We start from the raw sequence: 54,901 nt of genomic DNA, 5'->3' as shown, positions 1-54,901 counted from the left end.
CCGCCGATCAGCGCGACCGAGGCGAGCGTGCCGCCCCACCCGCCCTTCCCGTACGGCAGCGCGGGCGGCGTCTCGAACCGCTGGAACCCCTTCAGCAGCGGCCACATCACCAGGCACAGCAGCCCGAACCAGAGCGGCCACCCGGCCAGCCAGAACGCGCTACCCGGCCGCGGCGTGTCGATCCCCAGCAGGACCACCACGACGCCGGTCACGGCGAACAGGGCCGGCATGTGCCAGAGGTAGACGGTCATGATCCTGGGGCCGGCCCAGGCCAGCAGGCGGCCGGTACGCAGCCGCAGCAGCCACGGCCGCAGCAGGGTGACCAGGCCGATCTGGCCGATCCCGACGGCCAGCATGGCGAGGGTGGGCGGGGCCATGTTCGACACCGCCGCGCCCGGCAGGCCGATCATGCTGCCCGGGTAGGGGCCGTAGGCCACCAGCAGGGCCGCGACCCCGTACCCGCCGATCGCCAGCGCCCACGGGCGCCGCAGCCGGCCCTCGGCGTAGAAGAAGCCGAGCTGGTGCACCGCCAGCCAGACGAACACGATGTTCAGGTAGCCCAGCGCCTCGAACCCGGTCGAGAAGCGCGCCACGTCCGTCAGCACCGCCCCGGCGGCCAGCGCCGTGGGGACGCGCAGGCCGTACCTCTCGTGCAGGCGCAGCGCGTACGGGGTGGCCGTGACGGCGATCAGGTAGACGGCCAGGAACCACAGGAGCTGCCCGGTCAGCCGCGCGCCCGTCTCCAGCGGCTGCTGCGGCACCCCCAGCGAGAGCAGCACGTGGGGGAGCGGGATCCACACCGCCGCCAGCGGCAGCAGCGGCCAGGCCAACCGGCGCAGCCTCGTGGCCTGCCACCGCTGCGCGCTCTTGTCCGCCCGGGCGAAGCCGATCGCGTTCGCCGCGCCGCCCGCGAAGAACACCAGCGGCATGACCTGGCTGATCCACGTCACCACCCACACACCGGGCGTCGACAGCGCGTTCCCCGTGGTCAGCCGGCCGCCGTCATAGGTCAGCACCGGGATCGTCCAGTGCTGGAACACGATGAGCGCCATGCCGAAGACGCGCAGCAGATCGATGAACGGGTCCCGCGCCGCCGTACGGGCGCCTGCCGCGCGGGTGCCCGCGGCGCGGGGCGGCGCCGCGGCCGCGGCGGTGGGGCGGTCCAGCAGGACGGTCATGGGGGAGCCTCGATTCACACGGAGCGGGGAGCCTGGGGCGGAGAGCGGTGGCTTGCGTGACCAGCGGAGCCCCGTGCGAGCGCGACCATCACGCACAGGGTGGATGACTCAAGGCTCCCGTCGGGGGCGCCCGCGCACATTGCCGCTCGCCACCGTCTTGTGGTCGAGATCCCGTGACCCTCTGGGGTAGGGCTGGCCCTACCCCCGGACACCCGTACACCCGCTCGTGCCGCGCGATGCGAGGCCCTACCGTGAAGGACATGCGCTCCCGGATCAGGCGTGTCCTCCTGGACACCCGTTACACGCTCGTCGGCTTCCCCACGGCCGTCATCGGCTTCGTGATCATGCTCGCCGGCTTCGCGGCCGGCCTGGGCACGGCGGTCGTGTGGCTGGGCGTGCCGCTGCTGGCCGGCACGCTGATGGCCGCGCGGGGCTTCGCCGACGCGGAGCGCGGCTGGCTGTCCGACGTGCTGGATCGCCCGCCCGTACGGCCCCGCTACAAGCCCGCGCCGCCCGGGGCGGGCCGGTTCCGCCGCATCATCAACCCGCTGACCAGCGGGCAGTCCTGGCTCGACCTGCTGCACGGCATCCTCAACCTGCCGTTCGCCATCCTGTCGTTCGTGCTCACGGTGGTGTTCTGGGCGATCCCGCTGGTGGGCCTGACCTATCCGCTGTACGGCATCGTCACCTCGCGCATCGCGGGAAACGTGGAGCTGCCCGAGCTGCTCGGCCTGGGCGACGGCTACGGCGTCAACTCGATCTTCTACGTCAGCCTCGGCCTGGTCTTCATGTTGATCATGCCGTTCGTCGTGCGCGGCTCGGCGCTGCTGCGCGCCGGGCTCGGCCGGGCGCTGCTGACCGGCGTGGCCGAGCTGCAGGAGCGCATCGACGACCTGGCCCAGGGCCGCGCCGCCGCCGTCTCCGCCGAGGCCAACGCGCTGCGCAAGCTGGAGCGCGACATCCACGACGGGCCGCAGCAGCGGCTGGTCTCGCTGGCCATGGAGCTGTCCAGGGCGCAGCGGCAGATGGCCAAGGACCCCGACGCGGCGCAGGCCACGATCAAGTCGGCCATCTCCGCCACCCGCGAGACGCTCGACGAGCTGCGCGCGCTCTCGCGCGGCATCGCCCCGCCCATCCTGTCCGACCGCGGCCTCGCGCCCGCGCTGGCCGCCCTGGCCGGGCGCTGCACGGTCCCCGTCGACCTCGACGTGCAGACCGTCGAGCGCTACCAGGCCGCGGTGGAGAACGCCCTCTACTTCGTCTGCGCCGAGACCCTCACCAACGTCGCCAAGCACAGCCGCGCCACCAGCTGCGCGGTCCAGCTGACCCGCATCGGCGACGTCCTCATGCTCACGATCGGGGATGATGGGGTCGGCGGCGCGCACGTCGCCAAGGGACACGGTCTCGCCGGGCTGGCCGACCGGCTCCGCGCCGTCGACGGGGAGCTGAGCGTGCAGTCGCCGGACGGCGGGCCGACAGTGATCGTGGCGGAGGTGCCGTGCGGGTAGTCGTGGCCGATGACGCGGTTCTGATCAGGGAGGGCCTGGTCAGGTTGCTGGAGGAGTTCGGCTGCGAGGTGGTCGCGACCGTCGGTGACGGCGACGCCCTCGTGCGCGCGATCGCCGAGCACAAGCCGGACGTGTCGGTGGTCGACGTGCGCATGCCGCCGTCGTTCACCGACGAGGGCCTGAAGGCTGCCGTGGAGGCGCGGCGCAGGGTGCCAGGGGCGCCCGTGCTGATCCTTTCGCAGTACGTCGAGGTCTCCTACGCCGACGATCTGCTCGCCGACGCCAGGGGCGCGGTGGGCTACCTGCTGAAGGACCGGGTCGTCGACGTGGACGAGTTCCTGGAGGGCCTGCGGCGAGTGGCCGCGGGCGGCACGGTGTTCGATCCGCAGGTGGTGTCCCAGTTGATGGTACGCAGACGTAAGGACGATCCGCTGGCGCAGCTGACGCCGCGGGAGCGCGAGGTGCTCGGGCTGATGGCGGAGGGGAAGTCCAACCCGGCCATCGGACGGCAGCTCGTGATCAGCGACGGAGCCGTGGAGAAACACATCAGGAGCATCTTCAACAAGCTCGGCCTCTACGCGGAGGACAGCGACCAGCATCGCCGGGTGCTCGCCGTCCTGACCTACCTGCGCTCCTGATCGTCCCCGCGATTTTGCTTGGTTGAGGGGTGATGGCCGGTCCGCGCGGCGTCGCGCGCGGACCTGGCCGCTCGGGGGGATTTAGCCGAGCGCGTCGACCAGCTTCTTACGCTGCTGGGCGCCCAGGCCGCCGAGGCGGCGCTTCTCGTCGACGCCCGCCTCCTCCATCAGCGCGGTGGCCTTGGCCGGACCGACGCCCTTGACGGCGCGCAGCGCCTGCGACACCTTGATCTTCTTCGCGATGTCGTCGTCGCGCTCAAGCAGCTGAGCGAACGTCAGCTCGCCGGCCTTGACCTTGGCGAGCAGAGCGGTGCGGGCCGCACGCGCCTCGGCGGCCTTGGCCAGAGCCGCCTGACGCTGCTCGGGGGTGAGAGTGGGAAGTGCCATCTCTGTTCTCTCCTCGGGGAGTTTACGTTCGGGCTTCTGTTACCCGTGGTGCAGTGGCTAATCATGGCGGATACCAGCGGTTCGTGTTGCGAAAAGCGCCGCTCAACGTGTCCGCCAGACCTCCGCGGCGGCTTCCGCGCACTCCACGTCCTGCGTGATCGTGCCTCCGCTGACCCCTATGCCGCCGACCACGCGCGCGCCCCCACCGTAGTCCGCCCGGAGCGGGATGCCGCCTCCGACGCAGACGAAACCGTCCCTGGGCAGGCCGTACAGGTCACCTCCCGGAGCCGTCCGCAGGGCCAGCTCCGCGGTGGGTCTACGCAGGGCCACAGAGGTGTACGCCTTGCCCTGCGCGAGAACCGGCCCGGCGACCTCCGCACCCTCCATACGCTGGAAAGACACCAGATGTCCGCCCTCGTCGACGACCGCCACGGAGATCACCGCGCCTTCGCGGATCGCCCGTCTGACGGCGGCCTCGGTCATGCGGAGCGCGAGCTCGAGATTCACGCGGGCTTCCCCCGGATCGCTCGGGTCGTGATGGGTTTCCCTCCCATGCGTACATCCCCTTGGCCGGGCACGGCAAGATCGCTAACATGGCTCGGAAGGGGTGCTGGCCGGAGCGGCTTCACCCCTTCAGCGTGGAATTCATCACATTCTGCCGCTCGGGCGTGTCGCTACCCTGGTCAGGCCGGTTTTCCCGCCACATTTCGACACACTCCGGCGTGAGGAAGACGTCGAACACCGACTCCATCGCGCCCACCAGCGCGCCGCGCCAGCCCAGCGCCGAGCCCTCGATCCTGGGCGGGTGGTCGCGGCGGATGGCCATCAGGCCGGGCTCGCAGGCCGCCAGGAGCGCCTTCCCGGCGCGCTCGCGCAGCTCCACGCCGTGGCCGGAGAGGGTCACGACCTCGGGGTCGTGGGCGTTCACGAGCGCCGCGATGCCGCGTCCGAGCGCCCTGGCGGTGGCCGTGACCGCCTCCTCGCTGGTGGCCAGCACCCGCTCGGCCTGCTCCCGTCCCTTGCCGCCGCCGTGGGCGAGGCCGACGTGGCGGAGCAGGGCGTTCGCGCCGACGTCCATGCTCCAGCAGCCGATCGCGCCGCACGGGCAGAGCCGGTCGCCGCCGGTCAGCGGCATGTGGCCGAACTCGGCCCCCGCGCCGCTCGCCCCGCCCAGCGGCCGCCCGTCCACGACGAGGACGCCGCCGAGGTCGAAGTCCACGTGCAGGTGCAGGCCCACCTGGACGCCCTGCAGCCGCCCCCTGCGCGCCTCGGCCAGCGCCGCGAACGCGGTGTCGTTGCCCACGACGGGCGCCGGGACGTCCGGGCCGAGCAGGCGCGGGACGTCGACGGACCGCCAGCCCAGGTGGGCGATGTCCACCAGGCCGCCGTGCCGGACGGGTCCCGCGAAGGCCACCCCGAGCCCCACCACCCGGTGCCCGAGGCGGCGCCGGTGGGCGGCGACGGCCTCGCCCAGGGGTCTCAGCACGCCGTCGGGGGTGCCGTCGTGCGGGCGCAGGTCAAGCGTCTCGGTCCGGCCGCCGAGCTCGCAGGCCGCCAGCTCCCAGGCATCCTCCCGCACGTCCACGGCCAGGGCGAGCGGGCCGCGCGGATGCGGGCCCGGCACCTGCGTCGGGCGTCCCCGCGCGTGCTCCCGGGCGGGTTCCTCGTGCAGCAACTCGTCCTCCGCCAGCCCGGCCACCAGCACCGACGCCGTCCCGCGCGCCAGGCGCAGGTCGCGGGTCAGCTGCGACCTGGTGCGGGTCGCCCCGCAGTCATGTACGGCACGCAGCAGCCGGATCCGGTTGTGCGCGCGAAGCTCGCCACTCGTCGTAGCACCGATCACGGACCACAGTTTATGCTCTAGCCGTGAACAAAATGCTCATTGACGCCAGACGTGCTCGTGCCGGAGTGTTCGGATTCTTCTTCCTCGCCGGATTCGTGATGGGCTTGTGGGCCGCCGGGCTCCCGTCCCTGAACGACCGGCTCGACCTCGGCCCCGCCAGGCTGGGCAGCGTCCTGTTGCTGATCTCGGGTGGCGCGCTGGTGTCGATGCTGGCGGCGGGGCCGCTGGTGGACAGGTGGTCCAGCCGCCGGGTGTGCTGGATCGCCGGGCCCTTCTCCGGGCTGGTTCTGCTCGGGCCCGCCCTGGCGTCCTCGTACTGGGCTCTGGCGGCGCTCGCGGTGCTGTTCGGGATGGGGCTGGGGGTGACCGAGGTCGCCATGAACGCCCACTCCGTCGAGGTCGAACGCCGCTACGGCCGCCCGATCATCTCCGCATTCCACGGCACGTGGAGCCTGGGCGGGGCCGCCGGAGGCGGGCTCACCTCGATCGCGCTGCAGACCGGCGTGGACGCGCAGTGGCTGCTCATCGTGGCGGCGCTGGTCGTGCCCCTCCTGTACCTGCCGGCGGCCCGCCTCCTGCTCCCCGACCCGCCCGCCCACGCCACCGCTTCCGAGGCCGGCGCCTCGTCCGGCTCGTCGCTGGCCTGGGGCCTGATCGCCCTGCTCGGCCTGGCCGCCTTCGCCGGGCACCTGAGCGAGGGCGCCGCCATCGACTGGGCCGCCCTGCACGCCCGCTGGGTGCTGGAGACGGACCCGGCCATGGCGCCGCTCGCGTACACGATCTTCTCGGTGGCCATGACCACCGTCCGCCTGCTCGGCGACCCCATCCGCGCCCGGCTCGGCTCGGTCCGCACCATCCAGCTCGCGGGCCTGTTCGCCACGGCCGGCTACCTCCTGGTCCTGGTGTCACCCGTGGCCGGGGGCACCCTCCAACTGGTCTGCGCCTGGACCGGCTGGGCACTGGCGGGCGTCGGCCTGGCCACGGTGGTCCCGGTCCTCTTCAGCGCGGTCGGGGCCGCCGGCGGCCGCGTCGGCCGCGCCCTCGCCATGGTCACCGCCTTCGGCTACAGCGGCCTGCTGCTGGGCCCCGCCGTCCTGGGCTACGTCGCCGAGGCCTCGTCCCTCCCGACCGCCTTGATCATCCCTGCGGTCCTCGCCGCCGTCGTCGCCCTCAGCGGCGCCCCCGCCATCCGCACCCTCACCCGCCTCCCGGTCCCTGGCTCGGAGGAAAACCCCAAGCCCACCCCCACTCCCGCCCACGACTGACCGGCCCCCGGACGGCTGCCCGCTGGAGCCGTCCGTGCCCGGCGGGCACGGACGACGGGCACGGACGCCGGGCACGGGGGACGCCGGGCGTGAGGCGGCGGTTGCGGGCGCGGGAGGCGGTGGGCGCGAGGCCGTCGCATGGACGCGCAGGACGGCGGGTGCGGCGGTGCGAGGTCGTGGCGCGGGGCGTGGGGAAGGGTGGGAAGTTGCGGAAAGGGGCTTTGAGCTGGCGTTATGAGATCGTGACTTGACCCACCAAGTTACGCGCATGTTTCATGTCCCAAACACCGTAAACGTTTACAGTCCCTTGACCGTAAACGTTTACAGGATAGGGAAGGACAGCCTTGGCCGACGGACCCACGATCAACACGATCGCCGCTCGCGCCGGTGTCTCGATCGCCTCCGTCTCGCGGGTGCTGAACGGCCTGCCGACCAGGCAGGAGACCGTGCGCAAGGTGATGGCGGCCGCCGACGAGCTCGGTTACGTGCGCAACGCCGTGGCCAGGTCGCTCAAGTCGCGCCGCACCCACCAGGTCGCCTTCGCCATGGCCGACGTCGGCAACCCCGCGTACCTGGCCATGCTCCGGGAGATCCAGCCCGTGCTGAAGGCCGCCGGGTACCGGCTCGTGCTGCACTCCACCGACGCCGTCGTGGCCGACGAGATCGACGTGCTGCACAGCCTGGGCGAGCGGTACGTGGACGGGCTGATCATGAGCCCGCTGCGGGTCACCGAGGCGCACCTTGAGATGCTGGCCGCCGCCCGGGCCCCCGTCGTGATCATCGGCTCGGTGCCCGACGGCACCCGCGTGGACAACGTACGGGCGGATTCGCGGACCGGCGTCAGGCTGGCGGTCGACCACCTGTACGCGCTCGGCCGACGCAGGATCGCCATGGTCAACGGCCCGCTGGACACCGTCCCCGGCGCCGCCCGCGGGGCCGCGTACCGGGAGGCGCTCCAGGACCTCGGCCTGCCCTACGACGAGAACCTCGTGCAGATCGGCGACTTCTACCGCGCGGAAGGGGGCCGCGCGGTGGCGGAGCTGCTCGCCAGGGTTCCCGACGTGGACGCGCTGATGTGCGCGAACGACCTGATCGCGCTCGGCGCGCTCGACGTGCTGCGGGCGGCGGGGCGGCGGGTGCCGGACGACGTGGCGGTGGTCGGCATGGACGACACCGACCTGGCCGCCGCCTCCTGGCCGTCGCTGACCAGCGTCTCGCTGGGATCCGCGGAGCGTGGCAAGGCCGCCGCGGAGTTGCTGCTGGAGCGGCTGCAGGGAGGCGATCGGGAGCCGAGGCTGGTCACCGTGCCGCCCAGGCTCGCGATCCGCGCCTCCACCGCCGGAGAACCGGCCGGACCGGATGGACCGACCGGATACAAGCCCGGAAACGAGCACCGTACGGACGAAAGGGAGAAGGCGTGACGGCGACCGTGACGAGAGCGGCGCCGCCGCGCGGGACGCGGCGCGCCAAGCGCCGCAGGATCTCGCGCCAGACGCGCGAGATGTGGCTGCTCATGCTGCCCGCCCTGGTGCCCGTGGCGCTGTTCAGCGTGGGCCCGCTGCTGTACGGCATCGGCCTGGCGTTCACCGACGCCCGCAACACCCGCAACCACGAGACGAGCTTCGTCGGCCTGGAGAACTTCGGCCGGCTGCTGAGCGACGACGAGTTCTGGTCCTCGTTCAAGATCGGCGCGATCTGGGCCGTCTCCGTGACCGTGCTGCAGTTCCTGGCCGCGCTCGGCCTGGCGCTGCTGCTCAACGAGAACCTGCGGTTCAGGGGCGTGGCCCGGGTGCTGGCGGTGGTGCCGTGGGCGATGCCGCCGGTGGTCATCGGCCTGATGTGGAAGCTCGTCTACCACCCCGACGCGGGCATCCTGAACAGCCTGCTGGGCACGGACATCAACTGGCTGGCCGACTTCTCGCTCGCGCTGCCGGCGATCATCGTGGTCGGCATCTGGACCGGCATGCCCCAGACCACGGTGGTGCTGCTGGCGGGCCTGCAAGGCATCCCGAAGGAGCTCTACGAGGCGGGCGAGGTGGACGGCGCGACCCGCTGGCGGCGGTTCTGGAACATCACGCTGCCGCAGCTGCGGCCGGTGATCGTGGCGATCACCTCGCTCGACTTCGTGTGGAACTTCAACCAGTTCGGCCTGGTCTACGTGCTCACGCAGGGCGGGCCGGGCGGGCAGACGCGGCTGCCGATGCTGTTCGCGTACGAGGAGGCGTTCCGGTACCGGATGGCCGGTTATGCCTCGATGCTCGGTCTCGCGATGGCGATCGTCGTGCTGGCCGTGCTCGCGCTGTACCTGGGGCGCCAGATGAGGGAGACCAAGTGATGAGGCGCTTCTCGCAGTACGTGGCACTGGTCGCGTACATCGTCTTCCTGGCGTTCCCGCTGGTCTGGCTGCTGTCGACGGCGCTGAAGACGCCGCGGGAGATGGCCCTGGCCGACCCGACGTGGATCCCGCGCGACCCGACGCTGTCCAACTTCGCCGACGCGTTCGGCGAGCAGGACCTGGTGGGCGCGGGGCTGCGCAGCCTGGTCGTGGCGCTGTTCAGCAGCGTGATCACGGTGGTGATCTCGCTGCCCGCCTCCTACGCGATGGCGCGTTACCGCAGCCTGCTCAACCGGATCGCGATCGGGTGGGTGCTGGTCAGCCAGGTGTTCCCGTTCATCCTGATCATCATCCCGCTCTTCATGATCCTGCGCGATCTGGAGCTGGTGAACACGCTGCCCGGCCTGGTGGTCGTGCACGTGACGTTCACGCTGCCGTTCGCGCTGTGGATGCTGCAGGGGTACGTGCGCGCGGTGCCGCGCGAGCTGGAGGAGGCCGCGGCCGTCGACGGCGCGACCCGGCTGCGCTCGATCGCGAGCGTGGTCGCGCCGCTGCTGGCGCCGGGGGTGGTGGCCACGCTGCTGTTCTCGTTCATCTCGTCGTGGAACGAGTTCATGTTCGCGCTCGTGATCCTGCAGAACCCCGATGTCATGACGCTCCCGCTCACGCTGGTGAGGTTCACCGGTCCCGAGGGGGTGGCCAGGCTCGGCCCGCTGGCCGCGGCGTCGCTCATGGCGACGATCCCGAGCCTGATCTTCTTCGCAATCATTCAGCGGCGACTGAAGTCCGGCCTGATGGCCGGCGCCGTGAAGGGCTAGGAGGCTCACATGCGAATCACGTCCGCTCTGGCGGCTGCGGCGATCCTCACGCTCGCCGCCGCGTGCGGCGGGGGAGGCGGCGCGCAGTCGTCGTCCGCCCCCAACGAGCCAGTAAAGATCAATTTCCTCAGCCTGGCGTGGCAGAAGGAATCCGTCGCCGCGAACAAGCAGCTCGTGGACGAGTGGAACAAGGCCAACCCCAACATCCAGGTCACCTACGTCCAGGGCAGCTGGGACAACGTCAACGACCAGCTCGTCACCCAGTTCGCCGGCGGTACGGCGCCGGACGTGATCCACAACGACTCGCCCGCGCTGGCCGGCTTCGCCTCCGACGGCTACCTGCTCGACCTGAAGGACAAGCTGCCCGCCGAGCTCAAGAGCGACATCCCGCAGCCCGCCTGGGACACCGTCACCTTCGACGACGGCAAGGGGCAGCAGGGCGTGTACGGCGTGCCGTTCCTGCAGGAGTCGCAGGTCATCATCGCCAACAAGAAGCTGCTCGACGCCTCCGGCGCGCGCGTCCCGACCTCCGACAACCCCTGGACGTGGGACGAGTTCTCGGCCGCGGCGAAGAAGATGACCAAGGACGGCAACTTCGGCGTGGCCTGGCCGATGAAGTCGCCGGTCAACAAGACGCTCAACCTGGCGCTCAACTTCGGCGGCACGTTCTTCCAGACGGCCGACGGCAAGACCACGGTCAAGGTCGGGCCCGAGGAGCGCGAGGTGCTCCAGCGCATCCACGACCAGCTCTACAAGGACAAGTCCGCCGACCCGGCCGCGCTCGGCCAGGGCACCGCGGACCCGCTGCCGGCCTTCTACAAGGGCAAGTTCGCGCTGCTGCCCGCCGGCGTGTACCTGCGCCAGCAGGTCGCCGAGCAGGCTCCGAAGGACTTCGAGTGGGTCACGCTGCCCGCGCCGAAGGGCACCGGCGCCCAGCAGGGCGCGGTCTCGCAGACGCTGTCGATCGCGCAGGACAGCAAGCACGCGGACGAGGCCATGAAGTTCATCGCCTTCTTCCTGAACGGCGCGAACCAGGCCAAGCTCGCCAAGGGTGACTGGCTCCTGCCGACCTCCCAGGCGGCCGCCGCCGACCCGGCGATGACCACCAAGGAGAACGGCTGGGACGTGGCCACCGCCTCCGCCAAGAACCTCGTCGTGGCGCCGTTCCTCAAGGTGAACGGGTTCGACGAGTGGAAGACCAAGGTCGCCACCCCGGTGCTCCAGGAGTACTTCGCCAACAAGATCACCATCGACCAGACAGCCGCGAAGCTGGTCGAGGACGGCAACAAGGTGTTGGAGCGTTACCAGCGGTGACTTATCGCCATAAAGCCCGTGGGTGTCTCCTCGGCCTCGCGGCCGGGGACGCCCTCGGGGCTCCGGCCGAGAACCTGTCGCCGTCGGAGATCCGGCGGCGGTGGGGACGGCTCACGGAGATCGAGGGCGGGGGGACCGACGACACGGAGTACGCCATCTTCGCCGCGTCGCTCCTGGTGCGCCACGGGCATGAGCTGACCTCCGCCGACGTGGCCGCCGCGTACCGGCGGGAGATCATCCCCCTGGTCGCCGGGCCCATGCGCGGGGCCGGGTTCTCCGAGCTGGGCACCGTCGAAGCGCTTCGCCGAGGGCTGGAGCCGCCGCTGACGGGGCTGGTCCACTCGCACGGCTGGTCGGACGGGCTCGCGATGCGCGCGGCGCCGTACGGGGTGTTCTGCCCGGGCGACCCGGCGGAGGCGGCCCGGCTGATGGAGCAGGACGGGCTGGTCAGCGGGTCCGGCGAAGGCATCCTGGGCGGCCGCGCGGTCGCCGGGGCCGTGGCCGCCGCGATGGGCGGGGCCACGGCGCAGGACGTCGTACGGGCCGCGCTGTCGGTGATCCCCGCCGACTCGTGGACCGCCCGCAACGTCGCCCGCGCCTGCGCGACCCTGCCCACCACGGACGGGACCGCGCTCGTCGAGGCGCTGCACGAGGCCGTGGTCGTCAGGCACTATCCCTGGACCGACGTCGCCCCCGAGGCCGTGGCGCTGGCCCTGGCGGCGGTGCTGGCCGGGGACGGCGACGTCGAGGCGTCCGTGACGTTCGGGGTGAGCCTGGGCCGGGACGCCGACACGATCGGCGCCATCGCCGGGGCGGTCGCCGGAGCCATGCGGGGCGAGAGCGGCGTGCCCGAGCGCTGGGCGGCCAGGATCGGACCCGTGACAGGCAAATGCCTGCCCGTCGTGGCCGGAAAACACGTACTGGACGTCGCCGACGAACTGGCAGGAGGACTGTAGATCACGATGTCGGGGGACAGAATCAGGGGGGCCTTCGCCGGGCTCGCCGTCGGTGACGCCGCCGGGTGGCCGGCGGCCAGGCACCGGGCGGCCCTGCACGCCCCCTGGAGCAGACGCCTGCACAGAGAGCTGGACGCCTTCGCGGAGGAGCACAGGGTCACCACGCTGCCGGTTCCGTTCGCGCTCAACCAGCCCACGGCCCCGCTGGCCGTCGGGCCGTCCGACGACGCCGAATGGCTGGCCTGGACGGCGCTCACGATCGACCGCCCGCGGGCCGAGGCGTTCAGGGACCTGTCCGAAGGGGACGTCAGGGCGCGGATCTCGGTGGCCACCGCGCTCGACAACCTCGCCAAGGGGGTTGAGCCGCCCGCGTCCGGGCACGACAACCCCCACCACTTCGACGACGCCGCCGCCGTCAGGGCCGTGGCGTTCGGGGTCCTGGGACGGGACCCCACAAGGGACGCCGAGGTGACGAACGCCTACGACGGCGTCCTGGGCGCCCAGGCCATGGCGGCCGCCGTGGCCGAGGCCGTGCGGTCGGGGTCGGTGGCCGGGGCGGTGGAGGCGGCGCTGGCCGTGCTGCCCGAGGACACCGCCATCGGCCACAACGCCCGCGCCGCGCTGGCCGTGGCGCGCGCGGCGGGCGACCCGTTCGCGGCCGTGCCCGCGCTGGACGCCGCGCTGCTCGACCACGTCTACAGCTACGGCGTCGGCGCCGCGCAGACCGTGCCGGTGGCGCTGGCGCTGGCAGAGTCCGCGGGCGGCGAACTCGCGCGGGCCGTGCCCGCGGCCGCCTGCCTGGCCGCACTGGCGGACTCGGCGCCCGCGCTGGCCGGGGCGCTCGCGGGGGCGTGCGGTGGGATGGAGGCGATCCCGGAGGGGTGGATCGCGTCGGCCCGCACGCTGGCCGGTTGTTGCCTGCCTGACCTGGCGGGCCGGGATCTGATCGAACTAGCGAGTAATTTCTCGGAGGGAATCGCATGACGCCGCTTGAGGACAGGGCCACTGGCTGCGTGGCGGGGGCGGCGGTCGGTGACGCGCTGGGCGGCGCCACCGAGGGCTGGACTCCCGAGCAGATCGTCGAGAGGTACGGGGGCCGCGTCGAGGGCATCGTGCCGCCGTTCAACGAGGACTGGCGCAACGCCCGCCCCATCGCCCCCTACCACAAGGGCGACGGCCACATCACCGACGACACGTTGATGACGCACGCCCTGGTCCGGGTCTACGAGAAGGCCGGCGGGCACCTGAACGCGTACTCCATGGCCGAGCACCTGGTGCCCGAGCTGATGGGCGAACGGCGCTGGATCCCCGAGCTGGAGGCCGAGGCGCTGCCGCTGCAGCGGATCTTCCTGGCCGAGAAGTGGATCGTGGCCAGGCTCCACTACGGGCACGTGGACCCGCGCGAGGCCGGTGTCGGCAACATCGTGAACTGCGGCGCGGCCATGTACGTCGCCCCCGTCGGCATCGTGAACGCCGCCGACCCCGACGCCGCCTACGCCGAGGCCGTCGACCTGGCCGGGGCGCACCAGTCCAGCTACGGCCGGGAGGCCGCCGGGGTGATGGCCGCCGCCGTGGCCGAGGCCATGCGACCGGGCGCCACCGCGGACTCCGTGGTCGCGGCCTGCCTGCGCCTGGCCAAGGACGGCACGAGGGCCGCCATCGAGTCCGTCTGCGAGGCCGCCGCCGGGCTGGGGCACTGGGACGGGTCGTTCGAGGCGCTGCGCGGCGCTATGCGGCCCTACGACACGGTCGCCGACACCTATCGCGACCAGGGGCTCGGGGCGCGGCGGCCGAGCAGGGTGCACAGCATCGAGGAGCTGCCGCTGGCGCTCGGGTTCCTGGTGATCGCGAAGGGCGACTACCGCGAGACCGTGCTGGGCGGCGTCAACTACGGGCGCGACGCCGACTCGATCGCGTCCATGGGCGGGGCCATCGCGGGCGCCCTCGGGGGGCTGTCCGCGGTGCCGCCGGAGTGGGTCTCGCAGGTGGGGGCGGCCAGCCGCACGGACCTGGTGGCCCCCGGGCTCGCCATCGCGGCGGTGGCGCGCCGGGTGCACGCCGACGACCTGGTACGGCGCCGCGGCCACGAGGCCGCCTTCGCCGACCTCGACCGCCGGTGATCCGGCTCACCTGGGTCCAGCCGGAGGACCTGATCGGCCACGAGCTCCGCCAGGCCGCCGAGGACGGCCGGGCGTCCGGCCCCGACGCCGAGGGCGTGCGGGAGATCGCGGCCCGCTGGCACGCGGCCGGCGGCCACGACGCGCCCCCGCGCGCCGGGGCCTCCGAACCGGGGGCGGCCCGGCTGCGGGGCCTGGCCGAGGAGCTGCTGGACGAGCTGGCCGCCGTCCCGTCCCCGCTGCCCGAGCCCTCGGACCTGGCCGGCATCATCGCCGCCTGCCCGTCCTGGCCGGGCGCGGCCCCGGGAGCGGCCCCGGGAGCGGCCCCGGGAGCGGCCCCGGGAGCGGCCCCGGGAGCGGCCCCGGGAGCGGCATCGAGGGCGGCCGTGGATCCGGCGCGGGTGCTGGGCGCGTGGCAGGGGCGGGCGGCCGGGTGCGTGCTCGGCAAGCCCGTGGAGAAGATCCCGCGCGAAGGGATCAGGCAGATCGCCGAGGCCACCGGCAACTGGCCCATCCGCGGCTGGTTCACCGCCAAGGGGCTGCCGGACGAGGTCGCCCGCCGCTGGCCGTGGAACCGCCGCAGCGCCGTCAACTCCCTGGCCGAGAACATCGACGGCATCCCCGAGGACGACGACCTCAACTACCCGCTGCTGGCCCTGTCCGTCCTGGAGCGCCACGGCCGCGACTTCACCACCGACGACGTGGCCAGGCTGTGGCTGGACGAGCTCCCCGCCGGCCGTACGTTCACCGCCGAACGGGTCGCGTACCGCAACCTCCTGGACGGCGTCGAGCCGCCCGCCACGGCCACCCGCCGCAACCCGTTCAGGGAGTGGATCGGCGCCTTGATCAGGGCGGACGTGTACGGCTGGAGCAACCCGGGCGACCCCGCCACGGCGGCGGAGCACGCCTGGCGCGACGCCCGCCTGACCCACACCGCGAACGGGATCTACGGGGCGATGTTCGTGGCCGCCATGTGCGCGGCCTCCATGGTCGCCACCTCGCCCGAGGAGGTCGTGCGCGCGGGCCTGTCCGTGGTGCCGGAGCGCTCGCGTCTGCACGAGGCGGTCAGCCTGGCCGCCGCGGACGCCGCCCGCGAGGACGACTTCGAGCGGGTCGTCGACCTCCTCCACGAACGCCATGGCGGCCTGCACTGGGTGCACACCGTCAACAACGCCGCTCTCGTCGCGGCCACGCTGATCCACGGCCGGGGCGACTTCACCGCCACGATCGCCGGCGCGGTGGCCGGCGGCTGGGACACCGACTCCGCCGGGGCCACGGCCGGATCCGTCGCGGGCGCGCTGGAGGGGGGCGTGCCGGACCGCTGGCGGCTGCGTGACAGCCTGGCCAGCAGCCTGACCGGGTACGACGGGGTGGGGCTGGCCACGCTGGCGGCCCGCACACAGGAGATGATGGGGCCATGATCTCGGTTTTCGGCAGCGCCAACATGGACCTCGTCGCGTACGTCTCCCAAGCCCCAAAGCGGGGCGAAACGGTCACAGGTCACCGGTTCCGAACCGTGCCCGGCGGCAAGGGCGCCAACCAGGCCATCGCCGCCGCCCGCGCGGGCGCGCACGTGGCCTTCCTCGGGGCCGTGGGCGACGACGGGTTCGGGGCGGAGATGCGCGCCACGCTGGCGGAGGCCGGGATCGACGTGCGCGGCCTGCGCCAGGTGCCCGGCCCCAGCGGCATCGCGCATATCGTGGTGGACGACGACGGCGGCAACTCGATCATCGTCGTCCCCGGCGCGAACGGCACCGTCGCCGGCCCCTCGGGCGAGGACCTGGCCGCCATCGCCCGCTCGGACGCGCTGCTGCTCCAGCTGGAGCTGCCCATGGAGGCCGTCGTGGCGGCCGCCCAGGCCGCGCAGGTCTCCGGCGTGCCCGTCTACCTCACCCCCGCGCCCGCCCGGCCGCTGCCCGCCGAACTCCTCGACGCGGTCACGACGATCGTCCCGAACGAGCACGAGGCCGCCGCCATCACCGGCGCCGCCGGCGCGGACGCCGCCCTCGACGTGCTCCTGGAGCGCGTCGAGGAGGCGGTGATCACGCTGGGCTCCGAGGGAGCCCTGTACGGGTCGCGCTCGGGGGAGCGGCTGCGGGTGCCCGCGGTCAAGGTGGAGGCCGTGGACACGACCGCGGCCGGCGACACCTTCGTGGGCGCGCTGGCCGTGGCCAGGTCGGAGGGGATGGGCATGGCCGACGCGCTGGGCTTCGCGTCCACGGCGGCGGCGCTGTCCGTCCAGCGGGAGGGGGCCAGCACGTCCATGCCGACCCGCCACGAGATCGAGGCCGCGCTGCCCTAGCTCCCGGCCCGTTCGTAGCGCAGCAGCGCCACCCCGGCGTCGAACGTCCGCGTCTCCACCAGGCGCAGGCCGGTCCGCTGCGCCAGCGGCGGGAACACCGGCCGGCCGCCGCCGAGGACGACCGGGTGCACCATGAGGTGGTACTCGTCGATGAGCCCCAGCTCGGTCAGCGCGCCCGCCAGCCGGGAGCCGCCGTTCAGCAGGAGGTCCTCGCCGGGCCCGCTCTTCAGCTCGGCGACCTCCTTGGCGAGGTCGCCGGAGACGATCCGGGTGTTCCAGCCGGCCTCCTTCAGCGTGGTGGAGAAGACGACCTTCGGAGTGCTGCGCCAGATGGGGGCGAACTTGAGGTCGTGCGGGTGATCCGAGATCGACTCCGCCTGGGGCCAGTAGTTGGACATCATCTGCCAGACGACGCGCCCGTACAGGAAGGTGCCGACGCGGGCGTTGATCTCGTCCCCGTACGCCGACAGCTCCGGCCCCATCGTCGGCCAGTCGAACTCCCCGTTCGGGCCCTCGATGTGGCCGTCGACGGAGGTGTGGACCCAGTAGATGAGCTTGCTCATGGTGTGCTCCTTCACGTTGTGCTCGTGACTGGGTCGGAGCCGTCCGCGCGTCCTCTACATCCCTTCCGAAGATTTTTTCTCGTGTGTCCAGAGGAGCCTGACGGGGGCGGCGGGCCGCACTCCGGCCAGGAGGCCGGGCAGCAGCGCGGCCAGCTCGGGCGGGAACACGCGGTCGCCGGTGGCGGCCAGCTCGTCCGCGCCCCACCAGCGGTTGCCGAGCTTGAAGTCCTCCGTCTCGTAGTCCTCCAGCGCCGTGGGGGTGACGGTCGCGGCCGGCACGCGGGCGAAGAAGTACGTGTGCACGGTGTAGAAGTGCCGGCCGAGGTTGGACCACGCGCCCTCGTTCACCGCCACGGGATCGCCGAGGTCAGTGGGGCCGAGCACGTGGCCGGTCTCCTCCAGCGTCTCGCGGGCCGCCGCCTGTGCCGGGGTCTCGCCCGGGTCGAGGCCGCCGCCGGGCAGGTGCCAGGCGGGCTCCTTCGGCCACGGGTCCGGCGGGACGAAGCGGAACAGCAGGACGCGGTCGTCGGGGGCGGCCAGGATGACGCGGGCCGTGGGGCGGTGCGTACGGGTGATCACCGTGGCCAGGCTACGCGCCGTGCAACTGGGCGAGCGTCTGCTCCAGCTCCGCCTGAAGGATCGCGCCCGCCGCCGCTGCGTCCCCGTCCCGGACGGCGGCCACCAGCGCCGCGTGCGTGTCGTGCCCGGGGTTGCGGTCGGCCGACCGCAACCCGAGCACCTCCACCAGGCCGATCAACCCCTCGCGCAGCGCCGGCGCGAACTCGGCGAACAGGTCCGTGAGCACCGGGTTGCCGGCCGCCGCCACGACCGCCGCGTGCAGGGCGATGTCGGCGTCGACGAACGCGGCGTCGTCCTGCGCCGCCGCCCGCGCCCGCGCCTCCAGCGCCTCCTCCAGCGCCGCGACGTCCTCCTCGGTACGCCGCTGGGCGGCCATCCGGGCGGCCTGCGTCTCGACCATCATGCGGACCTCGTACACGTCCGTGATGGCCGCCCGCCGCAGCCGGGCGGGCCAGTCCTCGGCGATCTCCGTGGCGATCACGAACACGCCGGAGCCCTGCCGGGCCTGCACCAGCCCCGCGCCCGCCAGCGCGCGCAGCGCCTCCCGGACGGTCGAACGTCCCACTCCCAGGGCCTTGGCCAGCGCGTTCTCGCCGGGTAGGCGCGTGCCTACGGGCCACTCGCCCTGCGTGATCTGCTCGCGCAGATGCTGGGTGGCCTGCTCGACGAGCGGGCTGGGACGGAGGGAGCCGAGCGGCATCGAACGCACCTCTCAGGTTGTCTGAGGACCTGTGTTGTGGCTAGTGTAGCCGCCATGACGCCGTTCGTGCACGCCTGGAACCGGCAACGCCCCAGCAGCATGCCCCATCACCGCTACAAGCCCGCCCACGAGCGCGTCCAGGTGCCGCTCACCGAGCGCGCCTGGCCGGGCCGGCGCATCACGCGAGCCCCGCTCTGGGTGCCCGTGGACCTGCGCGACGGCAACCAGGCGCTGGCCGAGCCGATGGACCCGGCACGCAAGCGCCGGATGTTCGACCTGCTGACCGGCATGGGGTTCAAGGAGATCGAGGCCGGCTACCCCTCGTCCAGCCGGCTCGACTTCGACTTCGTCCGCCACCTGGCCGAGCCCGGCGTCGTGCCGGAGGACGTGAGCGTGGTCGTGTTCACGGCCGCCAGGCGGGACCTGATCGAGCGCACGTTCGCCGCCGTCGAGGGCCTGCCGCGCGTGGTCGTGCACCTCTACACCGCCACCGCCCCCACCTGGCGGAACGTCGTGCTCGGCCACGACCGGCGCGAGCTGCGCGCCCTGATCATGGACGCCGCCACGCACATCGCCCGGCTCGCGGACGGCCGCGACGTGCGCTTCCAGTTCTCGCCGGAGGTGTTCAACCTCACCGAGCCCGACTACGTGCTGGAGGTCTGCAACGACCTGACGGCCCTGTGGGACGCCGCTCCGGACCGCCCGGTGATCCACAACCTGCCCGCGACGGTCGAGGTGGCCACCCCCAACGTGTACGCCGACCAGATCGAGTACATGCACCGCCACCTCGACCGCAGGGACGCGGTGATCCTCTCGGTGCACCCGCACAACGACCGCGGCACCGGCGTGGCCTGCGCCGAGCTGGCCGTGCTGGCGGGCGCGCAGCGGGTGGAGGGCTGCCTGTTCGGCAACGGGGAGCGGACCGGCAACGTCGACCTGGTGACCCTCGCGCTCAACCTGCACTCCCAGGGCGTGGACCCCATGCTCGACCTGTCCGACATCGACGAGGTCCGCCGGGTCGTGGAGCACTGCAACCGGCTGCCCGTGCCCGACCGCCACCCGTACGCGGGCGACCTCGTCTACACCGCCTTCTCCGGCACCCACCAGGACGCCATCGGCAAGGGCCTGGCCCACCACGCCAAGCGGGCCGCCGAGCTGGGCGTGCCGCCGGAGCAGGCGCCGTGGGACGTGCCGTACCTGCCCATCGACCCCGCCGACGTGGGCCGCGACTACCAGGCGGTCATCCGGGTCAACAGCCAGTCGGGCAAGGGCGGCATCGCGTACCTCCTGCAGACCCGCCACGGCCTGGAGCTGCCCCGGCGGCTGCAGATCGACTTCTCCTCGGTCGTGCAGCGCGCCACCGACGGCAGCGGCGAGGAGATCACGGCCGAGCAGCTGTGGGAGCTCTTCCACGCCACCTACCTGGCCCCGGGGGAGACCAGCGCCCTGGCCGGATGGAGCACGAGGGAGACGGCGCCGGGGGTGCACGAGTTCGAGGGCACGCTGCGGTCGGGGCGCCGGCTGCGCGGCACCGGCAACGGGCCGCTGTCCGCGCTGACCGCCGCGCTCGGCGACGACGGGATCGACGTGGACATCCTCCACTTCGCCGAGCACGCCCTGGACCCGGGCCGGGGCAGCCGGGCCATCGCCTACGTGGAGGCCCGCGTCGGCGGCGTCACCAGCTGGGGCGCGGCCCGGGACACCTCCGTCCTGACCGCCTCCGTGCACGCCGTGCTGGCCGCCGTCAACCGCGTCCTGGCGTCCGTGCCGGGCTGATCACCGGGCGCTGCTCACATCTCGGTGGTGATCTTCGCGTCCAGCTGGGCCACGCACTCGTCGCGGAAGTAGAGGGTGCGCGAGCGCAGCCGCCCGGGGTCGGCCAGGACGGCCCGGGAGACCGAGGGCACGACGGCGTGCCGTACGGAGCCGAACAGCCGCGCCACGTCGGCGGGAGTGGCGCCCTGGGCGCCCAGCCCCGGCGCGAGGATGGGGCCGTTGAGGTCGGCCAGCGAGTGCTCCAGCTCGGGCAGCGTGGCCCCCATCACCACCCCGACGGGCCCCAGCGGCTCGTGCCCGGCGTTGGCCGCGGCGACCCCGTCGAGCACCTGGCCGGCCACGAGCCGCTGCAGCGGGGCCGCCTCCGGGTTGGAGGTGCGGGCCAGCACGAAGACGCCGGCGTCGTTGGCCATGGCCGAGGTGATCGCGCCCTCCAGCGACCCGAACCCGAGGTACGGGCTCAGCGTCACGGCGTCGGCGGCCAGCGGGCTGCCCCGGTCGAGGTAGGCCTCGGCGTAGGCGGCCATCGTGCTGCCGATGTCGCCCCGCTTGACGTCGAGCACCACCAGCGTCCCGGCCCCGCGCAGATCGGCGATGGTGCGTTCCAGCACCGCGATGCCGCGGCTGCCCCAGCGCTCGTAGAAGGCGGACTGCGGCTTGACCAGGGCCGCCACGTCGCCGACGGCGTCGACGACCGTGCGGCTGAAGCGTTCCAGACCGGCGGGCGAGTCGTCGAGCCCCCAGGCGTGCAGCAGCGCCGGGCTCGGATCGATGCCCACACAGAGCGGTCCGCACTCGTCGAGCCTGGCTCGAAGGCGCGTCCCGAACGACTCGTTCATCTCAATGGCCCCCTAACGACCGTACGCAGCCTAGCTTGCGGCGGACGTGGCCAGGAATGCTTACTACAGCGACGGTATGAACGGGTGTCTTCCGGAGGGCCTTGGGGGTAGATCAGGCTACATGTACGAGATCGCCCATCGGGTGCTGGTGCTGCGTACCGATCCGCCGCGTGATGTCACCGCCACGATCGGCGTGCCTTATGAGGAGCCGACGGGGGACTGGTCGTGCCCGTACCGGATCGACGGGCTCGACGGGTGGGAGCACGAGCGGAAGGTCACGGGGGTCGACTCGCTGGAGGCGATCGAGCTGGCCCTGGCCATGGTCCGGGCCGCGCTGGCGGGCTCGCACGAGGCCAGGGAGGGGCTGCTGAGCTGGGACGAGGCGCCGTCCGAGCAGCGTCCGCAGACGGTGTACGTGAGCTGGGACAAGATCCGCGATGTCGCCTATATCGCGATGAAGCACGAAATAGCGCCAGAAGAGACCGTAAGTCAGGTCGAAGCGGCAGATGTCGTCCTGGATTTCGGCAACACCGGGCAGCTCCTCGGCCTGGAGCTCACGGACGCGGCCACGCGGCTCCCGTCCGAGATGCGGATCTGACAGATCGGCATAATCGGCACCGTGAGCACCAGCATTCTCCCGCGCATCGTGGCCACCGACCTCGACGGAACCCTCCTCAACTCCTCCGGCGTCATCACCCCCCGCACCAGGCAGGCCCTGCGCTCCGCCCGCTCCGCCGGAGCCGAGATCGTCTTCGTCACCGCCAGGGCGCCGCGCGGCGTCCGCGAGATCGCCGGCCAGGCGGGCGTCACGGGCATCGCGATCTGCAGCAACGGCGCGATCGTGTACGACCTGACCACCGACGAGATCGTCGCCAGCCACCCGCTGGACCGGGCGGCGGCGAAGGGGGTCGCGCGGGCCCTGACCGCGGCCCTGCCCGGGGTCGGGCTGGCCGTCGAGACGGGCCGGAGCGTGCTCGCCGAGCCCGCCTACACCAGGCGCATCGCGCACGACCTGGCCTACCTGCGCGAGGTGAGCTCCGTCTTCGACGGCGACGAGCCCATCGTCAAGCTGCTCGCCCAGTCGCGCACCCGGACGGCGGACGAGATGGTCGCGGCCATGCCGGCGGAGGTCGAGGGGCTGGCCGAGGTCACGCACTCGGGCGTGGACGGGCTCCTGGAGATCAGCGCTCCCGGGGTGACGAAGGCGGGCACGCTCGACCTGCTGTGCCGGGAGCGGGGGATCGCGCCCGGCGAGGTGGTGGCCTTCGGCGACATGCCGAACGACCTGGCCGTGCTCGCCTACGCGGGCGCCGGCTACGCCATGGCCAACGCCCACCACCTGGTGCTGGCGGCGATCGAACGCCGCACGCTGTCCAACGACGAGGACGGGGTGGCCGCGGTGCTGGAGGCCCTCTACGGCTGACTTGTGCCCGCCTCTGTGCTCGCCTCTGTGCTTGCCTGTGTGCCCGCCCGCCCCCGCAGGCGGGCACGTACGGCGTCAGGTGTCGTCGTCCGACACCCGCGAGGCGCCCGTGCACGTGGTGGGCGACTTGCCGAGCAGCGGAAGCAGCGACCCGCAGGTGCTTACGGGCAGCGACACCGGCTCGATGATCTCGTCGTTGAAGATGGTCACGTTGCCGATCAGGGGCGGCGGGCCGGTCGGCGCGGCGGACCCTTCATCGGCGTGCGCGGCGCCCGCGAGCGAGCTCATGAACAGCGCGCTCGCCACGAGGACGGCCGGCCGCCTCACCGGGGCGCCCCGGCTAGGCGGCGACCCGTTCCTGGTGCAGGCGTTGCTGCCGCTCGCCCCCGTTCGTCTCGGTGTCGCGCCGCGCGCCCGCCATGATGCGGTCGATCAGCGCCAGCGCCAGCGCCGAGACCACGAAGGTCAGGTGGATCAGCGTTTTCCACAGCAGCTCCCGGTCGGTGATGGTCGGTCTGGAGGCGTTGATGAAGATCTGGAGGAGGTGGACGGATGAGATGCCGATGATCGCCATGGCCAGCTTGACCTTCAGCACGTTGGCGTTGACGTGGGAAAGCCATTGGGGCTGGTCGGGGTGCCCGTCGATGCGCAGCCGGGAGACGAACGTCTCGTAGCCGCCGATGATGACCATGATGAGCAGGTTGGAGACCATGACCACGTCCACGAGGCCGAGGACGATCAGCATGACGGTGGTCTCCGGTGGTGAGCCGCCGAACCCGAGCTCGATCAGATGGAGCAGCTCCATCATGAAGCGCCACGTGTAGACGATCTGGGCGAGGATCAGCCCCATGTAGAGCGGCGCCTGAACCCACCGGCTGAGGAACATGAAGTAGCCGACATATCCGGACATGGTCCGGGGCTCTGGTGGGGTGTCGGCCACGGGTACCCGCGCGAGCCGCACTAGGACGTGAAGACGTTGACGTGCTGGACCCAGGTCTCGACCCGGACGACGGGCGGGTCGGTGGTGAGCTTGTCGAGGGCGAGGGAGGGGAGTGCGCCCGCCAGCGCAAGTGCGGCGACGGCGGTCAGGACGCGGACCTTCAATGGATCTCCTAGCTGCTCTGCGCTATCGGATGGACTGGGCTTGCGCTGTGGGGGAACTGATCGGGCCGCCGTGGCGGGCGGCGCGGCCGGCTCTGCCGCGCCGCCTGCCCGGACAACCGGATCGGCCGGGGTCGTGCCCAGGCGGAGCCGGTCAGGGCTGCAGGCAGCTCACAGCCGGCAACTCGGCCGGCACGCCGGGGGCGGCCGGGTCGACCAGCGCTGTGGCGCCGGCGCCGGCCTCGGCCAGGCAGGGGACCAGGGTCAGGGGATCCACCACGGCGTAGGACGCAGGGGCGGCGAGCAGGGTCAGGCCTCCGGCGACGGCCGCGACGGCGATGATCCTACGGGGGGAGAAAAGCATAGAACCTCCTGGGAGACGGTAAGGAACAACCGTCGTCTAGCTACCCAGGGTAGTGATCCAGTAACACTGTGTATAATGAGAAAGCTCTCACGACTCCCAGCGGTCCTGCGCGTCCATGACCTCGTCGGCGTGGTCGTGCGCCCACACCCCGAACGCCTCGATCGGGCCGAGGAGCGTGCGGCCGAGGCCGGTCAGCTCGTACTCGACGCGGGGCGGCGCCTCCGCGTACGTACGGCGCGCGACCAGGCCGTTGAACTCCAGGCGGCGCAGCGTCTCGGTGAGCACCTTGGTGCTGATGCCGCCGATCTCCTCGCGCAGCCGCCCCGGCCGGCGCGGGCCGTGGCGCAGCGCCCACAGGACGACCGCGTTCCAGGTGTTGGCCAGCAGGTCGAAGGCCAGCCGGGCCTGGCAGTCGGCGATGAACCCCAACGTGGCCTCCGTTAGGCACCAAATGGTGTGTGACGGGCTTTCTACAGTCCTTCTACCAGTTCACACGACGGAGGACGTACATGCGTATCGGGATCCTGGGAGCGGGCGGCATGGCGGACGCCCTGGGCACGCAATGGGCAAGGGCGGGGCACGAGGTGATGATCAGCGGCAGGGACGCCGCCGCGAGCGCGGCCCGGGCCGCGGCGATGACCGCCGAGGCGGCGCGCACGGCCTGTCCGCCGGAGCGCGGGCCGGAGCGCGGGCCGGAGAGCGGGCCGGAGAGCGGGCCGGTGGCCGTCCGGGCCGGTGGCTGGGCGGAGGCGGCGGCGTTCGGGGAGGTCGTGATGGTGGCCGTCAGGCAGGCGGGGCTGACGGACGTGCTCGGGTCCGCCGGCGCGGCGCTACGCGGCAAGCCCGTCATCGACGTGGCCAACGCCGAGGGTCCGTACGACCCCGCCCGCCCCATCGCCCCGCTGATCCGCGACCTCACGGGAGGGCACGTGGTGAAGGCGTTCAACCTGTGCCACGTGGACGTGTGGCGGCTGACGCCGCCGGTGTTCGACGGGCGGCCGCTGGCCGTGCCGCTGTGCGGCGACGACCCGCAGGCCCTGGCCGCGGTGCGCACGCTGGTCGCCGACCTCGGCTGCACCCCGGTGGACGGCGGCGGGCTCGACCGGGCCACGCTGCTGGAGGCGACGGCCGCGTTCATGATCGGGCTCTGGTTCGGCGGCGCCGACGCCCAGGCCGTGCTCCCACCGGTGGCCTACTCGGGCCTCTAGCCGTACGACGGGCGGCGTATCGGGGATTCGGGCTCAGCGTCTGGCTTCTCGTCTGGGCCTGGCGCCGTTGACCCGCCCCGCCCGGTGCAGGGGTCAGCCGGGGTGGCGGGCCAGGTGGTCGGCGCGGCGGATCGGGTCGGGGAGGCGGTAGCGGGGGGCCAGGCGCAGGACCTGGTCGGTGACCGTGTCGAGGGAGACGCGGTGCCCCTGGGAGACGTACACCGGCTTGATCTCCCGCTGCGTGCGCAGCGCGCGGCCGACGACGGCGCCCTCGTGGACGATCGGCGCCCAGTCGCCCCGCTCCGGCCCCGGCGGCTCGTGCGTGCCGACGAAGGGCGTCTTGCCCACCCCGAGCGCGGGCAGGCCGGTCAGCACGCCCAGGTGGCAGGCCAGGCCGAAGCCGCGCGGGTGCGCCAGCCCGTATCCGTCGCAGACCAGCAGGTCGGGCGTCAGCGTGAGCCGTTCGAGCGCCTCCACCAGGGCGGGCAGCTCGCGGAAGGCGAACAGTCCGGGCACGTACGGGAACGCCACCCGGCCGTGCGCCGTCACCTCCTCCACCGTCTCCATCGTGCCGGCGTCGAGGACGACCGCGGCGGCCGTCAGCGAGTCGCCGTGATAGTGCACGTCCAGGCCCGCGACCAGCGAGAACGTGTCGGGCCCGGTGAGCTCGACGTGTCCACGGAGCCGGTCCTGGACGGCCTCGGCCTCGGCGGTGGTGGTGGGCCATGGGTGAAGCTGCTCAACCTGCACCCGCCTACGCTATTACGCGGCCGAGGCGCGATGTTCCGGCCAGGAGCGGTGGGCAAGGCCCCACCCCAATGGACAAAACGGACAACCCATAACATTGCTGGGTGATCGTCGGAGATACGCTTGGCCTCCTCGGAGCCGGGGTGGCGGCCGGAGTGGTGAGCACGGTCGTCAGCCTCGCCTCGATCGTCTCCTATCCGGCGCTCCTGGCCTTCGGCCTGCCCCCGCTGACCGCGAACGTCACCAACACCGTCGCCCTCGTCTTCACCGGCGTCGGCGCCGCCGCCGGCTCCCGGCCGGAGCTGGCCGGGCAGGGCGCGCGGGTGCTGAAGCTCGGCCCCGTGGCCGCGCTCGGGGGCGCGACGGGCGCGTTGCTGCTGCTGGTCACCCCGGCCAGGACGTTCGAGCTGATCGCGCCGTGGCTGATCGCGATGGCCTCGCTGCTGCTGGTCAGGCCGCCGTCGGTACGGACGCACGGCCAGCACGACGTGCTGGGGCGGGTGGCGCTGTTCGCCGTGACGGTCTACACGGGATATTTCGGCGCGGCCGGCGGGCTGATGGTGTTCGCCGTGCTGGCCTTCATGTTCGACCACCCGGCGGCCAAGCTGAACGCCATGAAGAACGTGATGTCCGGGCTGGCGAACGCGGTGGCCGCGCTCGGGTTCGCGCTGTTCGGGCCGGTGGACTGGGGCGCGGCGGCGCCGCTGGCCGTCGGATTCCTGCTCGGCGGGTGGGTCGGGCCCAGGATCGCGCGCCGGCTGCCGGGCGACAGCCTGCGCTACCTGGCGGCGGCCTGCGGGCTGGCGGTGGCGATCAAGCTGGGTTGGGACTCGTACGCGAGCTGACCCCCTCGCCCGCGCCGCTGACGAGCGCGGCGAAACGGGCGGTGACCCGGCGCCAGATCGGCGTGGAGACCGGCTCGTCCGCCACCGCCCGCGCGTACACCTCCTCGGGGTCGAACTCGCCCGGCGACCACTCACGGATGCGCTCGGGCAGCACCTCGGGATGGAACTGCACGCCCCAGGCCCGCTCGCCCACCCGGAACGCCTGGTACGGGCAGGCGCTCGTCTCCGCCAGCCAGACGGCCCCGCCGGGCAGCCGGGTGATCGCGTCCTTGTGGTGCTCGATCGCGGGCACCACCTCCGGCAGCCCGTGGAACAGCGGATCGCCGGCGGCCTCGGGCCGGATCGTGAGCGGCAGGCTGCCGTTCTCCGGCGCGCCCGTGTCGCCGGTCACCTCCCCGCCCGCGACCTGCGCGAGCAGCTGCCCGCCCAGGCAGATGCCGAACACCGGCACGCCCTCCTCCAGGGCCTGCCCCACCAGCCGCCGGGCGTCGGCCAGCCACGGCGCCCGGTCGTCGTCACCGGGCAGGTAGCCGCCGCCGAGCATGATCATGGCCGCGTGGTCGAGGCGGGCGGGCAGGGGAGCGCCCTCGTGGGCGAGCACGACGTCCAGCCTCAGCGCGGCCTCCTCCAGCCAGCCGCCCAGCCGGCCGGGGCCGCCGCTCCTGCTGTTCTGGACGATCAGGACGTCACCCATCGTATGCTTCCGCCATCCAACCGAGGATCTGCTCGTCCACGTCCTCGACGCGGGTGAACTTGAAGAAGTGCGCCGTCCTGCCGCCCGGGATCGGCAGCACCCTGGAGACCAGCGGGTGCTCGACCTGTCTGGCCAGCGTCAGCTCCAGGTGGAGGCTGCGGGCCTTGGGGCGCACCTCGGCGAACTTGTGCTCACTCTTGAGGAACACCCCGACCCGCACCGCGTCCTCGTGGACCGGCCCGAGCCGCTCGACGAGGCGGTCGTAGATCTCCCGGTAGACCGGCGGGTACGGGGCCGTCATGGGAGGTTCGCGGCCCTGGCCGTGTGGCGCAGCAGCAGCGCGGTCGTGACCGGGCCGACCCCGCCGGGGACGGGCGTGATCGCGCCCGCCACCTGCGACACCGCGTCGAAGTCGACGTCGCCGACCAGCCCGCCGTCGTCCGTGGGGTTGGTGCCGACGTCGATCACCACCGCGCCCGGGGCGACGTGCCCGGCCCCGATCAGCTCGGCGCGGCCCAGCGCCGTGACCAGCACCTCGGCGGTGGAGGTGACGGAGGCCAGGTCGCGGGTGCGCGAGTGGCAGACGGTCACCGTGGCGTGCCGGTCGAGCAGCAGGTGGGCCACCGGCTTGCCGACCACGGTCGAGCGCCCGACCACCACGGCCCGCCGCCCCTCCAGCTCCACCTCGTGGTGGTCGAGCAGCGCCAGCACGGCCGCCGCCGTGGCGGGCGGGAACGCGGGCAGCCCGGCGACGAGCCGGCCCAGCGAGAGCGGGTTGGCGCCGTCGACGTCTTTTCGCGGGTCGATGGCCCCGGCCAGCCGCTGCGCGGAGGCGCCGGCCGGGAGCGGGGTCTGCAGCATGACGCCGTGGACGTTGGCGTCGGCGCTGAGCTTGGTCAGCGTCTCGCCGATCCGCTCGGGAGCGGTCTCGGGCCCGAGGTCGACGATGTCGCAGGCGATGCCCACGCCGGCCGCCGCCTTGGCGATGGACCGGACGTACCACAGGCTCGCCTCGTCGTCCGTCGCGACCACCACGGCCAGGCGCGGTTGCGGGCCCGCCGCGGCCTCGGCCTCCGTCTGGTCCCTGATGGCGGCGGCCAGCTCTTTCCCGGTGAGCGTCTTCACGGATTGATCTCCTCGCGTACCTCGGCGGTCACCCAGTCTGCCCTGGCGACGGCCGCGTCCACGCCGGAGACACGGTGGTTCAGCTCCTCGCGTACCCGCTCGTCCTTGATGCCCGACAGGTTGACCTCGACGTTGACCCGGGCCGTGGTGAGCGCGGCGCGGGCGGCCTCCGCGGCGGCGGCGACGTCGGTGACGACGTTGCGGTTGCAGATCGGCAGCAGCACCTCGCACAGCTCGACCACCCGCGTGGCGGTCTCGACCACCCTGGCGGGCGGCTCGGCCGCGCCGGCCAGCGCCCTGGCGATGGCGGCGCTGCGCTCCTCGCCCTTGGGCAGCCGGTACGCGTTCGTGACCGCGGTGAACGCCGCCGCGTCCGCCTCGGCCAGCCGCAGCGCGCGGACCCGCAGAGTGTCGCTCTCGCCGATCACGCCGACGATGGTCTCGGCGTGCTCGGCGTACTTCTCCCCGGTCGTGTATCGGGCGACCATGCCGAGCAGCGCGGCGCCCTGCGCCGCGTGCAGGGCGGCCGTCGCGCCGCCGCCGGGCGCGGGCACTCTGTCGGCCAGCTCGGCCAGGAAATCGACGATCTTCGTGTCGCGCATGGCGGCATTCTGTCAGGCCAGGGGCCCGTCATTCCCGGTGCATCGGCCGCGTGGCGTCCTCCGGTCCGTTGTACGACGCGTACGGCGAGGGCGCCGGCCCGTACTCGGGCGCGGTGTAGCCGCCGTGCGTCACCGAGGACCGCCACCGGGACGGGAACAACGAGACGACCACCAGCGCCACGCCCAGGAACAGCAGCACCCCCGAGTACGCGACGGTCTGGAACCCCTGCTCCATGACGTTCGGCAGCCACTGGTCGGGCAGCACTCGCACGCCCCGCAGCTCCAGCACGGGGAGGATGCCCAGTGCGGCGAACGACAGGCCGCCGAGCAGCGAGGCGATCGGCGACAGCCGCGAGCCGGCCAGGAACGCGAGCGCGATGGCCGAGGCCGCGATGGCGGACAGCCCGAGCCAGGAGGGCTCGAACGCCGACTGGAATCTGAGCAGGTACTCGCCGACGCCGTACCAGAGGCTCGCGGCGATGATCGGAGGGAGGAGCAGCCCTGCGACCACTCCCAGAACATGACGGGCACCGTTTGACATGACTAAACCCCGTTTGTTCGCTTGTGCCCCAACCTACCGCCTGATCTCGCGGCGTGGGGGCGGCCTTCGACACCCGGCCCGCCGCGCGGGCGCTTGCTGAAAGCTCCCTGTGAAGCCTGCCCCCAGGGCTTTGCCCGGGCCGCGAGCACGGGCATCGTTGGCCGCATGAGATCCGCGATCCTGAAGACCGCACTCAGCACCCTCGTCGTGGTCCTGCTCGGCGGCGTGCCCGCGCAGGCCACCGGCAAGCCCGACACGTTCGCGCTGCCGAACGGATTCCAGCCGGAGGGCATCGCGATCGGGCCCGGCCCGTACGCCTACTTCGGCTCCCGGGCGACCGGTGACATCTACCGGGCCGATCTGCGTACCGGCAAGGGGGCCGTGATCAGCAAGGGCCCGGGCACGCCCTCGCTCGGGCTCAAGACCGACGGGCGCGGGCGGCTGTTCGTGGCCGGGGGAACGGGCGGCGACGCGCGCGTGATCGATCCGCGGACCGGCGAGGTCGTCAAGTCGTACAAGCTGACCGCCGACCCGGCGTTCGTCAACGACGTCATCCTCACCGGCCACGCCGCCTACTTCACCGACTCCCGCAACCCCGTCCTCTACAAGCTGGACCTCGGGCGCGGCGGCGCGCTGCCCGCCGAGGCCGTCAAGATCCCGCTCTCGGGCGCCATCCAGTACACGACCGGCAACAACGCCAACGGCATCGCCCCCAGCCCCGACCGCGAGTCGCTGCTGATCGTCCAGTCGAACACCGGCAAGCTGTTCGAGGTCGACCCGTCCTCCGGGGTCACCACGGAGGTGGACCTGGGCGGCGAGTCGCTCGTCAACGGCGACGGCCTGCTGCTGTCGGGACGGACCCTGTACGCGGTGCAGAACCGCCTGAACGCGATCGCCGTCGTCAACCTGACGCGCGACGGCGCATCCGGAAAAGTCGTGAAACGGCTGACCGATCCGCGGTTCGACGTCCCGACGACGGTCGCCGCCTTCGGCAAGCGCCTCTACCTGCCCAACGCCCGCTTCACGACGACCCCGGCCCCCGACACGCCGTACTCGGTGGTCGCCGTCAAGCGCTGACAACCCTCGACGGGCAGGGGCGGCCCCCCTGCCCGTCCGCGCGCTACTTCTTGATCGTGTAGCTGTCGCCGTAGACCTTCCAGGTCAGCGGCGGGTTCAGGTCGAGGTTGCCGTTCTTGAGGAACACGCGCTGCATCGTGTCCACGCGCGTGGTGTCCTCGTGCGCCTCCTCCGCCTTCATCGCCGCCTTCCTGGCGTCCAGGAACGCGTTCAGGTACGTCACCTCGTTCCCGCCCTGCGCGGGCGGCTTGGCCTTGGCCAGGGCCGACTTCCTGATGCCGCCGAAGCTCAGCTTGTCGCTGCCCGGCCCGTGCATGACCATGGCGTCGTAGTAGGCGAACTGGCCGAGCGCGCGCAGCCCGTCCTGCTTGGCCTGCTTGACGGCCGGGTTGAAGTACACGCGGTCGCGCTCGTCGTTCTGGGCCTGCTGGAATGCGGCATCCTTGGCGGCCGTCTTCCAGTCCTTGGTGAAGTTCGGGTCGAGGCCCTTGTGGGAGTCGGTGCCGTTCACCTTGCGCAGGGCCGGGAGGTATTTGGCCAGGACGTTGCCGGGCTTGCGCTTGGCGTAGAGCTCGACCAGCTCCAGCATGTCGCCCGTGCCGGAGCAGAAGCCGATGATCCCGGCCGTGTAGCCGCGGCCGTCGTCGATGTCCTCGATGTAGTCGTACTGGGCCTTCCAGTCGAGCGACGAGTTCTCCGCGCTGGACACCAGCTGCATGGCGATGTCCTTCTTGTGCGGATCGTCGAGGTTGACCGGGCCGGTGCCGGTGACGGCGAGGGAGAGGGTCAGGAGTGTCGCGGTCAGCACATGAGCCCCTGAGGGAGAGGGAGGTTAGGAAAGCTTCCTAACGAACCATACTCCGATATATCAACCCACGGGGCTCATGTTGTGAAAACTAGCTCAAGGGGCGCAGCGCGGCCAGTTGCTGCTCGAACGGGACGACCTCCTCCTCCCCCTCCTCCTCGGTCTCGACCCTGGGCGCGCGGTGCGGCAGCAGGTCGGCCAGCTCCTCGGCGGCGCGGGCGATGCGCCGGCCGAGGCCGTCGGTGAAGGCGTCGCCCCCGCCGCCCCAGTCCTCCGAGGCCGCGTACACGGCGGTGGGCACGACGACCGCGCGCAGGTAGGCGAACAGCGGGCGCAGCGCGTGCTCCAGCGCCAGCGAGTGCCGGGCGGTGCCGCCGGTGGCCGCGATGAGCACGGGCTTGCCGGCCAGCGCCGCGTTGTCGAGCACGTCGAAGAACGACTTGAACAGGCCGCTGTACGAGCCGCTGAAGATCGGCGTGACCGCGATGAGCCCGTCGGCCTCCGTCACCGCCTCGATCGCCGCGCGCAGCCGGCCGTTCGGGAAGCCGGTCACGAAGTTGTTCGCGATGTCCACGGCGAGGTCGCGCAGCTCGATCACGCGTACCTCGGCCTGCGTCTGACGCGTGACGGCCTCCGCGAGGCGGTCGGCGAGCAGGCGGCTGGAGGAGGGCTGGGTCAGCCCCGCCGTGACGACGGCGAGCTTCATCTGGTCGGTCTCCTTTCCGGTGGTCAGGCGGTGACGGCGGGCAGGCGGGAGGCGTGGGTGGGGCCGTCCGGCACCTCGGCGGGCCGGTCCTTGGCGAACTCCTTGCGCAGCACCGGGACGACCTCCTCGCCCAGGAGGTCGAGCTGCTCCAGCACGGTCTTCAGCGGCAGGCCCGCGTGGTCCATCAGGAACAGCTGGCGCTGGTAGTCGCCGAAGTGGTCCCTGAACTCGAGGGTCCTGTCGATGACCTGCTGCGGGCTGCCCACGGTGAGCGGCGTCTCGGCCATGAACTCCTCCAGTGACGGCCCGTGGCCGTACACGGGGGCGACGTCGAAGTACGGGCGGAACTCGCGCACCGCGTCCTGCGAGTTCTTGCGCATGAACACCTGGCCGCCCAGGCCCACGGCGGCCTGCTCCGCCGTGCCGTGCCCGTAGTGCGCGTAGCGCTGCCGGTAGAGGTGGATGAGGCGCATGAAGTGCTCCTTCGGCCAGAAGATGTTGTTGGCGAAGAAGCCGTCGCCGTAGTAGGCGGCCTGCTCGGCGATCTCGGGGCTGCGGATCGAGCCGTGCCACACGAACGGCGGCACCCCGTCCAGCGGGCGCGGCGTCGAGGTGAAGCCCTGCAGCGGGGTGCGGAAGCGCCCCTCCCAGTCGACGACGTCCTCGCGCCAGAGCTTGTGCAGCAGGGCGTAGTTCTCGATCGCGAGCGGGATGCCCTGCCTGATGTCCTGGCCGAACCACGGGTAGACGGGCCCGGTGTTGCCCCGGCCCAGCATGAGGTCCACCCGCCCGTCCGCCAGGTGCTGCAGCATGGCGAAGTCCTCGGCGATCTTCACGGGGTCGTTGGTCGTGATCAACGTCGTGGCGGTGGACAGGATCAGGCGCTCCGTCTTGGCCGCGATGTATCCGAGCATGGTGGTCGGCGAGGACGGCACGAAGGGCGGGTTGTGGTGCTCGCCGGTCGCGAACACGTCGAGCCCGACCTCCTCGGCCTTGAGGGCGATCGCCACCATCGCCTTGATCCGCTCGTGCTCCGTCGGCGTCCGGCCCGTGGTGGGATCGGTGGTGACGTCGCCCACACTGAAGATTCCGAACTGCACTTTAGTCACCATCCATGACTGTTGAATTTTTGACGGATACGGTAGCGCACAACCCCGCTGAGATATTCCACCATGGTGCGCCGATCGGCTAGGCGGCCAGCGCGTTGATGTCGGACGGGCCGAGGATCCGCCGGGGCGCGCCGTGCTCGGCGACCGCGATCATGGCCCGTCCGATGCGCTCCGTCGTGGTGACCGCCGACGCGAACAGCCGCCGCAGGATCGGATAGAGCGGGCGCGTCACCACGTACGCCAACCGGTAGACCCGGGTCCGCGACGTGACGCCGTGCATCGGCTGGATGTAGCCGGGCCGGAACATGTAGGCCTCGAACGGCAGCTCCAGCAGCGCGTTCTCGGTCGCGCCCTTCACCCTGGCCCACATCGAGCGCCCCTGGGCGTCGGTGCCGGCGCCCGAGACGTACACGAAGGTCGAGCCCGGGTTGAGCCGGGCCAGCGTGCGCCCCGCGGACAGCGTGACGTCATAGGTGATCCGCCGGTAGTCCTGCTCGCTCATGCCCGCCGACGAGACCCCGAGGCAGAAGAAGCAGGCGTCGTAGCCGCTCAGCTCGGCCTCGATCGGGGCGAGGTCGAGCAGGTCGCCGTGCGTGATCTCGCGCAGCTTGCCGTGCGCGACCCCGGTCGGGGCGCGCCCGACGGTGAGCACGGCGCTCACCCGGTCGTCGAGCAGGCACTCCCTGAGCACCCCGCGCCCGATCATCCCGGTCGCCCCGAACAGGATCACCCTCATACCCCGATTGTCTCTCCGATCCCGTCGGGCAGGGGATAGGGCCGCTCCGCGGGCAGCAGCCCGTTCACGTCCGCGCGGCCCACGACCGCCGCGCGCACCTCCCGTACCCGGTCGGTGATGTCGGTGATCGCCAGCGTCCACTCGTCGACGTAGCGCCGCACCGCCTCGCCCGACAGCCCGATCTGGATCGACCGGTAGGGCAGCGCCTCGTGCCGCAGCCCGCGCTCGGGATCCCACTGGATCCGCACCGGGCTGCGCCGCACCCGCTCCGTCCAGCCGGGCTGCCGGTCGTCGTGGCTCAGGCACGAGTGCGCCAGCGCCCACTCGAACCCCTCGCGCGACAGCGAGACGGCCAGCACCCGCTCCTGGCCGGGCTTGGTCGCCCACCCGCACCGGTACATCATCCACAGGAACGACGGCTTGATCCACGTCATCCGCTCGCGCTTGAACGGCGCCACGAACCGCTGCGCCGCCACGGCGGGCCCGGCGATGGCGGCGTCGTAGGCCTGGTAGACGGTGATCGACTCCTCGGTGTAGGCGGCACGGATCTGCCGGTAGGGCATGTTCATGCCGCCCAGACTGGCGAAGAGCCGCGCCGGATGGCAACGGATTATGGCCCCGCCAGGTCCCTGACCGCGAGCGCCAGGTGGGCGGCGGCGGGCGTCGGGACGGTCAGGCCGCGGGCCGAGATGCCGATCGCCCACTGCGTCGAGCCCGGCACGACCGCGCTCGCGCACGCCACGTCCTCCCTGAACTGCCCGTGCTCCTCCACCACCTGCCCGGGCCGCAGCCCCGCCAGCTCCTCCTCCAGGTCCTCGACGCTGGTCGGGGTCGCGGAGGTGAAGCGGCGCATGCCGTGCCCGGTGAGCACGGCGCGCCGGACATGGGGCGGCAGGGACAGCAGCAGCGCCTTGCCGAGCGCGGTGGCGTGCGGCGCCGTCTCCAGGCCCGCCTGAAGGTCCTCCAGCCACGGCGAGCGTGGCCCCTCCGCCACCTCGACCACCATCAGCCGCCCTTCGGCGAGCTGGGCCAGGTAGGCGGTGTGGCCGGAGGCGTCGGCCAGGTGCCGCAGCACCTCCGAGGCGCGCGGCGGCCGTTCGAACGACTCCAGCATCTCGTGGAACCGCTCGGCCACCTGCGAGCCCGGCAGGTAGTCGCCGTCGGGCAGCCGGTGCAGGTAGCCCTCGTAGCAGAGGGTGCGGACGAGGTGGTAGGAGGTGGACAGGTTCAGGCCGCATCGGCGGGCGATGACCTTGACCGACAGCGGCCGGTCGGCACGCGAGACCTCTTCAAGCACACGGAGCGCACGGGAGACGCTGCGGATCAGATCGCTCGGTTCTTCGCCGGTCATCCATACAGCATGCCGCCGCGTCGGCCGCTCCGCCCTTACGCGAAGGACCGAGCTTGCAGCCGTCGGCGGCCGCGACGGTACGGGGCTCGATCTTTCGGGGCACCTGTGCGGGCCCGCACGCTGGTCCGATGATGGGGCCAGGCCGGACCGGCGCCGTCCGAGGTCTACGACCCGTGCCGCGGGGGTTACGCCTCCATGGCCTTGGTCCGGTGCACGGCCTGTAGCAGCCCGACGGCCACCAGCCCGGCGACCGTCGCCGAGCCGCCGTAGGAGACGAACGGCAGCGGCACGCCCACGATCGGCATGAGGCCCACGGTCATGCCCACGTTCACGAACGTCTGGAACGCGATCCACGACACCAGCGCCCCGGCCAGCACGGTCCCGTACGGGGAGTCGCTGCGCCGCGCGATGGCCAGCCCGCGCCACAGCAGCGCGCCCACGCACAGCACGATCAGCGCGGCCCCGGCGAACCCGAGCTCCTCGCCCGCGACGGTGAAGATGAAGTCGGTGTGCTGTTCGGGCACGAAGTGCCCGGCGGTCTGCTCGCCGTTGAACAGGCCCTTGCCGTAGAAGCCGCCCGACCCGATGGCGATGCGCGCCTGGGCCGCGTTGTACCCCACGCCGCCCAGGTCGGACGCGGGGTCGGCCAGCACGAGCAGCCGTTCGATCTGGTACGGCCGCACCAGCCCCAGCTGCCAGGCCGCCGCGCCCGCGCCCGCCGCCCCGGCGAACAGCACCAGCAGCCACCGCTTGGGCGCCCCCGACACCAGCAGCGCCCCGGTCACCATGGCCGCGAACACCAGCATCGTCCCCAGGTCAGGCTGCAGCGCGATCAGCCCGATCGGCACCGCGGCCAGCACCAGCGCCAGCACCACCCCGCCGAACCCGGGCCGCCGCTGCCCGTCGCGCAACTCGCCGAGCGGCACCGCGAACGCCAGCGCGAGCGCCACCTTCGCGAACTCCGACGGCTGGAACCGCACCCCGGGAGCCGGCACGATCCACGAGTGCGCCCCGTTCACCCGCACGCCCAGCGGGGTCAGCACGCCCGCCAGCGAGACCAGGGCCAGCACGTACACCACCGGCACGTACGCCCGCAGCACCCGCAGGTCGACCCGCGAGACCAGCCACATGAGCACCACGCCGAGCCCGACGCCGACCGCCTGCCGCACCAGCAGCGAGTAGTCGCCCTCCATCCGCGTGGCCGACCACACCAGCAGCAGGCCCACCACGGACAGGCCCAGCGCCAGCAGCGTCAGGACCCGGTCGGGCGCGGCCAGCGTCGGCGCCCACACCACCCGCGACCTCATCGCCGCTCTCTCAGGGCCAGGATGCCTTCCCAAATGTCACGAGTCGCCGGTGCCGCGCCCTCGGCGCCCCTGCCGCCCTCCGAGAGGACGACCACCACGGTGTAGGCCGGGTCGGGGGCGAAAGAGGCGAACCAGGAGGTGTCCCGCCGCCCGAACGACTCCGCCGTGCCGGTCTTCCCGGCCACCGCGATCCGGTCGAACGGGAACTTCTCGAAGGCGCCCGCGGCCGTCCCCGACCGGGGCACCTGGCTCAGCGCCTGCCTGATGAACCGCAGCGTCTCGGCGGAGGCAGGCAGCCGCCCCGCCACCGGCGGCTCGACCGCCCGCACGGTGCTCCCGCCGGGCCGCACGATCCGCAGACCCACACGCGGGCTGTACAGCGTGCCGCCGTTGGCGACGGCCGCGTACGCCCGTGCCAGCTGCAGCGGCGTCACCAGCACGCCGCCCTGCCCGATGGCGAAGTTGGCCGCGTCGCCGCCCCGCCACACGCCGCCGCCCCGGCAGTTCTCCTTGGCGATGGCCGTCAGGTACGCGGCCCGCCCCCGGTCGGCCGGCTCCGGGTAGCCCTTGACCGCGCGCCGGCAGCTCTCCTCGCGCGTGGCCTGCCAGTACGCCTTCTTCGACGCCGGGTCGGGCACCGCGCCCGCCGCCTCGCCGGGCAGGTCGACCCCCGTCGGGCGGCCGAACCCGAACCCGCGGGCGGTCCTCTGCATGACGTCCGACCCGCGCTCCCAGAGCTGGTCGGCGAGCCGGTAGAAGATCGTGTCGCACGACTCCACCAGCGCCCCGCGCATGGTCATCGGGCCGAGGTCCGCGCTCGCGAAGTTCCTGAACAGGCGGTTGCCGACGGTGTAGCCGCTCGGGCAGTCGTACGTGGCGCCGAGCCCGTACCCGGCGGCGGCCGCGGCGGCCACCGAGGCGACCTTCCACGTCGAGCCAGGGGCCCACTCACCCTGCACGGCCCGCGACAGCAGCGGCAGCGCCTTGTACTCGCGGGCCGTCACGCCGTCGGTCCACACGGCCGGGTCGTACGAGGGCCGCCCGGCCAGCGCGACCACCCGCCCGGTCCGCGACTCCATCACCACGGCCGCGCCCGACGAGCCGCCGCTGCTCGACAGGGCCCGGCTCAGCGCCTGCTCGGCGATGGCCTGGATGCGGGAGTCGATGCTGGTCACGAGCGTGTCGCCGGGGACGGGCGGGTCCAGGCGGATGACCCTGGTGACCCGTCCGGTGTTGCCCACGGCCACGTCCCGCCGTCCCGCCCGGCCGGCCAGCTCCCTGTCGTACACGCCTTCGAGGCCGTCACGGCCCTTCGCGCCCTGCACGTACCCGAGCGTGTGCGCCGCCGCCGCGCCGAACGGGTAGACGCGGACGGGCCTCAGCTCCGTGCGCACCCCCGGGAAGTCCTGCTGCCGCTCGCTGATCTGCAGCGCCGCGACGCCCTCGGCGACGGGGATCGGCTCGTACGGCGAGCCCTGCCAGCACGGCTGCGCCACCCGCGGCCCGCACAGCCGCACCTTCTCCGCCAGCTGCCGGTACGGCTGCCGCAGCACCTTGCCCAGCCGGGTGAGCACCGTCCTGCCGCCGTCGGGCTGGTGGGCCAGCTCGACGGCGTCCACCGTGACCACCGGCCTGGTGTTGTTCGTCACCAGCGGCCGCCCGGCCACGTCGAGGATCTGCCCCCGGGTCGGCGGCAGCGACACCGTCCTGATCCGCACCTCGGCCGCCGCCTGCGCGTACCGGGCGGCGCCGACCACCTGCAGCTGCCAGAGCCGCCCCACCAGCGTGAGCATCATCGCCGCGACGACCAGCCGCAGCACGAACAGCCTGGCCCTAGACACGGCGCGGCTCCGCGTCCCAGCGACCGGGCAGGGGCGCCCTCGCCCTGCGCCGCGTCAGAAGCGCGCCGATCATCGCGCCGAGCACCACCGTCCAGCCCAGCGTCCGTGGCAGCTCGGGGACCACCGCCGTCCACGGGTCGTCCCCGAGCCCCACGGCGGCCGCGGCCTGCAGCAGGACGCCCACGGTGGCGCCCGCCGCGGCCACCGGGAGTGGCCTGCCCTCGCGCCGGTGGCCGACCAGCAGGCCCACGATCGACAGCACCAGCGCCGTCCGGCCCACCGTGCCGTCGGCGGGCGGCGTCACGTCGGCGGCCAGCCCGGCCACCAGCCCCGCCACGCACCCCCACACCGGCCCCCGGGCCAGCGCCAGCCACACCACGGCCAGCGTCACCAGGTCAGGGCCGCCCCACGGCGACCGGTTGACCAGCAGCACCTGCAGCAACGGGGCCGCGAACACCAACACCACCAGTCCCACGGCTCACCGCTCCGGCTCGGGCACGACGACCGAGACGAGGTCGAGCGCGGACAGGCGGGCCGCGGGCCGCACCAGCGCCGTGCGGGTGGCCGCGCCCGGCACGCTCTCGATCGAGCTGACCGTGCCGATGGCCAGCCCGGCCACGTACGGCCGCCCGCCCGCCGAGCCGAGCGTCACCACCTGGTCGCCGGCCTTCAGCGGCGCGTTCGGGTCGAACAGGCTCAGCCGCAGGCCCTCCGGTCCGCCCGTGACCAGGCCGAGCTCGCCCGAGCCCGCCATGCGCGCGCCCACGGACGAGCCGGCGTCCGTGATCAGCGACACCGAGGCCGTCGCGGGGCCCGCCCAGGTGACCTTGCCGACCAGCCCGTCGGCGTTCAGCACCGTCACGTCGCGCTCGACGCCGGAGCCGGTTCCGGCGTCGATGGTGACCTGCCGCCCCCGTCCGAACCCGACCACGTGCGCGGCCACCCCCCTCGCGGAGGGGCCGGGCCGCTGCCGGGCCGCCACCAGGTCGGCCCGCAGCCGCGCGTTCTCGCGCTCCAGCAACCGCACGCGCTGCTCGCCGCCCACGGACCGGGTCACCGCCCCGATCGCGTTCTCCATCGTCCCGTACACGGCCGATCCCGCCGCCCGCAGCGGAGCCAGGGGCGTCAGCGTACGGTCGATCACGACGAGCAGGACGGCGGCGGCGAGCACGAGCAGGACGAACGCCCGCTTCACCGACGGGACCGATCGGGCAGCAACACGTCACGCATGGCCTGGAATCGCTCGACGCAGCGGCCCGCGCCCAGCGCCACCGAATAGAGAGGCTTGTCCACGACCCGGATCGGCATGCCGGTGGCCGCGCCCATCCGGTCGGCCAGGCCGCGTAACAGGGCGCCGCCGCCGGTCAGCACGATCCCGTTGTCCAGCAGGTCGCCCGCCAGCTCGGCCGGGCACTGGTCCAGCGTCGCCTGCACGGCGTCGATGATGGCCTGGACCTGGTCCTCGATGGCCTCGCTGATCTGTTCGGAGGTGATGGTCGTCGTCTTCGGCAGCCCGCTGACCAGGTCGCGGCCGCGTACCGGGGCCGAGGTCTTCGGGTCGAGCTGCCGCGCCACGGCCGCGGGCGCCGCGTCGGGCCGCTTGGACCTGAACGGGTTCCAGCGGTGCGGGGCGGGTGGCGGCTCCGGCTCCGCCTCGTCCACGACGACCACCGGGCCGCCCCCGTCGACGAGGGCAACCCCGACCCGGTGCCTGCCTCTGGGGTCGGAGTCGTGCACGGGAGCGGGCCGCACCATGCCCAGGTCGATCTTCAGCCGTTCGGCCGTCCGTTCGCCCAACAGGAGCGCGTGCTCCTTCTTGGTGTGGGTGATGATCGCCTCGTCCAGCTCGTCGCCGCCGACCCGCAGCGACCTGGCGACCACGACGCCGCTCATCGAGACGATGGCGACCTCCGTGGTCCCGCCGCCGATGTCGACCACCATGTTGCCGGTGGCCTCGCCGACCTTCAGCCCGGCGCCGATCGCCGCGGCCATCGGCTCCTCGATGATGTGCACCCGGCGCGCGCCCGCCTCGTAGGCGGCCTCCTTGACCGCCCGCTGCTCGATGGAGGTGGTGCCGCTCGGAACCGCCACCACGATGCGAGGCTTGGCCAGGAACCTGCTCGGGTGCGCCTTCTGGATGAACATGCGCAGCATCCGCTCGGCCGCGTCCAGATCCGCGATCACGCCGTCCTTGAGCGGCCTGATCGTGGCGATGTGCGGGGGAGTGCGGCCCATCATGCGCTTGGCCGCCTTGCCCACGGCCACGACGGTGTTCTTGTGCAGGTTGATCGCGATGACGGAGGGCTCGTTCAGCACGATGCCCTTCCTGCGGACGTAGACGAGGGTGTTGGCCGTACCGAGATCGACGGCTATGTCGTGACCGAGAAGACCCAATGCGAATGCCATGTGCCGCACAGCCTTTCGACCGGGGAGGGCAGGGGGACTGCTGCCCGCCCCCGCGCTGCCCTGAGGGTTTTGGCCACAAACGTCTTAACTTTGTATCCGTGCTGTTCTCGCAGCTCAGCCGGGGCTGTAGGAGCAGAGCGCGCCGGTGCGGACGGTCGCGCGCAGTTCCTCGCCGATGACGGGGTCGGCCGTGGCGATGCGTTCGACGGCGCGCCTGATGGCCGTGCCCACCGCCGTCCTGGCGCGTTCCTGGCCGCCCGCCAGGCCGCGGGCCCGCCCGCCCAGCCCCGCTGCCGAGGCCAGCTCGGCGACCAGCCGGTCGCGCTCGGCGCGCCGCGCCTGCGCCTGCTGGCGCAGGTGGTTCGACTCCAGCTCGTCGATCTCCGCGTCCAGCTGCGCCAGCCTGTCCTTGTACGCCCGCCCCGCCGGTCCGTCGAGCACCGGCCGCGGCCCGGCGGATCCGGCCGAACCCGCGGCCAGGCCGGTGGCCGTGATCTCCTGCCCGGGGCTGGCCAGCAGCGCCGCCAGGTGGGCCATACCCGCGCAGTGGTCGACGAGCACGGCCCGCGCGCCCAGCTCGACCTGCCAGCGCGGCCCGCACGGGCGGCAGGTGACCCGGCCGCTCACGTGCGGCGGCAGCGTCATGCCCAGGGCGTCGGCCTCCTGGGCGGCCAGTGCCAGCTCCCGCCGCGCCGTTCCGTCCCTGGGCCCGTCGCGCAGCGCCAGCGCCTGGCCCAGGCGGGAGCGCGACAGGGCCACCGCGGGCCAGTGGCCGAGGGCCAGGTTCTCGTGGACGGCGGTGCGCAGGTGCCCGGCCGCGCGGTCGAGGTCGCCCATGGTGATGGCGGCCACGCCCAGGCTGTGGTGGACCGAGCCGAAGCAGGCGATCCCCGGGCCCGTCGTCACCGGCAGCTCCGCGTACGGGGCCAGCTCCGCCGCCGCCCCGGCCGCCAGCTCGGCGTCGCCCAGCAGGCCGGCCGCCTCGACGACCGCGTACATCGAGGCCAGCCACGTGCTGGTCCGCGGCCGGTCGGCGAGGACGCCGCCGCGCAGCCGGGCCAGCATGCTCTCGGCCAGCCGCCGGTCACCGGCAGCGGCGGCGGCCAGCGCCAGGGCCGCGCAGGGGGAGTCGTCGACCGCGCTGAGCGTCGGGGAGCCGAGCAGGCCGGCGAGCCGGGGGACCAGCTCGGCGACGCGGCCCTGGTACCAGCGGATGGCGGCGAGCTGGCAGCCGTACCAGGCGGTCGCGTTGTCGTCGCCGGCCGCCGTGCCCAGCTCGTGGCAGGCGGCGGCGCGCTGCTCGGCCTGGGCGAACCTGCCGGCGCGGATGCTCAGCATGACCTCGATCGCGCCGAGCACGAACCCGATCGCCCGGTGCGGCCCGGCCTCCAGCGCCGCGCGCAGCTCGGCCAGGGCCCGCTCAGCGTGGGGATCGGCCGCCATGAGAAGGTCGGCGGCGTACCAGAGCAGGCCCGTCAGGAGGTCGGCGCGGCGGCCCGTACGGGAGGCCACGCCGATCAGCTCCCTGGCCAGCTCCAGCCGCAGCGTCCCGTGGTCGGGGCCCAGCGCGCAGTGGTGCGCCAGGCTCAGCGCCTCGGCCAGCGCCTCCGGGACGTCCGCCGACCTGGCCTCGGCGACCAGCGCCAGGACGGCCTCGTGCCCGCCGCCGCGGTAGTCGTCCTCGGCGGCGAGCCTGATCCGCAGCCGCAGGGCCGGCGCGGAGCCGGGATCGAGCAGCGCCAGCGCCTCGCGCTGGCGCACCCGCACCATGGCCGCGCCGGCCGCCGTCCGGTGCTCGTGCGCCCACATCCCGCCCAGGCCCAGGGCCGCCCGCGCCATGGCGGGCCGGTCACCCCGCTGGGCGGCCTCGCGGTAGGCGACGTCGAACCGTTCGCGTGCGCGCCGCAGGTCCCCCGTGACGAGCAGCGCGCGCTCTCCGTCCAGGAGAGCCCATTCCAGCGTCTCCATCAATGGTCCACCCCCGTGGCAGCCGATCCTCCTCGCGCACCCGTGGACAGCGGGCCCCACCGCTCCCCGGCCGATGAACAATCGGGTGAACTGCCTTGAGGACGGCTCCCATCCGTCCCCAGTTCAATTTCACCCCGAAGTGGTCCTGGACGGAACCGAATTATCGGGCGGTGCGCCAGGCCTGCTCCTCGACCAGTTCCACGCTGCGCCATCCGCCGGGGGTGCGCCGCAGGCGATGGTGGTACCAGCCGCCGCCGTGCAGGAAGCCCTCGGTGTCCGCGGTGACCATGTCCCTGGTGGGGGCGAGGGTGTCGGTGAAGGGGGCGCTCACGCGCGCCTCCCCGTCCTGGAAGTCGATGGTCGGGGCCCCGATGAGGTGCAGCCGCCCCGGCCAGTGCGGCAGCACCTCGGCGAGCCAGCTCTTGACCTCCTCCCGCGTGCCCTTGATGCCGCCGGTGGAGCGGTAGTCGATCACCGCGTCCGGGCTGAACACCTCGTCGAGCAGGTCCCACTGGCCGGAGTCGATGGCACGGGTGTAGCGGGCCAGCAGTCCGGTGATTTCGAGTCGATCCGCGATCTCCTGCGTGTCCATGGGGTGATCGTCGCGCTATGAGCGCTCGATGACCAGATCGTTCAGTGCCGCAGCAGCCCCGCCAGCCGCTCGCGCGACGCCCGTACGGTGAACGGCTCGCAGGCCGCGCAGTAGTAGCCGCGCCCGAACGTGAACTCCACCGCGCCCGTGGCCAGGTTGACCAGCACGCGGTCGTTGTCGACGCTCACGGTGCGCGGGTTCTGGGGCGGCGGCATGAGCGGGCGCAGCGCGTCGGCCAGCCGCCGCCGGCCCGCCGGCGTGAGCACGGCCGGGGCGAAGATCTCCTGTACGGCGAGCGCCCGGCCCGCGGCCCGGTCGTAGTTGACGGCCCGCCCGACGTCCCCCGCCATCATGTAGCGGACGGAGATCACGTCGGCGTCGTTGCGCACGACGACGTACGTGGACGTGACGGCGCCGGTGGCGGCGGGGTCGGCGCGCAGGTCCCGCGACGCGCGTTCGACGGCCTCCCGCACCGGCTCGGCGAGCGCCGCGTCGATCCGCGCCGCGTCGGGGCCCTGGGCGCGCGGGTAGGAGACGTCGATCGTGAGCCTCGGGCGTTGCTCCCGCCAGGCGACCGGGCTGAGGGCGACCCGCTCGCGCGCCGGGCTCCCCTTCACGGCCGGCGCCGCCGCCACGAGCACCAGCAGCGCCGCGCCGTACAGGAGGAGCTTGCGCCGCAGCGGCACCACGAGCGCCGCGGCCACGAGCGGCCCGGCCACCAGGCCCGTCTGCAGCCCCGTGACCGGGTCGAACAGGCCGGCCAGCCCGCCGGCGACCACCGACAGCCCCCAGACGGCCAGCAGAGGCGCCGCCCGGCGCTCCTTCGTGTTCAGCCTGGCGAAGGCGAGGTAGACCAGGCCGGCCAGGAGCACCACGTACAGCGCGGCGGTCAGGTTCTCCAGCGGCGGGCGGGTCACGCTCAGCACCGGCACGGCGAGGAAGGGCGCGTCGACCCGCCCCGCGGGCGGCCCGGCGCCGAACCCCTGGAACGCCCCCGCCACCACGGCGATCACCAGCGCCGCCCCGCCCGCCCGCGCCGCGGCCAGGCCGCGCTCCCCGCGGCTCGGCACGTGCGGGCGCACCCGCTCCCTCCAGGCCCGGTAGCGCTCGCGCAGCTTCGCCCAGCCCTCCTCGCCCTCCAGCTCGACAATCCGTACGAACCTGGTCAGGCCGGCCTGCGAATGCACGATGAACAGCAGCGCCCCGAACACCGGCACCACGAAACCGGTGAACGCGGCCGCCTCCCGGGCGGGCGAGACGTCCAGCGGCCGTTCGCCGGTGACCGCAGGGCCCACCACCCTGTCGATCACGCTGCCGATCACGCTGCCGATGTTCCAGGCCAGCGCGGTGGCCAGCGCGAGCGCGCCCGTCAGGACCAGGTAGTCAGAGGCGGGGAAGAGCCGGACGAGCTGCCCCCGGACCGCCACATACACCAGCGCCGCCGCCGTCACCACGAACGCGGCCACCACCGCCCACGACCACACCACCACGGTCCTGCCCAGCGCCGGGTCGGGCGGGGCGAGCAGCGCCAGCGCCCGCAGCGGCGCGGGCGTCTCCTCGTCGAACGTCCGCCGCGTCAGCAGCGCGAACCGCGAGGTGACCGCCAGGCAGAAGTACGTCAGCGCGACCGCCGCCCCGGCCACCAGCAGGCTCCATCGCCGGTCGGGCCGCACGGGATCGGGCGCGGCGGCCGGGCGCTCCCTGGCGGGGACGACCGTCTGGAGCCCGGTGGCCGCCAGCGCGAGCAGCAGCGGGGGCACGGCGACCTGGGCGGGCTCGGCGATCAGCACCGTCCCGAGGTCGCGGAGGTATCGCGCCGCCCAGGCCCAGCCCAGCGGGTCCGCGAGCAGCAGCTCCCGCATGCCGCGGTCGATCGCGACGACGGCCGCGTACACAACCGGGGCCGCGGTCAGCGCGATCCACGCCAGGACGAACGCCCGCCCCGGCCGCCCCTCGACCGGTAATCGCCGCCGCAGCACGCCCTCCAGCGACCCGGCCGCGACGGCGGCGAGCACCACGGCCACCTGGTCGAAGTAGCCCAGCGAGAGCGGCAGCCAGGCCAGCAGCTCCTGCCGCCCGGGAAAGGAGCTCCACACCACCGACCACCCGGCCACCAGGCTCGGCAGCACCCAGCCACGCGGCCGGAACGCCCAGGTCGTCTTCTTCGCGGCCTTCCCGGGTTCGGCAGGTTCGTGCGGGCCGCCCGGGGCCACGCGGGTGACGGCCAGCGCCGGCAGGACGGAGAGCAGCGCCGTCGCCATCCCCCACGAAGCCGCGTACGTCACATAATCCCGAAAGGGCACATCCTGCAACCGCGTCCACATCAGCACGGCCAGCACCCCGGCGGGGCCGCCGGCCAGCCCCCAGCAGACCAGCACCCCCAGCCGCGACCCGCCGAACCCGGCCCACCGGAACGCGAGATACCCCCCGCCGGTCAAGGCAAGGGCGAAGGCCACCAGCGTCGCCGCCGTGCTCCCCGCTGTGCCTCCTACCGGCCCTCTGCCCATTCCGGGGAAGACCAGCACGCCGCCGAGGGCCCGGCCGAGCAGGAAACCGCCCACGGACGGCAGGGCGCACACGCCGGAGACGGCGAGCGCGGCGACCAGGGCCGCGAGCAGGAAGATACGGGTCGTCTTCGCCACGCCCCGTCCTCTGCCCGGCCCGGGCCGGGTGTCTCCGCGCGGTGACGGTGAAGTGGCCCCTTGGACAGCGCCGCCGGGCCCTTCCGCTTACGGGTTCAGGTCGGCGGCGGAGCGCTCGGCGAAGATCCGCATGGCCTTGGTGGTGATCGGGCCGGGGGCGACCGGCAGCTCGGTGTCGTCGACGAGCCCGATCGGCTGGACGTCCCTGGTCGTCGAGGTCAGGAACGCCTCCTCGGCCTCGTACAGCGCCGACAGCGGCACGTCCGTCTCCTCCCCGCCGCACCATTCGAGCACCAGCGCCCTGGTCACCCCGGCCAGGCAGCCGGACTCGAGCGTCGGGGTGAGCAGGCGGCCGTCGCGGACGATGAAGATGTTGGAGCCGGTGCCCTCGCAGAGGTTGCCCGCCAGGTTGCCGAAGATGGCCTCGCCGCCCCCGCGCTTCTTGGCGTACAGCAGGGCCTTGGCGTTGTCGCCGTACGAGGTGCTCTTGACCCCGGACAGGGCGCCGCGCTCGTTGCGGGGCCAGGGGACGACGGTGACGTTGGCGGTGGCCGGGAACGGCTTCTGCTCGTCCACGATCACGACGGACGTGGTGCCCTGGTCGCCGCGGTCGGAGCCGAGAGGGCCGGGGCCGCTGGTGTAGGTGACGCGGATGCGGCCGAGCTGCCAGGCGGGCGCGACGTCCAGGAGCTTGGCGATGCCGTCGGCGATGGCCTCGACGTCGGGCTCCGGCAGATCCATGCGCTGGGCGGAGAGCGTGAGCCGGTCGAGATGGCGGGTGAGCGCGAACGACCGGCCGTTCACGATCTTGATCGTCTCGAAGACGCCGTCGCCGACCATGAGTCCGTGGTCGAACACCGAGACGGTGGCCTGCGCGGGGTCGATCAGCTCGCCGTTGACCCAGACAGGGATGTTCATGTAGTTCCTCCTGTGGATGCCAGTGCGATGAGCCTGGCTGCTTTGAGCTCGGTTTCGAGCCATTCGCGCCCGGGGTCGCTGCCCCAGGTGATGCCCGCTCCCGTGCCGAATCGGATCTCGCCGCCGCCGTGAGCCGGCGTCGAGATCCAGAATGTTCTGATGCCCACGGCCAGCGCCGCCCGGCGGCGGTCGGCGTCGACCCAGCCCACAGCCCCACAGTACGGCCCCCGGGGTGCAGGTTCGAGCTCGTTGATGATCCGCAGAGCCGACGACTTGGGCGCGCCCGTGACAGATCCGGGCGGGAAAGTCGCGGCGAAGAGTTCGGGCCAGCCCGCCCCCGGCGCCAGTCTGGCCCGGACGGTGGAGACGAGATGGACGAGCCCGGGGTGCTCCTCGACGGCGCAGAGCGACGGCACCTCGACCGAGCCCACGGCCGCGACCCTGCCGAGGTCGTTGCGGACGAGGTCGACGATCATGACGTTCTCGGCGTAGTCCTTGTCGAGGAGGTCGTCCGCGGTCGCGCCCGTGCCCTTGATGGGCCTGGACTCCACCACGTCGCCGTCACGCGACAGGTAGAGCTCGGGCGATGCGGACACCACGCTCAGGCCGGGCACCCGGATGACGGCCGCGTACGGCGCGGGGTTGCCCGCGGCCAGGCGGGCGGCCAGGGCGAGAGGGTCGGCGTCGGCCGGGACGGGGGCCGTCAGGATCCGGCAGAGGTTCGCCTGGTAGACCTCGCCCCGCTCGATGTGGCCGCGGATGGCGCGCACCCCCCGCTCGTAGGCGGCCCGGTCGAGTGAGCTGCGCCACTGGTCGGGCTGAGGCCCGTGCCAGGGGCCGGCGGGAGCGGGCAGGGGAGATCGGCGCACCCGGTCGAACCGGGCGCACGTCACCTTGCCCTCGTAGTCGACGACGACAGCCCACCAGCCCTCGCCGTCGAGCGCGGCCAGGTCGGAGGTCACGTCACGCAACCCGGTCGCGTACACGTGGCCTAAGTGGGCGAAACCGTCGTACACACTCCCCATTCTCCCAGCATTTCGACGAGCTCCAGCGCGGCCGGCAGTGGCGTCTCGGGCAGGGCAGCGTACACCTTCCGCGCGGGCGCCATTCCCCGCAGCGGCCGCAGCACCAGGTCCGGCGGCACGGCCCGGGCCGCCAGCTCCGGCACCAGCGTCACCCCGAGCCCGGCGGCGACGAACCCGAACTTGCCCGTCCACTCGGCCACCCGCAGCCCGCTGCGCGGCGTGAACCCGGCCGCCGCGCACGCGGTCATCAGCAGCGTCGGCTGCCCGCGCGGGGCGGCCTCGATCCACGTCTCGCCGGCCAGGTCCCGCAGGTCCACGTCGGCCTCGGCGGCCAGCCGGTGGCCGCCGGGCAGCGCCACCAGCAGCCGGTCCTCGCGCAGCGGCACCGTACGGACGCCCTCGGCGGACAGCCCGGCCGGATAGTCGCTGATGACGGCCACGTCGAGCGCGCCGCCGCGCAGCCGGTCCATCAGCCGCGAGGTCAGCCCCTCGACCAGCCGCAGCTCGACGTCCGGCCACCGCTGCGCGAACCGTTTGAGCGTGCCGGGCACCAGGTCCACGTTGGCCGTGGCGAACGCGCCCACCCGGAGCGTCCCGCCCCGGCCGGTGTGGATGGCGGCCAGCTCCTCGCCCGCGCGTTCGAGCCGGTCGAGCACGGCCACGGCGTGCCGGTGCAGCGCCTGCCCCGCCGGGGTCAGGCGCACCCCGCGGGGCAGCCGCTCGAAGAGCGGCCCGCCGGTGGCGCGCTCCAGCGCGGCGACGCGGCGGGAGACCGCCGACTGGGTGTATCCGAGCAGCTCGGCGGCGGCCGTGAACGAACCGCTCGCGGCGACCTCGTGGAACAGCCGCAGCGCTCCGGGATCCAAGGCATTCATATCTCGCATGGCTGATATGCAATCTAGTCGGTGGTGGAATACCTCGCATCCAGGTTGACTGTCGCGCATGATTGCTTTTCTCGGACAGGGGCGCATGGGCGTCCCCATGGCCCGGCGGCTGACCCGAGCCGGGCACAAGGTGACCACGTGGCGGCGCGGGAGCGGTGTGTCCGCGGCGGAGGCGGTGGACGGGGCCGACCTGGTCGTCACCATGCTCAGCGACCCGGCCGCGGTGCGGGAGGTGCTGACGGCGGCGCTGCCGGGGCTGCGGCCCGGCACGACGGTGGTGGAGATGTCCACGATCGGCCCGGAGGCGGTGCGTGAGCTGCGCGCGCTGCTCCCGGCCGAGGTGGGCCTGGTGGACGCGCCGGTGCTGGGCAGCGTGGGCCCGGCGGCCGACGGCACGCTGACCGTGCTGGCCGGCGGTGACGTGTCGGGCTGTCGCGAGGTGCTGTCGGTGTTCGGCTCGGTGCGGGAGCTCGGAGCGGGGCAGGAAAGGCCGATTCGCCGTCAAGGCGGACCGGCGCCTGGTAGCGTGATCGCGTCAGGTACCGCCGGACGGGCGGGAACGGAGTCGCGAGGCTCGAAAGCCTGTGGAGACTCGGTAAGACCATCACTGGTGGCGCAGGTCGATGAAGCAGGAAGCCGCAGAAGTGCCGCATATGCGGCACAGGCTGAATCTTCGGTATTTGCGCCGGAGAGCGCGTCAATCGCTGGCCCACGCGACCAAGGAGCTGAAACTAGGCGCCCGGAGGGCGCGTCCATGGCCACCCCCGCCCGCGCCAGGCTGCAGGAGGCGCGGGCGGCCGGGCTGGGGGAGCGCGACCTGACGGCCATCGCCGAGCACGCCGGCGGGGATCCTGCCCACCGCGCGGTGCCGCTGAACCTGTCGACGATCCCCGCCACGAACGGCCGCTACTCCCACGCCGTACGCGTCGGTGACATGCTCTACGTCTCCGGCCAGGCCGCCTTCGACGAGCACGGGGACCTCGTCGGAGAGGGCTCCATGGCCGCCCAGTCCGAGCACATCTTCCAGGTCGTCTCGCGCATCCTCGCCGACCAGGGGGCGACGTTCGAGGACATCGCGTTCATCCGGACGTACGTGACGGACATGGACCAGCTCATCGAGTACGGGCGGGTCCGCGCGAAGTACATCACCGGCACGCCCCCGGCCAGCACCACCGTGGAGGTGTCCAGGCTGTTCCGGCCGGGGCTGCTGCTGGAGGTGGACCTGATCGTCGCGCTTCCCCGCTAGTTCGGGGGACCCGTTAGTTCAGGGGGCCGGTGACCGACTCCGCCGCCGTCACCACGCCGCCGTCGGCGACCAGGCGGACGGCGGACTCGATCTCCGGCGCCAGGAACCGGTCGGGCCCCGGCGCGGGCACGGTCTCGCGCAGCGCCTTGACCACGGCGGCGGTCGCGGGCGCGGGCACCAGCGGGGCGCGCAGGTCGAGCGCGCGGGCGGCGGTGAGCACCTCGACGGCCAGCACGCGGGTGAGCCCGTCCACCGACCTGCGCAGCTTGCGCGCCGCCGACCAGCCCATGGACACGTGGTCCTCCTGCATGGCCGAGCTGGGGATGGAGTCCACGCTCGCGGGCACGGCCAGGCGCTTCATCTCCGAGACGACGGCCGCCTGGGTGTACTGGGCGATCATGTGGCCCGAGTCGACCCCGGGATCGTCGGCCAGGAAGGCGGGCAGGCCGTGGTTGCGGGCCACGTCCAGGAACCGGTCGGTGCGCCGCTCCGACATCGAGGCCAGGTCGGCGGCCACCACGGCCAGGAAGTCCAGCACGTACGCGATCGGCGCGCCGTGGAAGTTGCCGTTGGACTCGACGCGGCCGTCGGCCAGCACGGCGGGGTTGTCGACGGCGCTGGCCAGCTCCCACCCGGCCACGGTGGCGGCGTGCGCGATCGTGTCACGGGCGGCCCCGGCGACCTGGGGGGCGCAGCGCAGCGAGTAGGCGTCCTGGACGCGGGTGCAGGACTCCGGGTCGCGGTGGCTGGCCATGACGCCGGAGTCGCGCAGGACCTTGGTCATGTTGGCGGCGGACAGGGCCTGGCCGGGGTGCGGCCGCAGCGCCTGCAACTCCGGCATGAACACCCGGTCGGTGCCCAGCAGCGCCTCCACGCTCATCGCGGCGCTCACGTCTGCGGTCCTGACGAGCGCCGTGAGGTCGTGGATGGCCAGGATGAGCATGCCGAGCATGCCGTCCGTGCCGTTGATGAGCGCCAGGCCCTCCTTGGCGGCCAGCTCGACGGGGTCGATGTGGGCCTGCTTGAGCGCCTCGCCGGCCGGCTGGAGGTTCCCGGAGGCATCCCGTACGACGCCCTCGCCCATCAGCGTGAGCGCGACGTGCGCCAGCGGCGCGAGGTCGCCCGAGCAGCCCAGGCTGCCGAACTCGTGCACGACCGGCGTGATGCCCGCGCTGATCAGCGCGGCCAGGGTCTTGGCCGTGGTGGGCCTGATGCCGGTGTGGCCGGTGGCGAGCGTGTGCAGGCGCAGCAGCATGAGCGCGCGTACGACCTCGGTCTCGACCTCGGGGCCGCTGCCCGCCGCGTGCGAGCGCACCAGCGAGCGCTGGAGCTGGGCCCGCAGGGCCGGGTCGATGTGCCGCGTGGCCAGGGCGCCGAAGCCCGTCGAGATGCCGTACGCGGGCGTCGGGCTCTCGGCCAGCTCGTCCACCCGCTGGCGGGCCGCCGAGATGGCGGCGAGGGCGTCGTCGGTGAGCTGTACGGCGGCTCCGTGGCGGGCCACCCTGATGACGTCGTCGAAGGTCAGGGGCTCGGGGCCGACGTTCACGACTTCGTTGTCGCGCATGGGGAGTCTCTCTCGCTGCTTGCTAGGTAACCGGCGTACCCGATGTTAGCTCCTTACTTGGGAACAATGCAGACAGGCCCTCCCTGCCCTCGTCGGTGAGGACCACCGCCCTGGGCACCTTCCCGCGCCGGTACCAGTCCCGTTCGAACAGCACCTCCGTGACCGCCGCCCCCAGCGCCCCGCCGAGATGCGACCTGCGTTCGGTCCAGTCCAGGCACTCGGGCGCGAACCGCCTCCTGGACCTGCGCGCGCCGTCCACGTCCACGCCGATGCCGCCGAGCAGCCGCTCGCCCGCCTCGGTCAGGTCGTACGCCGCGTAGTAGCCGCCGTCCCTGAGCCGGTCGAGCAGCCCCACCCCGGCCCGGCCCGCGAGGTGGTCGTAGCAGGTGCGGGCCTCCTCCAGCATCCTGGCCTGCCTGGACTGGCGCAGCGACCGCACGGGCGGGCGGGCGCTGACCCTGGCCAGCACCTCCAGCACCTCGGCCACATCGTGCCCGGCCAGGCGGTAGTAGCGATGGCGGCCCTGGCGTACGACGTCGACCAGCCGCCCGTCGAGCAGCCTGGCCAGGTGGGCGCTCGCCGTGGCGGCGCTGACCCCGGCCACCCTGGCCAGCTCTCCCGCCGCCAGGGCGCGCCCGTCGAGCAGGGCCGTCAGCATGGCCGCCCGGGTCGGGTCCGCGATGAGCGCGGCGACGGGGGCTATGTCGGCGTCGCGAGCGATGTACTCCATGCGTACGACGTTAGTACGGCGACATTTCGCCCCACGTCGAAGCGTCAGCGGCGTTCGCCGGGCGCGCGTCAGCGGCGCTTGCGGAGCGTGCGCCGGCCGAGCCTGTCGGGGCGCGCGTCAGCCGCGTTTGCCGAGTGCCTTGCGGATCAGCTCCCGCGCCCGCTCCATCAGCGCGATCGGCGTGCCCACCAGCACGTTCTTGGTGGCGCTCTCCGTGCCGGGGTGCGGGCGCAGCGGAGCGAGGCTCTCGGCCGCCCGCACCGCCGCGGCCATGGCCCGCCGCTCGACCGCGGAGGTGTTGGCGCGCAGCTTGGCGAACTCGTAGCGTTCCTCGCTCCGGGCGTGCGCGGCCACGGCGATCCGCAGCTCGCCGAGGCGCTCCCAGAACTGCGGATGGTCCACGCCGCCCTTGTGGAGGTCGAGGAGGAGCCGTTTGGCCCGGTTCTCCTCGGTGAGGCGGTCGCCCACGACGCCCTGCCCGTTGTCGAGCTTCCTGCGCGCGTACGGGTGGACGATCTCCTCCTCGGCCGTCTCGTGCACGGACAACATCCGCGTCAGGCGGTCGAAGGCCTCCTCCACCTTGTCCGGCGGCGCCTGCTCCACCTCGTCGAACAGATCTCTGATCTGGCTGTGCTGGGTCACCAGCAAATCGATGACATCTTGTTCACCCACGCCCGCGCCCTACCCGAGGCTCCGGCGAACACGCGCTTCCTTACCGAACGCGGGCCGTTAGAGGACCGAACGCGGAGGTTGCCGTATCTTGCCCCGGGTAAGCGCAGCGACATGGCCTTCGACCCATTGCAGGAGCGGGGTATCCCGCTGGACGACCAGCTGCGCGCCTGGAACCAGCTGAACGTCACACCGATCGACCCCGACCACATCGACCCCTACACGCGGTGCCGGATCATCACCATGAACGGGATCGAGACGGAGGCGATCTTCTTCGGCCACCAGCTCGCCCGCCACTGCCCCGACGCCGAGATCAGGCAGCGACTGGCGCGGGTGCGCTACATCGAGGCGCAGCAGCAGAAGGTGGTCAACTGGCTGCTGCCGGGGGTGTCGTCGGTGGTGGAGACCACGATCGCCTACGAGCAGGCCGCGGTGGACCTGACGGCGTGGGCGGCGCGGATGGAGCCGGACGAGTACCTGAAGCAGGCCTATCAGTTCGGCGTGCTGGAGCATCTCGACCATCTCTACCGGTACGCGAACCTGTACGAGATGATCGAGCACCGCGCGGCCGAGAAGATCGTGGGCCGGGTGACCGAGGTGATGCCGGGCCGGCCGACGTACCTGCAGCATCGGGACCCGACGGACAACGTGCGCGAGCCGTACGACAGGGGCAAGACGGAGCCGCTGTCGCGGCTGCACGCGCTCACCGTCATGGCGCTGGAGCAGCAGCTCATGAACTTCTCCATGAACGCCGGCCCCATGTGCCTGGAGCCCGCGGCCCGCCGGCTCTACCAGGAGATCGCGCTGATCGACGAGGGGCACCTCACCCACTACGAGTCGCTGGCCGATCCGGGCGAGAGCTGGTGGGAACGGCTGCTCAACCACGAGTACAACGAGTGTTACCTGTACTACTCGTTCATGGAGACCGAGTCGGATCCCCGGGTGAAGGGGATCTGGGAGCTGCATCTCAACATGGAGCTTGAGCATCTGCGGCTGGCGGCGGAGCTGTTCAGGCGCTTCGAGGCACGGGAACCGGACCAGGTGCTGGCTCAGGCGTTCCCGCCGCCGATGACGTTCGAGCCGAACAGGGCGTACCTCCGCGATCTGCTCGCCACCCAGGTCGACCGCACGACCCTGGGGACCGGGTACGTGCTGGAGGAGCACGAGCGGTTCCGGAGGAGGCGGCAGGCGCTGGCGGACGGGGAGCGGACTCCGTCGGAGCGCGTCATCGACGGCAACCGCGCGGTTTCCGGCCGCGAGTACCGCCTGGAGACGGAGGGCCCGTACCCGGCGGGCGTGTCCGGCGGCCCCCAGGGCCGCTGAAACCGGCCTACGGGGCTCTCGGGACGTTGGACACCGCTCGTCAGGCTCAGAGTGCCGGACGGCGCTCGCTGGGCTCAGAGCGCTCTTCGGTACTCACCGGATTCAGGGCGCTCACCAGGCTCACGCGCTCGATGGCGCTCACATCGCCTGAGCCAGGCGGATGGCGCTCGCGTCGCCGAGGCCCTGGCCGGGGGCGCTCAAGGAGATCGTCGCTAGAGTCGGGTCTCATGACAG

Annotated in this window: 60 protein-coding genes (2 of these 60 only partly in view); 21 read left to right on the top strand and 39 right to left on the bottom strand. The window is 72.8% G+C overall.

Features of this window, described 5'->3' with window-relative positions:
* Positions 1-1,178: the 5' portion of an acyltransferase gene (locus ACIBQ1_RS30200; RefSeq protein WP_397282679.1), read on the bottom strand. It extends 112 nt beyond the left edge of the window; the window shows 1,178 of its 1,290 coding nt (coding positions 1-1,178); its start codon is at positions 1,176-1,178; the stop codon falls past the left edge of the window.
* A gap of 260 nt (positions 1,179-1,438) precedes the next feature.
* Between ACIBQ1_RS30200 and ACIBQ1_RS30195 the strand changes: the two genes are divergently transcribed.
* Both ACIBQ1_RS30195 and ACIBQ1_RS30190 read left to right on the top strand, forming a co-directional pair.
* The gene (locus tag ACIBQ1_RS30195) at positions 1,439-2,686 is read left to right on the top strand and encodes a sensor histidine kinase (RefSeq protein WP_397282678.1); all 1,248 of its coding nucleotides are present in this window, start codon (positions 1,439-1,441) and stop codon (positions 2,684-2,686) included.
* Positions 2,677-3,324 (top strand): response regulator, encoded by a 648-nt coding sequence (locus ACIBQ1_RS30190; protein ID WP_397223950.1) that lies wholly within the window; start codon positions 2,677-2,679, stop codon positions 3,322-3,324. The genes ACIBQ1_RS30195 and ACIBQ1_RS30190 overlap by 10 nt, the downstream gene beginning before the upstream one ends.
* A gap of 81 nt (positions 3,325-3,405) precedes the next feature.
* On the opposite strand, the gene mihF is transcribed toward ACIBQ1_RS30190, so the two are convergent.
* From mihF to ACIBQ1_RS30175, 3 genes are all read right to left on the bottom strand, one after another.
* Positions 3,406-3,711 carry an integration host factor, actinobacterial type gene (gene mihF / locus ACIBQ1_RS30185; protein ID WP_043641121.1) on the bottom strand — a complete coding sequence of 102 codons (306 nt, stop codon included), beginning with the start codon at positions 3,709-3,711 and terminating at the stop codon, positions 3,406-3,408.
* 102 nt (positions 3,712-3,813) lie between these two features.
* On the bottom strand, positions 3,814-4,218 hold the full coding sequence (locus tag ACIBQ1_RS30180; RefSeq protein ID WP_397282677.1) for a heme-binding protein: 405 nt from the start codon (positions 4,216-4,218) through the stop codon (positions 3,814-3,816).
* Between the two features lie 118 nt (positions 4,219-4,336).
* Positions 4,337-5,554: an ROK family protein gene (locus tag ACIBQ1_RS30175; RefSeq protein WP_397282676.1), complete on the bottom strand. Its 1,218-nt coding sequence runs from the start codon at positions 5,552-5,554 to the stop codon at positions 4,337-4,339.
* Positions 5,555-5,586: 32 nt separating this feature from the next.
* Between ACIBQ1_RS30175 and ACIBQ1_RS30170 the strand changes: the two genes are divergently transcribed.
* From ACIBQ1_RS30170 to rbsK, 10 genes are all read left to right on the top strand, one after another.
* On the top strand, positions 5,587-6,819 hold the full coding sequence (locus ACIBQ1_RS30170) for an MFS transporter (RefSeq protein ID WP_397282736.1): 1,233 nt from the start codon (positions 5,587-5,589) through the stop codon (positions 6,817-6,819).
* A gap of 344 nt (positions 6,820-7,163) precedes the next feature.
* Complete coding sequence (locus ACIBQ1_RS30165; protein ID WP_397282675.1) at positions 7,164-8,240, top strand: LacI family DNA-binding transcriptional regulator; 1,077 nt, start codon at positions 7,164-7,166, stop codon at positions 8,238-8,240.
* Positions 8,237-9,154, top strand: a complete 918-nt coding sequence (locus tag ACIBQ1_RS30160; RefSeq protein WP_397282674.1) for a carbohydrate ABC transporter permease — start codon at positions 8,237-8,239, stop codon at positions 9,152-9,154. Before ACIBQ1_RS30165 ends, ACIBQ1_RS30160 begins: the two co-directional genes overlap by 4 nt.
* Positions 9,154-9,972, top strand: coding sequence for a carbohydrate ABC transporter permease (locus tag ACIBQ1_RS30155; RefSeq protein WP_397282673.1), 819 nt, complete (start codon positions 9,154-9,156; stop codon positions 9,970-9,972). Before ACIBQ1_RS30160 ends, ACIBQ1_RS30155 begins: the two co-directional genes overlap by 1 nt.
* A gap of 9 nt (positions 9,973-9,981) precedes the next feature.
* Positions 9,982-11,286, top strand: a complete 1,305-nt coding sequence (locus tag ACIBQ1_RS30150; protein ID WP_397282672.1) for an ABC transporter substrate-binding protein — start codon at positions 9,982-9,984, stop codon at positions 11,284-11,286.
* Complete coding sequence (locus ACIBQ1_RS30145) at positions 11,283-12,242, top strand: ADP-ribosylglycohydrolase family protein (protein ID WP_397282670.1); 960 nt, start codon at positions 11,283-11,285, stop codon at positions 12,240-12,242. The genes ACIBQ1_RS30150 and ACIBQ1_RS30145 overlap by 4 nt, the downstream gene beginning before the upstream one ends.
* A 6-nt stretch (positions 12,243-12,248) precedes the next feature.
* Positions 12,249-13,226, top strand: a complete 978-nt coding sequence (locus tag ACIBQ1_RS30140) for an ADP-ribosylglycohydrolase family protein (RefSeq protein ID WP_397282669.1) — start codon at positions 12,249-12,251, stop codon at positions 13,224-13,226.
* A complete protein-coding gene (locus ACIBQ1_RS30135; protein WP_397282668.1) occupies positions 13,223-14,362 on the top strand; it encodes an ADP-ribosylglycohydrolase family protein in 1,140 nt (379 codons plus the stop codon). The genes ACIBQ1_RS30140 and ACIBQ1_RS30135 overlap by 4 nt, the downstream gene beginning before the upstream one ends.
* Complete coding sequence (locus tag ACIBQ1_RS30130; RefSeq protein WP_397282667.1) at positions 14,359-15,780, top strand: ADP-ribosylglycohydrolase family protein; 1,422 nt, start codon at positions 14,359-14,361, stop codon at positions 15,778-15,780. Before ACIBQ1_RS30135 ends, ACIBQ1_RS30130 begins: the two co-directional genes overlap by 4 nt.
* The gene (gene rbsK, locus ACIBQ1_RS30125) at positions 15,777-16,661 is read left to right on the top strand and encodes a ribokinase (protein ID WP_397282666.1); all 885 of its coding nucleotides are present in this window, start codon (positions 15,777-15,779) and stop codon (positions 16,659-16,661) included. Before ACIBQ1_RS30130 ends, rbsK begins: the two co-directional genes overlap by 4 nt.
* Here the strand turns inward: rbsK and ACIBQ1_RS30120 are convergent.
* From ACIBQ1_RS30120 to ACIBQ1_RS30110, 3 genes are read right to left on the bottom strand one after another with little or no spacing between them, the layout of a single operon-like run.
* Positions 16,658-17,224, bottom strand: coding sequence for a dihydrofolate reductase family protein (locus ACIBQ1_RS30120; RefSeq protein ID WP_397282664.1), 567 nt, complete (start codon positions 17,222-17,224; stop codon positions 16,658-16,660). The two genes, rbsK and ACIBQ1_RS30120, sit on opposite strands and share 4 nt — an antisense overlap.
* A gap of 54 nt (positions 17,225-17,278) precedes the next feature.
* A complete protein-coding gene (locus ACIBQ1_RS30115) occupies positions 17,279-17,803 on the bottom strand; it encodes an NUDIX hydrolase (protein WP_397282663.1) in 525 nt (174 codons plus the stop codon).
* Positions 17,804-17,813: 10 nt separating this feature from the next.
* Positions 17,814-18,503, bottom strand: coding sequence for a FadR/GntR family transcriptional regulator (locus ACIBQ1_RS30110; protein ID WP_397282662.1), 690 nt, complete (start codon positions 18,501-18,503; stop codon positions 17,814-17,816).
* A gap of 54 nt (positions 18,504-18,557) precedes the next feature.
* Between ACIBQ1_RS30110 and leuA the strand changes: the two genes are divergently transcribed.
* Positions 18,558-20,279, top strand: coding sequence for a 2-isopropylmalate synthase (gene leuA / locus ACIBQ1_RS30105; RefSeq protein ID WP_397282661.1), 1,722 nt, complete (start codon positions 18,558-18,560; stop codon positions 20,277-20,279).
* A 14-nt stretch (positions 20,280-20,293) separates the two neighbouring features.
* Here the strand turns inward: leuA and pyrF are convergent, their stop codons facing one another.
* Entirely contained in the window at positions 20,294-21,118 is an 825-nt protein-coding gene (gene pyrF, locus ACIBQ1_RS30100; RefSeq protein WP_397282660.1) for an orotidine-5'-phosphate decarboxylase, read from the bottom strand.
* Positions 21,119-21,239: 121 nt separating this feature from the next.
* On the opposite strand from pyrF, the gene ACIBQ1_RS30095 reads away from it, so the two are divergent.
* Together ACIBQ1_RS30095 and ACIBQ1_RS30090 are read left to right on the top strand one after the other, a co-directional pair.
* Entirely contained in the window at positions 21,240-21,716 is a 477-nt protein-coding gene (locus ACIBQ1_RS30095) for a DUF6968 family protein (protein WP_397282659.1), read from the top strand.
* A 21-nt stretch (positions 21,717-21,737) separates the two neighbouring features.
* Entirely contained in the window at positions 21,738-22,541 is an 804-nt protein-coding gene (locus ACIBQ1_RS30090) for a Cof-type HAD-IIB family hydrolase (protein WP_397282658.1), read from the top strand.
* A 75-nt stretch (positions 22,542-22,616) separates the two neighbouring features.
* Here the strand turns inward: ACIBQ1_RS30090 and ACIBQ1_RS30085 are convergent, their stop codons facing one another.
* From ACIBQ1_RS30085 to ACIBQ1_RS30065, 5 genes are all read right to left on the bottom strand, one after another.
* Positions 22,617-22,868, bottom strand: a complete 252-nt coding sequence (locus ACIBQ1_RS30085) for a hypothetical protein (protein ID WP_397282657.1) — start codon at positions 22,866-22,868, stop codon at positions 22,617-22,619.
* Between the two features lie 13 nt (positions 22,869-22,881).
* Positions 22,882-23,451: a TIGR00645 family protein gene (locus ACIBQ1_RS30080; RefSeq protein WP_397282656.1), complete on the bottom strand. Its 570-nt coding sequence runs from the start codon at positions 23,449-23,451 to the stop codon at positions 22,882-22,884.
* 50 nt (positions 23,452-23,501) lie between these two features.
* Positions 23,502-23,645, bottom strand: coding sequence for a hypothetical protein (locus ACIBQ1_RS30075; RefSeq protein ID WP_397282655.1), 144 nt, complete (start codon positions 23,643-23,645; stop codon positions 23,502-23,504).
* A 151-nt stretch (positions 23,646-23,796) separates the two neighbouring features.
* Positions 23,797-24,006, bottom strand: a complete 210-nt coding sequence (locus ACIBQ1_RS30070) for a hypothetical protein (protein ID WP_397282654.1) — start codon at positions 24,004-24,006, stop codon at positions 23,797-23,799.
* Between the two features lie 87 nt (positions 24,007-24,093).
* The gene (locus ACIBQ1_RS30065; protein ID WP_397282653.1) at positions 24,094-24,435 is read right to left on the bottom strand and encodes a winged helix-turn-helix transcriptional regulator; all 342 of its coding nucleotides are present in this window, start codon (positions 24,433-24,435) and stop codon (positions 24,094-24,096) included.
* 80 nt (positions 24,436-24,515) lie between these two features.
* On the opposite strand from ACIBQ1_RS30065, the gene ACIBQ1_RS30060 reads away from it, so the two are divergent.
* The gene (locus ACIBQ1_RS30060; protein ID WP_397282652.1) at positions 24,516-25,214 is read left to right on the top strand and encodes an NADPH-dependent F420 reductase; all 699 of its coding nucleotides are present in this window, start codon (positions 24,516-24,518) and stop codon (positions 25,212-25,214) included.
* Between the two features lie 93 nt (positions 25,215-25,307).
* Here ACIBQ1_RS30060 and ACIBQ1_RS30055 read toward each other — a convergent pair whose 3' ends face one another.
* The gene (locus ACIBQ1_RS30055) at positions 25,308-25,964 is read right to left on the bottom strand and encodes an endonuclease V (RefSeq protein WP_397282651.1); all 657 of its coding nucleotides are present in this window, start codon (positions 25,962-25,964) and stop codon (positions 25,308-25,310) included.
* Between the two features lie 101 nt (positions 25,965-26,065).
* On the opposite strand from ACIBQ1_RS30055, the gene ACIBQ1_RS30050 reads away from it, so the two are divergent.
* The gene (locus tag ACIBQ1_RS30050; protein WP_397282650.1) at positions 26,066-26,806 is read left to right on the top strand and encodes a sulfite exporter TauE/SafE family protein; all 741 of its coding nucleotides are present in this window, start codon (positions 26,066-26,068) and stop codon (positions 26,804-26,806) included.
* Here ACIBQ1_RS30050 and ACIBQ1_RS30045 read toward each other — a convergent pair.
* From ACIBQ1_RS30045 to ACIBQ1_RS30025, 5 genes are read right to left on the bottom strand one after another with little or no spacing between them, the layout of a single operon-like run.
* Positions 26,775-27,500 (bottom strand): type 1 glutamine amidotransferase, encoded by a 726-nt coding sequence (locus ACIBQ1_RS30045; RefSeq protein WP_397282649.1) that lies wholly within the window; start codon positions 27,498-27,500, stop codon positions 26,775-26,777. The two genes, ACIBQ1_RS30050 and ACIBQ1_RS30045, sit on opposite strands and share 32 nt — an antisense overlap.
* Positions 27,493-27,801 (bottom strand): DUF5655 domain-containing protein, encoded by a 309-nt coding sequence (locus tag ACIBQ1_RS30040; protein WP_397282648.1) that lies wholly within the window; start codon positions 27,799-27,801, stop codon positions 27,493-27,495. Before ACIBQ1_RS30040 ends, ACIBQ1_RS30045 begins: the two co-directional genes overlap by 8 nt.
* Positions 27,798-28,625 (bottom strand): bifunctional 5,10-methylenetetrahydrofolate dehydrogenase/5,10-methenyltetrahydrofolate cyclohydrolase, encoded by an 828-nt coding sequence (locus ACIBQ1_RS30035; RefSeq protein ID WP_397282647.1) that lies wholly within the window; start codon positions 28,623-28,625, stop codon positions 27,798-27,800. The genes ACIBQ1_RS30040 and ACIBQ1_RS30035 overlap by 4 nt, the downstream gene beginning before the upstream one ends.
* Positions 28,622-29,227, bottom strand: a complete 606-nt coding sequence (locus tag ACIBQ1_RS30030) for a cyclodeaminase/cyclohydrolase family protein (protein ID WP_397282646.1) — start codon at positions 29,225-29,227, stop codon at positions 28,622-28,624. The genes ACIBQ1_RS30035 and ACIBQ1_RS30030 overlap by 4 nt, the downstream gene beginning before the upstream one ends.
* A 28-nt stretch (positions 29,228-29,255) precedes the next feature.
* Positions 29,256-29,738 carry a hypothetical protein gene (locus tag ACIBQ1_RS30025; protein WP_397282645.1) on the bottom strand — a complete coding sequence of 161 codons (483 nt, stop codon included), beginning with the start codon at positions 29,736-29,738 and terminating at the stop codon, positions 29,256-29,258.
* A 195-nt stretch (positions 29,739-29,933) separates the two neighbouring features.
* Between ACIBQ1_RS30025 and ACIBQ1_RS30020 the strand changes: the two genes are divergently transcribed.
* Positions 29,934-30,845, top strand: coding sequence for a superoxide dismutase (locus ACIBQ1_RS30020; RefSeq protein ID WP_397282644.1), 912 nt, complete (start codon positions 29,934-29,936; stop codon positions 30,843-30,845).
* 43 nt (positions 30,846-30,888) lie between these two features.
* Here the strand turns inward: ACIBQ1_RS30020 and ACIBQ1_RS30015 are convergent, their stop codons facing one another.
* The 17 genes from ACIBQ1_RS30015 to ACIBQ1_RS29935 form a co-directional block, all read right to left on the bottom strand.
* Positions 30,889-31,653, bottom strand: coding sequence for a chitosanase (locus ACIBQ1_RS30015; protein ID WP_397282643.1), 765 nt, complete (start codon positions 31,651-31,653; stop codon positions 30,889-30,891).
* Positions 31,654-31,741: 88 nt separating this feature from the next.
* A complete protein-coding gene (locus ACIBQ1_RS30010) occupies positions 31,742-32,356 on the bottom strand; it encodes an FMN reductase (RefSeq protein WP_397282642.1) in 615 nt (204 codons plus the stop codon).
* 23 nt (positions 32,357-32,379) lie between these two features.
* On the bottom strand, positions 32,380-33,456 hold the full coding sequence (locus tag ACIBQ1_RS30005) for an LLM class flavin-dependent oxidoreductase (protein WP_397282641.1): 1,077 nt from the start codon (positions 33,454-33,456) through the stop codon (positions 32,380-32,382).
* A gap of 88 nt (positions 33,457-33,544) precedes the next feature.
* A complete protein-coding gene (locus ACIBQ1_RS30000; protein WP_397282640.1) occupies positions 33,545-34,201 on the bottom strand; it encodes an NAD-dependent epimerase/dehydratase family protein in 657 nt (218 codons plus the stop codon).
* Positions 34,198-34,770 (bottom strand): DUF4291 domain-containing protein, encoded by a 573-nt coding sequence (locus ACIBQ1_RS29995; RefSeq protein WP_397282639.1) that lies wholly within the window; start codon positions 34,768-34,770, stop codon positions 34,198-34,200. Before ACIBQ1_RS29995 ends, ACIBQ1_RS30000 begins: the two co-directional genes overlap by 4 nt.
* Before the next feature lie 41 nt (positions 34,771-34,811).
* Positions 34,812-35,552, bottom strand: a complete 741-nt coding sequence (locus ACIBQ1_RS29990; protein ID WP_397282638.1) for an IclR family transcriptional regulator — start codon at positions 35,550-35,552, stop codon at positions 34,812-34,814.
* Positions 35,553-35,737: 185 nt separating this feature from the next.
* Entirely contained in the window at positions 35,738-36,859 is a 1,122-nt protein-coding gene (rodA, locus tag ACIBQ1_RS29985) for a rod shape-determining protein RodA (RefSeq protein ID WP_397282636.1), read from the bottom strand.
* On the bottom strand, positions 36,856-38,700 hold the full coding sequence (gene mrdA / locus ACIBQ1_RS29980; RefSeq protein WP_397282635.1) for a penicillin-binding protein 2: 1,845 nt from the start codon (positions 38,698-38,700) through the stop codon (positions 36,856-36,858). Before mrdA ends, rodA begins: the two co-directional genes overlap by 4 nt.
* Complete coding sequence (locus tag ACIBQ1_RS29975; protein WP_397282634.1) at positions 38,693-39,175, bottom strand: rod shape-determining protein MreD; 483 nt, start codon at positions 39,173-39,175, stop codon at positions 38,693-38,695. Before ACIBQ1_RS29975 ends, mrdA begins: the two co-directional genes overlap by 8 nt.
* A 3-nt stretch (positions 39,176-39,178) precedes the next feature.
* Entirely contained in the window at positions 39,179-39,895 is a 717-nt protein-coding gene (gene mreC, locus ACIBQ1_RS29970) for a rod shape-determining protein MreC (RefSeq protein WP_397282633.1), read from the bottom strand.
* Positions 39,892-41,106: a rod shape-determining protein gene (locus tag ACIBQ1_RS29965; RefSeq protein WP_397282631.1), complete on the bottom strand. Its 1,215-nt coding sequence runs from the start codon at positions 41,104-41,106 to the stop codon at positions 39,892-39,894. The genes mreC and ACIBQ1_RS29965 overlap by 4 nt, the downstream gene beginning before the upstream one ends.
* Positions 41,107-41,220: 114 nt before the next feature.
* Positions 41,221-43,074, bottom strand: a complete 1,854-nt coding sequence (locus ACIBQ1_RS29960; RefSeq protein WP_397282630.1) for a hypothetical protein — start codon at positions 43,072-43,074, stop codon at positions 41,221-41,223.
* A gap of 160 nt (positions 43,075-43,234) precedes the next feature.
* Positions 43,235-43,666, bottom strand: a complete 432-nt coding sequence (locus ACIBQ1_RS29955; protein ID WP_397282628.1) for a nuclear transport factor 2 family protein — start codon at positions 43,664-43,666, stop codon at positions 43,235-43,237.
* 41 nt (positions 43,667-43,707) lie between these two features.
* Positions 43,708-46,308: a hypothetical protein gene (locus ACIBQ1_RS29950; protein WP_397282627.1), complete on the bottom strand. Its 2,601-nt coding sequence runs from the start codon at positions 46,306-46,308 to the stop codon at positions 43,708-43,710.
* An 87-nt stretch (positions 46,309-46,395) separates the two neighbouring features.
* Complete coding sequence (locus ACIBQ1_RS29945; RefSeq protein ID WP_397282626.1) at positions 46,396-47,226, bottom strand: aminotransferase class IV; 831 nt, start codon at positions 47,224-47,226, stop codon at positions 46,396-46,398.
* Positions 47,223-48,251, bottom strand: a complete 1,029-nt coding sequence (locus ACIBQ1_RS29940) for a chorismate-binding protein (RefSeq protein WP_397282625.1) — start codon at positions 48,249-48,251, stop codon at positions 47,223-47,225. Before ACIBQ1_RS29940 ends, ACIBQ1_RS29945 begins: the two co-directional genes overlap by 4 nt.
* The gene (locus ACIBQ1_RS29935; protein WP_397282623.1) at positions 48,218-49,135 is read right to left on the bottom strand and encodes a LysR family transcriptional regulator; all 918 of its coding nucleotides are present in this window, start codon (positions 49,133-49,135) and stop codon (positions 48,218-48,220) included. The genes ACIBQ1_RS29940 and ACIBQ1_RS29935 overlap by 34 nt, the downstream gene beginning before the upstream one ends.
* A gap of 58 nt (positions 49,136-49,193) precedes the next feature.
* On the opposite strand from ACIBQ1_RS29935, the gene ACIBQ1_RS29930 reads away from it, so the two are divergent.
* Positions 49,194-50,381 (top strand): Rid family hydrolase, encoded by a 1,188-nt coding sequence (locus ACIBQ1_RS29930; RefSeq protein ID WP_397282622.1) that lies wholly within the window; start codon positions 49,194-49,196, stop codon positions 50,379-50,381.
* A gap of 13 nt (positions 50,382-50,394) precedes the next feature.
* Here ACIBQ1_RS29930 and hutH read toward each other — a convergent pair whose 3' ends face one another.
* The 3 genes from hutH to ACIBQ1_RS29915 all read right to left on the bottom strand — a co-directional run bounded on the left by hutH (position 50,395) and on the right by ACIBQ1_RS29915 (position 53,347).
* Positions 50,395-51,945: a histidine ammonia-lyase gene (gene hutH / locus ACIBQ1_RS29925; RefSeq protein ID WP_397282621.1), complete on the bottom strand. Its 1,551-nt coding sequence runs from the start codon at positions 51,943-51,945 to the stop codon at positions 50,395-50,397.
* A 22-nt stretch (positions 51,946-51,967) separates the two neighbouring features.
* Positions 51,968-52,675, bottom strand: a complete 708-nt coding sequence (locus ACIBQ1_RS29920; RefSeq protein WP_397282620.1) for an ArsR/SmtB family transcription factor — start codon at positions 52,673-52,675, stop codon at positions 51,968-51,970.
* Between the two features lie 117 nt (positions 52,676-52,792).
* A complete protein-coding gene (locus ACIBQ1_RS29915) occupies positions 52,793-53,347 on the bottom strand; it encodes a hemerythrin domain-containing protein (RefSeq protein ID WP_397282618.1) in 555 nt (184 codons plus the stop codon).
* A gap of 111 nt (positions 53,348-53,458) precedes the next feature.
* Here ACIBQ1_RS29915 and ACIBQ1_RS29910 point away from each other — a divergent pair, with 111 nt between their 5' ends.
* On the top strand, positions 53,459-54,667 hold the full coding sequence (locus ACIBQ1_RS29910) for a hypothetical protein (RefSeq protein ID WP_397282617.1): 1,209 nt from the start codon (positions 53,459-53,461) through the stop codon (positions 54,665-54,667).
* 227 nt (positions 54,668-54,894) lie between these two features.
* Positions 54,895-54,901, top strand: partial view of an SDR family NAD(P)-dependent oxidoreductase gene (locus tag ACIBQ1_RS29905; RefSeq protein ID WP_397282616.1) — the beginning only. The gene runs 719 nt beyond the window's last position; only the first 7 of its 726 coding nucleotides appear in the window; it begins with the start codon at positions 54,895-54,897; the stop codon falls past the right edge of the window.

Origin of the sequence: Nonomuraea sp. NPDC050153, assembly GCF_044460125.1 — a bacterium.
In the GTDB taxonomy this organism is placed as follows: Bacteria; Actinomycetota; Actinomycetes; order Streptosporangiales; family Streptosporangiaceae; genus Nonomuraea.
Note: the sequence above shows the minus strand (reverse complement) of the source record. Positions and strands in the feature narration are given on the sequence as shown.

Excerpts from the sequence above, each read along its gene's own strand:
- pyrF (WP_397282660.1), bottom strand. The coding sequence starts at position 21,118 with ATGAACGAGTCGTTCGGGACGCGCCTTCGAGCCAGGCTCGACGAGTGC.
- ACIBQ1_RS30170 (WP_397282736.1), top strand. The coding sequence starts at position 5,587 with ATGCTCATTGACGCCAGACGTGCTCGTGCCGGAGTGTTCGGATTCTTC.
- ACIBQ1_RS29930 (WP_397282622.1), top strand. The coding sequence starts at position 49,194 with ATGATTGCTTTTCTCGGACAGGGGCGCATGGGCGTCCCCATGGCCCGG.
- leuA (WP_397282661.1), top strand. The coding sequence starts at position 18,558 with ATGACGCCGTTCGTGCACGCCTGGAACCGGCAACGCCCCAGCAGCATG.
- ACIBQ1_RS29940 (WP_397282625.1), bottom strand. The coding sequence starts at position 48,251 with ATGGGGAGTGTGTACGACGGTTTCGCCCACTTAGGCCACGTGTACGCG.
- ACIBQ1_RS30060 (WP_397282652.1), top strand. The coding sequence starts at position 24,516 with ATGCGTATCGGGATCCTGGGAGCGGGCGGCATGGCGGACGCCCTGGGC.
- ACIBQ1_RS30020 (WP_397282644.1), top strand. The coding sequence starts at position 29,934 with ATGAGATCCGCGATCCTGAAGACCGCACTCAGCACCCTCGTCGTGGTC.
- ACIBQ1_RS30140 (WP_397282669.1), top strand. The coding sequence starts at position 12,249 with ATGTCGGGGGACAGAATCAGGGGGGCCTTCGCCGGGCTCGCCGTCGGT.
- mihF (WP_043641121.1), bottom strand. The coding sequence starts at position 3,711 with ATGGCACTTCCCACTCTCACCCCCGAGCAGCGTCAGGCGGCTCTGGCC.
- ACIBQ1_RS29960 (WP_397282630.1), bottom strand. The coding sequence starts at position 43,074 with ATGGAGACGCTGGAATGGGCTCTCCTGGACGGAGAGCGCGCGCTGCTC.
- ACIBQ1_RS29965 (WP_397282631.1), bottom strand. The coding sequence starts at position 41,106 with ATGGCATTCGCATTGGGTCTTCTCGGTCACGACATAGCCGTCGATCTC.
- rodA (WP_397282636.1), bottom strand. The coding sequence starts at position 36,859 with ATGAGGTCGCGGGTGGTGTGGGCGCCGACGCTGGCCGCGCCCGACCGG.
- ACIBQ1_RS29945 (WP_397282626.1), bottom strand. The coding sequence starts at position 47,226 with ATGAACATCCCTGTCTGGGTCAACGGCGAGCTGATCGACCCCGCGCAG.
- ACIBQ1_RS29995 (WP_397282639.1), bottom strand. The coding sequence starts at position 34,770 with ATGAACATGCCCTACCGGCAGATCCGTGCCGCCTACACCGAGGAGTCG.
- ACIBQ1_RS30070 (WP_397282654.1), bottom strand. The coding sequence starts at position 24,006 with ATGCTTTTCTCCCCCCGTAGGATCATCGCCGTCGCGGCCGTCGCCGGA.
- ACIBQ1_RS29910 (WP_397282617.1), top strand. The coding sequence starts at position 53,459 with ATGGCCTTCGACCCATTGCAGGAGCGGGGTATCCCGCTGGACGACCAG.
- ACIBQ1_RS30080 (WP_397282656.1), bottom strand. The coding sequence starts at position 23,451 with ATGTCCGGATATGTCGGCTACTTCATGTTCCTCAGCCGGTGGGTTCAG.
- ACIBQ1_RS30155 (WP_397282673.1), top strand. The coding sequence starts at position 9,154 with ATGAGGCGCTTCTCGCAGTACGTGGCACTGGTCGCGTACATCGTCTTC.
- ACIBQ1_RS30045 (WP_397282649.1), bottom strand. The coding sequence starts at position 27,500 with ATGGGTGACGTCCTGATCGTCCAGAACAGCAGGAGCGGCGGCCCCGGC.
- hutH (WP_397282621.1), bottom strand. The coding sequence starts at position 51,945 with ATGCGCGACAACGAAGTCGTGAACGTCGGCCCCGAGCCCCTGACCTTC.
- ACIBQ1_RS30110 (WP_397282662.1), bottom strand. The coding sequence starts at position 18,503 with ATGCCGCTCGGCTCCCTCCGTCCCAGCCCGCTCGTCGAGCAGGCCACC.
- ACIBQ1_RS29990 (WP_397282638.1), bottom strand. The coding sequence starts at position 35,552 with ATGACCGGCGAAGAACCGAGCGATCTGATCCGCAGCGTCTCCCGTGCG.
- ACIBQ1_RS30000 (WP_397282640.1), bottom strand. The coding sequence starts at position 34,201 with ATGAGGGTGATCCTGTTCGGGGCGACCGGGATGATCGGGCGCGGGGTG.
- ACIBQ1_RS30040 (WP_397282648.1), bottom strand. The coding sequence starts at position 27,801 with ATGACGGCCCCGTACCCGCCGGTCTACCGGGAGATCTACGACCGCCTC.
- ACIBQ1_RS30135 (WP_397282668.1), top strand. The coding sequence starts at position 13,223 with ATGACGCCGCTTGAGGACAGGGCCACTGGCTGCGTGGCGGGGGCGGCG.
- rbsK (WP_397282666.1), top strand. The coding sequence starts at position 15,777 with ATGATCTCGGTTTTCGGCAGCGCCAACATGGACCTCGTCGCGTACGTC.
- ACIBQ1_RS30030 (WP_397282646.1), bottom strand. The coding sequence starts at position 29,227 with ATGCGCGACACGAAGATCGTCGATTTCCTGGCCGAGCTGGCCGACAGA.
- ACIBQ1_RS29920 (WP_397282620.1), bottom strand. The coding sequence starts at position 52,675 with ATGGAGTACATCGCTCGCGACGCCGACATAGCCCCCGTCGCCGCGCTC.
- ACIBQ1_RS30150 (WP_397282672.1), top strand. The coding sequence starts at position 9,982 with ATGCGAATCACGTCCGCTCTGGCGGCTGCGGCGATCCTCACGCTCGCC.
- ACIBQ1_RS30120 (WP_397282664.1), bottom strand. The coding sequence starts at position 17,224 with ATGAGCAAGCTCATCTACTGGGTCCACACCTCCGTCGACGGCCACATC.
- ACIBQ1_RS30010 (WP_397282642.1), bottom strand. The coding sequence starts at position 32,356 with ATGAAGCTCGCCGTCGTCACGGCGGGGCTGACCCAGCCCTCCTCCAGC.
- ACIBQ1_RS29935 (WP_397282623.1), bottom strand. The coding sequence starts at position 49,135 with ATGCGAGATATGAATGCCTTGGATCCCGGAGCGCTGCGGCTGTTCCAC.
- ACIBQ1_RS29955 (WP_397282628.1), bottom strand. The coding sequence starts at position 43,666 with ATGGACACGCAGGAGATCGCGGATCGACTCGAAATCACCGGACTGCTG.
- ACIBQ1_RS30195 (WP_397282678.1), top strand. The coding sequence starts at position 1,439 with ATGCGCTCCCGGATCAGGCGTGTCCTCCTGGACACCCGTTACACGCTC.
- ACIBQ1_RS30095 (WP_397282659.1), top strand. The coding sequence starts at position 21,240 with ATGTACGAGATCGCCCATCGGGTGCTGGTGCTGCGTACCGATCCGCCG.